Source organism: Paenibacillus sp. FSL P4-0184 (assembly GCF_038004625.1).
In the GTDB taxonomy this organism is placed as follows: Bacteria; Bacillota; Bacilli; order Paenibacillales; family Paenibacillaceae; genus Paenibacillus_AQ.
On sequence record NZ_JBBORN010000001.1, the window covers coordinates 1211098 to 1268768 of the forward strand.

Genomic DNA, 57671 nt, shown 5'->3' on the forward strand with positions numbered 1-57671 from the left:
TCTTGTCGCGGGTAACCTGCATCTTCACAGGTATTAAAATTTCACCGGATCTCTCGTTGAGACAGCGCCCAAGTCGTTACGCCATTCGTGCGGGTCAGAATTTACCTGACAAGGAATTTCGCTACCTTAGGACCGTTATAGTTACGGCCGCCGTTTACTGGGGCTTCGGTTCATAGCTTCGGGTTACCCCTAACCACTCCCCTTAACCTTCCAGCACCGGGCAGGCGTCAGCCCGTATACTTCGCCTTGCGGCTTCGCACAGACCTGTGTTTTTGCTAAACAGTCGCTTGGGCCTTTTCACTGCGGCCCCCTCGTGCTATTCACACTACCGGGGCACCCCTTCTCCCGAAGTTACGGGGTCATTTTGCCGAGTTCCTTAACGAGAGTTCTTCCGCGCGCCTTAGAATTCTCTTCTCGCCTACCTGTGTCGGTTTGCGGTACGGGCACCTTCTCCTGGCTAGAGGCTTTTCTTGGCAGTGTGAGATCATGACCTTCGCTACTGTAATTTTCGCTCCCCATCACAGCCCAGCCTTAACGATGTGCGGATTTGCCTACACATCAGCCTCACTGCTTAGACGGACATATCCATCAGTCCGCGTCACTACCCTCCTGCGTCACCCCATCGCTCATAGCGGATTACGGTGGTACAGTAATTTCAAACTGTTGTCCTTCGACTACGCCTTTCGGCCTCGCCTTAGGTCCCGACTTACCCTGAGCGGACGAGCCTTCCTCAGGAAACCTTGGGCTTTCGGCGGATCAGATTCTCACTGATCTTTTCGTTACTCATACCGGCATTCTCACTTGTATGCTGTCCAGCGCTCCTTACGGTACACCTTCAACCCACATACAACGCTCCCCTACCCCAGATACATAGTATCTAGCCATAGCTTCGGTGGTGTGTTTAGCCCCGTTACATTTTCGGCGCAGAGTCACTCGACCAGTGAGCTATTACGCACTCTTTCAATGGTGGCTGCTTCTAAGCCAACATCCTGGTTGTCTGTGCAACTCCACATCCTTTCCCACTTAACACACACTTGGGGACCTTAGCTGATGGTCTGGGCTGTTTCCCTTTTGACAATGGATCTTAGCACTCACTGTCTGACTCCCGGCAATAAGTATATGGCATTCGGAGTTTGACTGAGCTTGGTAATCCTTGCGGACCCCGCACCCAATCAGTGCTCTACCTCCACTACTCTTATACCGAGGCTAGCCCTAAAGCTATTTCGGGGAGAACCAGCTATCTCCGAGTTCGATTGGAATTTCTCCGCTACCCCCACCTCATCCCCGCATTTTTCAACATGCGTGGGTTCGGGCCTCCAGTGCGTGTTACCGCACCTTCACCCTGGACAGGGGTAGATCACACGGTTTCGGGTCTACGTCCACATACTCAATCGCCCTATTCAGACTCGCTTTCGCTGCGGCTCCGTCTTCTCGACTTAACCTTGCATGTTAAACGTAACTCGCCGGTTCATTCTACAAAAGGCACGCCATCACCCATAGATAGGGCTCTGACTTTTTGTAAGCACACGGTTTCAGGTTCTATTTCACTCCCCTTCCGGGGTGCTTTTCACCTTTCCCTCACGGTACTGTTTCACTATCGGTCGCCAGGTAGTATTTAGCCTTAGCAGATGGTCCTGCTGGATTCATACGGGGTTTCACGTGCCCCGCACTACTCGGGATCCGTCTCGGAGAGAACACAGTTTAGGTTACAGGGCTTTTACCTCTATCGCGGGCCTTTCCAGACCTCTTCACCTACCATATTCCTTTGTAACTCCATGTGAGACGTCCCACAACCCCTAAGAGCAAGCTCTTAGGTTTAGGCTGTTCCGCGTTCGCTCGCCGCTACTGACGGAATCACTATTGTTTTCTCTTCCTCAGGGTACTTAGATGTTTCAGTTCCCCTGGTCTGCCTCTACATCTCCTATGTGTTCAGAGATGAGTAACTGCGAATTACCACAGCTGGGTTTCCCCATTCGGACACCCCCGGATCAAAGCTTGCTTACAGCTCCCCGAGGCAGTTTCGTTGTTCGCCACGTCCTTCGTCGGCTCCTGGCGCCTAGGCATCCTCCGTGTGCTCTTATTAGCTTAACCTTGATTTTTCCGCAGGAAAATATCATACGATATCTCTCTTGGAATCATCTCACTAATAACATTTACTTGTTTGCACAAGTTGCTAAAAGATGTTCTAAAACGCAAATTCGTTTCGGTATCCAGTTTTCAAGGATCAAGTCTTACTGAGAGCTTAAACTCTCAAAACTGAGCAACGAGTGAGTAACAGGCCTAAACCTGAGATTTGGAAGTTTAACTTCCGATTTGAATGTCTTCATTGCAGAAGACGATTCTCCATAGAAAGGAGGTGATCCAGCCGCACCTTCCGATACGGCTACCTTGTTACGACTTCACCCCAATCATCTACCCCACCTTCGGCGGCTGGCTCCCTTGCGGGTTACCCCACCGACTTCGGGTGTTGTAAACTCTCGTGGTGTGACGGGCGGTGTGTACAAGACCCGGGAACGTATTCACCGCGGCATGCTGATCCGCGATTACTAGCAATTCCGACTTCATGCAGGCGAGTTGCAGCCTGCAATCCGAACTGAGACCGGCTTTGATGGGATTGGCTTCACCTCGCGGTTTCGCTTCCCGTTGTACCGGCCATTGTAGTACGTGTGTAGCCCAGGTCATAAGGGGCATGATGATTTGACGTCATCCCCACCTTCCTCCGGTTTGTCACCGGCAGTCACTCTAGAGTGCCCAGCTTAACCTGCTGGCAACTAAAGTTAAGGGTTGCGCTCGTTGCGGGACTTAACCCAACATCTCACGACACGAGCTGACGACAACCATGCACCACCTGTCTCCTCTGTCCCGAAGGCCGCCACTATCTCTAGTGGATTCAGAGGGATGTCAAGACCTGGTAAGGTTCTTCGCGTTGCTTCGAATTAAACCACATACTCCACTGCTTGTGCGGGTCCCCGTCAATTCCTTTGAGTTTCAGTCTTGCGACCGTACTCCCCAGGCGGAGTGCTTACTGTGTTAACTTCGGCACCAAGGGTATCGAAACCCCTAACACCTAGCACTCATCGTTTACGGCGTGGACTACCAGGGTATCTAATCCTGTTTGCTCCCCACGCTTTCGCGCCTCAGCGTCAGTTACAGCCCAGAAAGTCGCCTTCGCCACTGGTGTTCCTCCACATATCTACGCATTTCACCGCTACACGTGGAATTCCACTTTCCTCTTCTGTACTCAAGTCACCCAGTTTCCAGTGCGACCTCAGGTTGAGCCCAAGGTTTAAACACCAGACTTAAATGACCGCCTGCGCGCGCTTTACGCCCAATAATTCCGGACAACGCTTGCCCCCTACGTATTACCGCGGCTGCTGGCACGTAGTTAGCCGGGGCTTTCTTCTCAGGTACCGTCACTCCGATAGCAGTTACTCTACCGGACGTTCTTCCCTGGCAACAGAGCTTTACGATCCGAAAACCTTCATCACTCACGCGGCGTTGCTCCGTCAGACTTTCGTCCATTGCGGAAGATTCCCTACTGCTGCCTCCCGTAGGAGTCTGGGCCGTGTCTCAGTCCCAGTGTGGCCGTTCACCCTCTCAGGTCGGCTACGCATCGTCGCCTTGGTGGGCCGTTACCCCACCAACTAGCTAATGCGCCGCAGGCCCATCCCTCAGTGACAGATTGCTCCGTCTTTCATTCTTTCTTCAGGAGAAAAAAGAAATTATCCGGTATTAGCTACCGTTTCCGGTAGTTATCCCAGTCTAAGGGGCAGGTTGCCTACGTGTTACTCACCCGTCCGCCGCTAAGTTATTTTGAAAGCAAGCTTTCAAAATAACTCCGCTCGACTTGCATGTATTAGGCACGCCGCCAGCGTTCGTCCTGAGCCAGGATCAAACTCTCCAATTAGTATTGAAAAGAGCGATATGCTCATTTTGAAACATCTGACGAGAAAATTAATTCTCACGATGAAATTTCAAAAGCGTAAAATACGCTGTGAAACTCATCAGTTTTGGATTTCACTTTCGTGATTTCCTACTCACTCGTTGTTCAGTTTTCAAAGATCAAGTTCTCGTTGGCGCCGTTTAATGTCTCAGCAGCAACTCTTATACTATATCATGTTCAGCCGTTTAATGTCAAGCTCTTTTTTTTAACTTCTTTTTCGAGCTCGGCATGTGTATTTCTTGGCCGGACTTAGAATATATCATGTATAGAGATTCATTGCAAGCATTATTTTAAAATTCATATTATTTTGTATTCTGTTACTTCTTCATCATAATAATCCACTTCCTTAGTGATGTTTTCCGGCAAAGTGATGGCCTCTTATAAAAAAAGCAATAAACACAAAAGAGCCCCAGCAGGTAAGCTGAGACCCCTTTGTTCGATACAAGCTAAGCTTGAGTTCATTTCACGCAGATAATAGATTACTTCTGCCCTTTTTCTAATAATGCAAGGATTATGGTAACCGCCTCTGCTCTTGTTGCCTTCTGGTTAGGTGCAAATTTATTCTGCCCTACACCATTCACAAGGCCTGATTTCGCTGCCGCTGCAATATACGGCACTGCCCATGCTGGTACATCCTTAGCATCATTGAAGGTTAATGTCGCTTTAGGATCTACCGTAATACCAAGAGCGCGAACAACCATAACTGCTAATTCTGTACGTGTTAGCTCCTGTGTAGGACGGAATGTTCCATCATCATAGCCACTGATAATTTGCAGAGATACAGCCTGTGCCACAAAAGACTTGGCCCATGCTGGAATCTTCGCAGAATCCTTAAAGCTTGAAGTGTCACCATTCTCCGGCAATTGCAATGCACGTGCCAGCATTGTGATAAATTCAACCCGATTTACTTTTTGATTCGGACGGAAAGTATCATCCGGATAACCACTAACGAAGCCAGCAGCTACTGCTTTCTCGATAACAGCAGCCGCCCAGTGATTGCTAGTATCCGTTAAAGATGGCTTACTAACTGGCGTCGCAGTTGGTGAAGGCGCCGTTGTCGGTGCTGGTGTAGCTGTTGGTGTTGCTGTCGGTTTTGTTGTTGGCGCTGTTGTTGGCGCTGTTGTTGGTGCTGTTGTTGGTGCTGTTGTTGGTGCTGTTGTTGGTGCTGTTGTTGGCTCTGTTGTTGGTGTTGGTGTTGGTGTTGGTGTTGGTGTTGGTGTTGGTGTTGGTGTAACTCCACCATTCTCATCGCCCTTAACAATACCGAACTCTTCAAGAACATATGGTTTAGCCTCATTAACATTCTGATCAATCTCATAAGATACAGCTGTCAGCTTCCCTGCATCTACAGTGATACCAACAAAGGTCTGAACTTGACCGCGTTTTGGACGCGTAGCATCACTTGGGTCCGCTCCGTATTTAGCTGCTGTATTCTCATTGGCTACTTCAAAGAGATTATAGTAAGCATCTCCCAATTCTTTCTTCATGTTCTTATAGTAAACCTTCGCTCCTGCCGTAGCTGGAATCAGATAGATTGTTCCATCTGGGTTTACTGTGTACTCTACCGTTTGACCATTGAAGCTTTCCTTGATTTTCACTGTGTCTGCTGCAGTTCCGTCAGCCTTGATTGGCTTCGTCCGTGCATAAATATGGTCGTGGCCTTGAAGAACCAAGTCAATGCCCAGTTCAGCCATCATTGGAGCGACTTTCGCTCTTTCTCCATTAGCGCCCATAATATCTTTGTCAGTAGCGTGGTTAGAGGTTGTGTATGGTCCTTTATGCATAGCGACGATAATCCACTTCGCTCCAGCAGCCTTCGCTGCTTTTACATCGGTCTTCATCCAATCCAACTGTGCTTTGCTGAAGTTAGCATATTCATCCGAATTCTCATTCGTGTTCAAGACTACAAAGTGCGCATTGCTGTAATCATAGGAATAGTATGCTCCTGTTTCTGTTGGTGAGCCTGCAGCTTCCTTAATATTGTAGTGCTCATAGAAGGCATTCGCTTTATCCTCATGGTTCCCCGCAACTGGAACAATAGTCGTATTGAGCAAGGTTTCCTGCGAATGGCCAAGCAACCAATTCCATTGTGATTCATTGGTTCCAGTATCTACGATATCTCCGTTAATCGCCACAAACTCAGCATTCGGGAATGTCGTAAGTGCTTTTGCCATCGTTTCTCCAGAAAGAATAGCCTCATCTTCGGTCTTAGCTTGTGTGTCCGCCAGATCGATGAAAGTAAATGCACCTGTCTTAGCAGCTGTTTCGAAAGTTCCCACTGCACTCCACAATCCCAGTGCTTTATCACCTACACGGAAGTAGTATTTCGTATCAGCTTTAAGGCCAGAAGCTTCAGCTTTATGAACTAATTCATCCTTTGAATTTCTGGAAACAGCTGAACGTCCTGTAAACTCAGCAGCTTTTCTAAAGTCTGGAGTAACGCCCGTGTTCTCTACAACCTGCAGGTCGCTTCCTGAAGATTTCAACGCTGTGTACCAAGTGAATCCTTTTGCACTCACTGGGTCGCCGTTAAAGGTAACTGTAACTTTTTTGATAGAATCGGTAGAAGCAATTTTAGCTTCTGAATTGGTTCTGTCACTTACCGCTTTGATAACAAATTGATAGGTTTGGTTCGGATTAGTATTTTCTACAGTGTAACTATAAGAAGTTTGACCTTCCGTATTAGGAACACTGAGAGTCCAGTTTGCAGATATCAGATCATTTTGCTCATAAATGCGATATCCTGATACCGGTGCACCGGATGCAGGCGCATCCCAAGTTAACGTGATTTTACCGCCATCTGCTACAGTAGCTTTTGCATTTTGCACAGGTTTTACAGCTACGTCAGACTTATGAATGCTGTATTTATCATACAAGTCAGTAGATCCACCAGTTGTCGTGGTGTAGGCTTCGTATGAAAATTCATTATTCGTTACAGTCATTCCTGTGAACATTTCCTTACCAGGCTGCTCGTATTTAGCTGCAAAAGGAAACGGACCTGCGCCAACATTATATTTTTTATTACCCGCTGCATTTGTAATCAGGTATAACGTACCCTTAGGATCAGTTACCACTCCGTTTTTGTCCGGCTTAATATCCGTCAACGGCTGATTGTTGTACATTTGATAGCTTCTAGTATAGGTGTGGTCATGTCCTCCGATAACCATGTCAATACCAAGCTCATCAAATACCTTTGTCAAATTAGCTCTGTAATAGAGTACATCTGTATCATTTGTGTGACTGGCAACTGAATAAGGTGATTTATGCAAAAGCACAACCTTCCACTTCTGATCGCTTTTCGCGGCTTCACTGCGCAGCCACTCTACTTGTTTTTTGTAAATTTCGTTATTCTCAAGACTCGAGCTAGCACCATAATATTCTGTATTAATAACCATAAAGTGTGCTGAACCGTAGTCAAAAGAATATACAGAGCCATCTGGTTTTGCGCCCGTATTCGAGACATTAGGTAAATTAAAATGAGTTGTGTAATTGCTATAACTCTTACTTTCATGATTACCTACCAGTGGAACCAATGGAATATTTGCTAGAATATCCTTTGGTTTATTGAAGAACCATCCCCATTGCTCCTCAATATCACCGTTGTCTACCAAATCACCGGAATTCAGAATGAATTCGCTTGTCGGGAATTTAGCCAATCCTTCTTGAAGGGTATGATTCCAAATATCAAAATCACCTTCAGTTGTTCCTTGAGAGTCCGTTGTATATAAGAACTTAAATGCCTGATTACTGGAGCTTTCTGTTGTAAACGTTCCGATGTCACTCCAATTGTCAGCTTGTCCATCCCCAGCACGGTAAGCATACTCCGTTCCCGGCTGCAGGTGATCAGCAATGACCTTATGACTAGTCAGTACTACTGGTTTCTTGGCTGACTTATCCGCTTTGGTCATATACACGCTTGTTGTAACCGATGTTCCTTCGTAAGTTTGAGCACCTACCGGGAACTGACCGTCCACTAATTTAGAAGCTTCTAATACTTCAAGCTTGGTACCCGTCACACTCTCAGGTGCATACCAGTTGAATCCCATACTAGTCTGAGGGTTTCCGTTAAAAGTAAGTGCGATAGACTCAGGCTTACCAACTCCAGGTTCTACAGGCTCTACTACCGGATAAGCAATCAGGTTCATATCCCAATAGAGGTCAGAGCTACCATCACTCGACTGATGCACCTCAGCTGAAAGCTCATTACTCCCATCCTTCAAGTTAGCCTTTACTACTTCGGTAAGGTCTACCTTGGTATATTCGTTTGGATCACTTAAGTTAGTTGAACTTTTTGTTTGAAAATTAATTTCGCCCGCTGGCATAGCCTCACGGTAGATTTCTTTGCCGTTCAAATATAGTACAGCTCCGTCATCAAATGCGAAGTTACCCAAGATTTTATCTGATTTCGCAATCTCTTCCTTATTCACCGTTACGATTGTACGGAAGTAAGAAGTACGATATTTCATACTCTTATTAGAACCGTAGCTTATATTTGTATTCAGAGCACCAAATTGCTTGCTGCTGACTCCGGATCCACTATCTTTATAACCAAGCGGCGCTTGGCCAGACGCCCATGTTGAATCATCGTACACGGACCGCCATACCGTCCCTTGATCTGTTCCGTGATCTAGATACTTCCACGTAGAATTCCCTGCCAATAATGTAACAGGCTCTAACGATTGTAATTGCAGTAGTCCAGCATCCCCATTGCTGTCTTCAGCATAAGCTGGTATTCCTGTGAATGTAATTCCCAGTACCATAACGAAAGCTAAGGTCATGGATACAGCTTGTTTAAATAACCTGTTCATAATCAGTCTCCCTTACTGTTCTATGAAATGCTTGCATCCATTTATAGTAACTATTAAATATTTTCGCAATGTCTTTATAAACATAGAAGTTTGTAAAGTACATCGTGTATGTATTCTTACAAAAGTGGTTACAGTAACGGCAAGGTTGCCAATCAAGGAGGATAAACATGGACGATACTCATGCTTTTGTAGAAAAAGTACACGACACCCAAAAGAAAGCTGAAAAGAATAAAGAAAATCACGGTAAAAGTACACCAAGTCAAAAGCTGCCAAATAAACAGCACAGTAAGTAAAAGCGTTTAAATCATTGGCTCCCAAACACGACAAAAAAAGCAGCAAGCCTCTTCAACTACGGGAGACTTGCTGCTTTACTTTTTTAGGCACAAAGATAAGTGCTAATGAGGGCTTATTTCGTCCATTTCACTACATTTACTGCTACTTTTTCTAATTGCGTCTTACTCAGTGTTTTATTCGGGGAACTAATAGTAACAAAACGATCATCCAGTTTATAGGTCAAGAACAACGAATCGGTGGATGGACTATACCATTTAGCTTCGGTTCCGTTAGAGAGCTTTACGGTTTCACCTTTATATTCGTAAGCGTAATCACGAGGAGAAATGTTCACCTTCATCTGCTTAAACAGAAAGTTCACACCATCATCTGAACCCACTACTTTTTGAAATGCGTCTCCACTCACCATTTGAGTAGGTGCATAGGCTGTTTCAAAACCTTGGAAATTGGCGAAGGCTTTAACAATCTCTTGTTTCTGAGTGTTGCTGTATTGTACAGGAGTCAGAGAAATAGTGTCAGTCACCGAGCCTCCTGTACCAAGAATAACCTGATTGTTCACCGCATCAAAGGTCACAGGCACCTTCATCACATCAGCAATCGCACGTACAGGAAGATAGGTTGTATTGTTATACGTAATTGGTGCCAGTGCATTTCCTTTATTATCAACTGGCGTATAAGCCGTGCCATTCACCTTAAATCCAATGCTGTGATTGAGATATGCCGTAATTTTCTGAAGTTTAGTCCCTGCGTACACACCGGCTGATCCTGTGACTACCATCCCAAACACCATTGTTGCTATAATTATTTTTTTGTTTTTCATAAGTAAGCCCTCCTTGAAAGTTCAATCTTTGTTCTTACTTTAGCTCAAACAAAATAAGATTATGTCTCTAAGTTGTTTCTTACTTGTACCCATTTTGTAATTAAAAAAATCAAAATATCATTAATTCAAAAAAAATAAAAACAGCAACCCGCTTGTCCTAAAAAGGATCGTACGGATTGCTGTTAGATTAACTTTGATACGGCGTTGTAACCTTATACACTTCTGTATATAAAATTTCTCTATAAAGATTGAATTCTTCTACATCGACAGGGTTAGGGTAAGTCATGATTTGAAGCGGTAAATCCGCATTTCCCTCACGCAGAGGGGGCTGCACATACGCATAAGGATTCAAATGGAAGCCCAGTCGCTCATAAAAGCCAATTCTCCGTTGTTCCATTTCACCCAGTGGCGGCTCTACTTCAAGAAGCACAGGCTTGCCCGACTGACGGATATATTCTTCCATCAGCTTTTTACCAATTCCCCCACCTCTTATACTTGGGTCCACGGCAATATGTTCTACAAATCGAAATCCTGGAAACTCCCAGCAAGCTATAAAAGCAATGATTTTCCCCTCAGCATTCACTTCGGTAATCAATCTGTAATGTGGAACATCCAATAACTCCTGTTGTCCCTCATAGGTTCTGATCTCGGAGGTAGGAAAAGAGGCTTCCATAATAGCGAATATTTCATCAAAAGTTGTGTGATTCATAACATAGTTCTCACTTTCTGCATTTATATTTACACAAGTTATCTTAACCTTCTGAACCCTATGATATCAAATTTAAGCATCAAGGTACTAGTACCTGGTACTAGGATAACGTGCTATACTAAGCATAACAGTTATACACATCTTGTTTTATATAGGAGAGGTTCATATTGGATAATCAGCAGTGGATCGCACCTGAGTACTACAATCTCACTTCGGAAATGGAACGTCATGCTCCGGAAAAGATTGCGCTTAAGTGGTTGAATGAACAAGGAGACTACGAGGAGATCACTTACGGAGATCTTCGCAAGCAAGCTAACCAGCTTGCCGGAGGGCTCGCAGCACTCGGCCTTCAGCAAGGGGATCGTGTTCTTGTAATGGTTCCCCGTCGAATCATCGCTTATGTCATCTATTTAGCATGTCTGAAGCTAGGACTTGCCATTATCCCTTCATCAGAAATGCTTCGCGCAAAGGATTTATCTTATCGTCTGCGGCATTCCGAAGCCAGAGCTGTTATTGCCTGGTCCGAGGTCACTGATGAAGTTAATAAAATCTCGGACGATCTGCCTGCTCTGGATTACCGTCTTTCCGTATCCGGCGACCCTGACGAGCTCGGTCATGGATGGCTAGATCTGGAAGGCCTAATGATTGATCAGCCAGATAAATTCACAGCAGTCGAAAGCCACCGCGACGATATGGCGATCTTGGCATATACCTCTGGAACAACTGGCAACCCTAAAGCAGTCGTTCACAGTCATGGCTGGGGTTATGCTCACTTACGTATCACATCGCCTCAATGGCTCGATATCAAAGAAACTGACACCGTTTGGGCAACAGCAGCACCGGGCTGGCAGAAGTGGATCTGGAGCCCCTTCCTAACCGTCCTTGGCAACGGGGCGACCGGCTTTGTATATAGTGGATCTTTTCATCCCAAAAAATATTTGCAGCTACTACAAGATCACAACATCGAGGTATTATGCTGTACGCCAACCGAATATCGCTTGATGGCCAAATTAGAAAATCTCAATCAGTATGACTTGTCCCACCTTCGCTGCGCGGTTTCTGCTGGAGAGCCTTTGAATCAAGAGGTTATCAACACCTTCCAGCGTGAATTCAATATCACGATTCGTGATGGTTACGGTCAAACAGAAAGTACGCTTATTATCGGTACTCTCAAAGATACACCTATCCGAATAGGTTCTATGGGTAAGTCTATTGCTCCGGGTCTAATTGAAGTGGTAGATGAGGACGGCATTCCGTTACCTGCTGGAGTTGTTGGAGATATCGCAGTGCACTTAAGCATGCCAGCGTTATTCCATACCTATTACAAAGACCCTGGCAGAAAAGAAAGCTCTACTCACGGCGAGTTCTTCATAACTGGTGACCGGGCACGGAAAGATGAAGAGGGCTATTTCTGGTTCGAGGGCCGTGGAGATGACATTATCATTAGTTCGGGCTACACCATAGGTCCTTTCGAAGTAGAAGAAGCCCTTATGAAACATGCTGCGGTTAAGGAATGTGCGGTCGTTGCAAGTCCGGATGAAATCCGCGGACACATCGTTAAAGCTTTTATTGTACTAAAAGATGAGACCGCCGCTTCTCCAGAGCTTGTGAAGGAGCTGCAATCCCATGTTAAAGAATGGACCGCTCCTTATAAATATCCACGCAAAATCGAGTTCATTCAAGATCTTCCGAAGACGACCTCCGGAAAAATACGGAGAGTAGAGCTTCGCGAGCAGGAGAAACGTGCTGCGCAGGAGTAACATAACAGTAGATATTTAATAAACAAAGAGCAGCTAGTCCGTAATAGGACTGCTGCTCTTCTTTATAGGGTATCGGCTTGTTACTCGGACCAATATTTCGCATCCGGGTTTAGAGCCGCGCCTACTTCGCCCTCTTTTACTAAATCGCAATCGAGGTAACCCTCTTCATCCAGGAAATAAACCTCCTGCTTGTAGAACTCACATAAAGTCTCCAGGAACTTTTCAGGTGATTCATACATGACAATCAGATCCCCAAAATCATGCAGCAGGTCACATACACGTTCCACACCATCTGCAGATTTATAGTAACAAATGAAGTCGCTACCGTAGTTCGTTAAGATCGGCAAGATAACTCCATCCACTTGATGGCCTTTTTCCTCCAATATTCCAGCTAAAATCTTCATCTCTGCTTCATATTCATTAATATGAATTAGACGATATCCTGGAATAAATTCGATCAGACTTGGTTCTTCTTCCTCACTGCTTGTACCCGAAACTGTGTTATAAATGGCCTTCAGCAGTTCAGGGGCTTCCGGAAAAATCGCCGTAATCTTCGCTTCATTATCACCCTTACCTAAGCTGGCAATATAGTCAGGACGTAAGTCAGCGGAAAGCTTAAGATATTCTTGAAATTGTTCTGTCAATTTGTTAGTTTGCATGTTGTCATCCTTTACTTGTTCGAGGAATTCCACATCTTCATCAGCCAAGCGTCAAAGTCAGCGCCCTTTTCGCCTTCGTAAATATCGTACACGTCGATTCTCATCTTCTTCAGCTTCTCTTTGAAATCTTCGTACGAATGATCTCTTGGCAAGCTCTTCTTGATTCTCAGGAGTATTTTGGATACGCCTTTTACTAGCTCCGGTTTATTCTTGGACGGTGCTTTAACATCTTCGCCGAATGCCTTCAGTTTAAGGTAAGCCGCTTCTTGAACTGTATATACAGGATCGCTCTCCATTAAACGCGTCAGGATATCGATAATTTGTTTGTGGTTAGTCTGTCCCAGTTCTTCAACAGCTTCTAGACGGGCTCTCCAATCCGCAGAGCGGTTGGCAGCTTTCTTTAATTCCTCGTAATTCTCCGGTAGTCCATTATTGTTCAGTTCTTCGATCATTCCGTTCAATCCCCTTCTATTCAAAACTATCTATCTAACATTAACAGTATAACCAACCATTGCGCAAGCTAAGAGAGGAAGATCTTTGCATGACCTTTTCCTTCAAACATATTTCCACAAAATTGGGGTAAAGTATTCGAAAGAAAGTGTCCCGCAACATTCTATAGACTCTTTACGTTAGTTAACTAGAGAAACGTAGATCAAACACACCAAGGAGAGTGACCTAATTGAAAAAACATACCTTCATTCTAGCGTTAACTATTGTATTAAGTGTAATGCTTAGCGCCTGTTCCAGTAGTAACAATGAAGCCGTTGTCGAAACCAATCTGACGCCGAAAGAAATGATCGACGAGATGCTCGCAAAAGTGGAACAGCCTTCATTAATGGAAGTTGAAGAAGATATGGTGGCTCAGCTGTACCATCTAGCTCCATCATTACTTGAAGATTATAGCATTAGAATGCCAATGATGAATGTGAAAAGTAACGAAATTGCCATTTTAAAAGTTAAAGATGCAAAAGATATCTCTACTGTCGAAACCGCCGTCAAAGAGCGTGCGACTGATATTCAAAAGCAATTCGAACAATATCTTCCGGATCAGTATGAGAACGCCCAAAATTATAAGCTGGTCACAAAAGGCAATTACATCTTATTTGTGATTTCGGAGAGTGCTGATCAGCTGGTGACTGAATTTGATACCTTGTTTACTAAAAAATAATTAGCGATGGTATTCAGCAGCCTACTGTTCCTATTCCTGTTCCTGCCGGCTGTCCTTGCACTCTACTATGTTTCGCCTTGGCGAATCAAAAACCTCATATTGTTCTTAAGCAGTCTGGTGTTTTATGCTTGGGGCGAACCAGTCTACATTGTAATTATGTTGCTGTCCACCATTACGGATTACGGCTTTGGTCTACTTCTTAGTAGACCGAAGCTAACTAAGGTACAGCGCAAGTGGATTGTGGTTAGCTCTATGGTTATTAACCTGGGCTTATTGTCGTATTTCAAATATGCAGATTTTCTCATCCAAAATGTAAACGAACTCCTCGGTACTCATATCCCATTAACTGATTTACCACTACCTATTGGGATTTCGTTCTATACCTTTCAATCCATGTCGTACATCATTGACGTATACAGAGGAACTGCTAAAGCACAGCGAAATTGGATTGATTTTGGTACGTTTGTAGCCTTGTTCCCGCAATTAGTAGCCGGTCCTATCGTTCAATACAACACCATTGCAGAGCAATTACGAGCGCGTTCGGTGGATATCCCCATGTTCGCAGAGGGTGTACGGAGATTCATTATCGGACTAGCCAAAAAAGTGCTGCTTGCCAATAACATCGGTTTGCTCTGGCACACCATCTCCAGCTCCAATCTAGATTCCATGCCTGCTTTAACCGCTTGGATTGGCATTATTGCATTTGCTTTTCAGATCTATTTTGATTTCAGTGGATATTCGGATATGGCGATTGGCCTCGGTCTTATGTTCGGCTTCCGCTTTAACGAGAACTTCAACAAACCTTATATTTCACAGAGCATTACCGACTTCTGGCGGAGATGGCATATTTCCCTTAGCAGTTGGTTTCGTGACTACGTATATATCCCGCTTGGAGGCAACCGCCGGGGTTTAGGCATTCAGGTGCGCAATATCCTCATCGTCTGGCTGTTGACGGGAATCTGGCACGGAGCAAGCTGGAATTTTCTACTCTGGGGATTATACTTTGGGGTTATTCTTATCTTTGAAAAATGGTGGGGATTAAAGCTACTGAGCCGCCTACCGCGCTGGGTTAGGCATCTCTATGCCATTGTACTTATTCTTATCGGATGGGTCTTGTTCGCCTTTGAAGAACTTCCGTTGGTGCTGAGTTACTTGCAAGCGATGCTCGGTTTTAATGGCCAGCCATTGTGGAATAACACAACTTTATACTTCACTTACACAAACGCGATTCTACTTTTGGTACTCATATTAGCATCTGTACCTTTGAAACTCTCCAAGCGTATGGATGCTGAAACGATTCCTTCTCTGGTTTGGTATGGCGTGCTATTCTTCCTATCTGTCGCTTACTTAGTGGATGCTACCTTTAACCCATTCTTATATTTCCGATTCTAGGGGGTGATTGTTTATGAAGCAGAGAACGGATCGAATACTAGTGGTAGGATTTGTCGCGACGCTGTTTCTGGTGGGTATAACCTTTTTCTTACTGCCTGTTCAACGTTTCTCTGAGCTAGAGAACCGATATTTACAAAGCGCTCCCCATCTGACATGGGACAATTTATTATCCCACACCTATGCGGAAGAGGCGGAAAGCTTCGTAACCGATCACTTCCCTTTTCGCGCCAAATGGGTATGGGTGAAATCGGCGATGGAGCAAATGAGGTTGCAGCAAGAAAATAACGGAATATATAAGGGGAAAGACGGCTACTTATTCGAAAAATTCGAGGCACCTGATCACAATAAGTTTCAGCAATATACAGCGGCTGTGAAGCGTTTTGCCGATAAAAATGCTGAAGCCAAAACGACCTTTCTGCTTGCGCCGACATCGGTAGGCTTGTACAACGAGCGTCTTCCCTGGTTAGCACCCGTATATTCGCAAGCCGAGGTGAATCAAACGATTGCTGAGGATGTAGGGGATAGCCTGACTTTTATAAATGGATTTGATGTTCTTGCTCCGCATGCCGCAGAGCCCATTTATTATCGAACCGATCATCACTGGACAACCTACGGCGCTTATTTGGCTTACGTAGCTTATGCTAAAAGTATGGGATGGCAACCTCTGTCCCAGAGCGAATTCGAGATTGAGACGGTAAGCGATTCGTTCCTTGGAAGCTACCATACGCGGAGTCAATTCATTGGGGTGGCACCAGATTCCATTCAAGTGTATAAGCCTGTTCATGATGTATCCACCAAGATGCATATTGTAGATACAAGTGAGACTTTAACAAGTATGTATGATTCAAGCTATTTGGAGAAAAAAGATAAGTACTCTTATTTTCTAGGGGGCGTTCATGCCCTCATGAAAATCACAAGCCAGCTTGATCCTAAAGTGGTCAAACAGGAGAAGTTGCTCGTCATCAAGGACTCCTATGCGCATAGTGTCATCCCTTTTTTGACTCAGCATGTACCGGAAATCCACGTGATCGATATCCGTTATTATAACGGGAGTATCAGCGAGTACATGGCTCAGAATGATATCAAGGATGTATTGATGCTGTTTAATACAGCTACTTTTGTTGATAATGCTTCGATATTGAAGCTGAATTGATGGTAGGGCGATGAATATGGTGATGGCTGGTAAAGAATATAGTGATTGTGTGATGAATATGGTGATGGGGCGATGTATATGGTGACGGGGCGTAACTGCGGGAAGTTTGGACTTTCGGTCGCTGTTGTCTCCAGATGTTTTTGATTTTACCGCTATCAGCGGATAACATCCGGAGACAAAGCATATGCTTCCGATGCGAGCTTTCCTTCGGAAAGCTTTCAGGCGAACGCTCCGCTCCTACAGTTCCAAAATTCCCTCCGTTACTTTTCACCATATTGAGGGCTTAAATATCAAGATCCAAAAACACCGATTAAACCACAAGATTAAAAATGTACCCCATAATAGCGTTATTTTAGTTATAAAACTAAAGCACTTGATGTGCGTACAAACAGAATAAGAAAATCTTAATAAGGGTAATTACATGGGTTATTTGTGTTATTTGTGTTATTTGTGTTATTGGTTGAATGATTTGTTCATTTAACAATGGGTAGCCCCACCAAACAATAAATTAATTGCCATCTTCTAACACGTATGTCCTTATTACTGTATCACCATCAAATACATAAATCCTTTCGCAATCAATGCATCTCCATACATCATATCGGGGAAAAGGTATTGTAACTGGGTCAATTGAATCTCCTAAATTTATAATTTTGTCCCATTCTCTATCTGTATAGACCCTTAATTCAACGTCATTGGGTGCATTTGAGTTTGAAAGTGCTTCACCACATTTACATTGTAATTTCGCCATTGAACCCCCTCCTTTTAAGGATATGTGATAATTCATTTGCTCATCCAAATTTCAACCTTGCCGGGAATTGTTCTGTTGGGATATTGCCCAAGATACACGATCTATAATCTGCCTTGCTCGGTCTGAAGTCAATCCTGCTTCTTAGCATCAATTGTCAATGTTTCTTCGCCTTGCTTCAATACAGCTTGTATCCTTATTGTGCCAGTGTTGGCATCAGGATTCCCTAAGGTCTTGAGTTCTGTTTTAACTCCAACATTAATCTTCAACATCAAACCAAACACTAAAACTAATATACGAATCCTCTAATGCGGCTTCATATTTGAGATCATTCTTAGCTAGAATCTCCGCGACAATAGACAGACCAAGTCCAGTTCCGGAGATTTCTTTATTCCGAGACTCCTCGATGACATAGAACGGGTCCCAGATATACGCTAGATGCTTCTCTTTTAGGCGCGTGGTTTTATTAGTAATGGTGAATTTCAAAGTGCCTTGGATATCATTCGCTAATGAGATTCCAAAGACATTCTCTTCCCCATATTTAATGGCATTACTAATTAAGTTGTTGAATACAATTTCTATCTGGCTAATATCCTCTTCAACGATGGATCGTTCAACCGAATGGAATTCGGTCTGTAACGTCAGGTTTTTATTTTTAAGCGTAATGTTATATTGTGAGATCACTTTGAGCAGAAGCTCTTTAAGATCGAATTTTTTTTTATACACTTCGGTCTTTTGAATCTTGGACAGCTTAATTAAGTAATCCACCATATCAGACGTATACTTCACCTGTTCCAAAATGATATCCGTATACGTACCATCATCCAAATCATCTTGAATGCCAATGGTATACGCTTGGATTAAGGATAACGGTGTTTTTACCTCGTGTGAAATGCTTGAGATCAGTGTGTTTAAGCTTTGATTTTTCTTTTCCAGCTCTGCATGGGCGCTTTTCAAACGCTGACTCATCTGGTTAATGCTCTTTGATAATTCTTCGATTTCATCCCCCGACTTAATCGTCACTTGTTTAAAATCAAGATTGGAGATATCCTTCGCTACATCCTGCAATTGCTCTAACGGAGTAATGATTTTCCTCGAAAAAAAAGCCACTAACAGCAAGCTGATAATAATCCCCAAAAGAATAGAATAGAAGCTGAATTGGTTTACGATGTTTAAAGCATCTGTATTATGCACAACCACAGTGCCGATGAGGATTAGACTGCCATCCTGCTCGTATATTTTCGTTAATAGACTGGACTTCAATTTCCCCTGATTAAATAATAGATTCACCGTTTTTCCTTCGTTTACCTTTTCCAATACTTTTTCCGTAATCCAGAATTTATTAAGTGCCACTTTATCTTTATACAACGCAAATTGAATATTCTCGTTGATTATTGTTGCGCTACCGTTGTTCTCAACCCTAACTATCGTTACATTGTTATTGTTCTCGATCGCTGTTTCTTTCTCCATGAGATGATCCAGACTGAGATCCTTTACTTCGTCATAAATGTCGTTAATTTTGGTTTTCATTTTGTAAAGGTAATAATCGGACGAGAAAAAATTGTGCAATGAATAGGACGTCCCAAACACAATCAGCAGAATAATACTTACCATAATCAATAATTTCGTGCTTATTTTATTGATTTTTATCATGGAAGCTGTACCCCATTCCCCTGTGTGTGATTACGTGGTCAGCCCCAATCTTATCGCGTAATCTTTTGATATGTGTATCCACGGTTCTCTCTTCACCAAGATAATCCATCCCCCAAACGGAAGATAACAAAGAATCTCTGGACAAAATCCGGCCTTTATTCTCATATAGGAAGGTTAGCAGTTCAAACTCTTTTTTATATAGGGACAGCTCCTCCCCATTCTTGAACACTTTTTTTCGCTCAAAATCAATTTCTAAGTCCCGTATAGCAGCTACTTTTTCGGTACCCAGCATTTTTTTGATTCTCAGCATTAAGATCCGTGGATCGAATGGTTTTCTTATATATTCATCTGCACCGATATCTAATGCGCTAAATTCATCGTCATGGGAAGATCGAGCGGTCAACATGACCACCTTAGCTAAACTAACCTGCTTGATTTCATTGCACACCTCAATCCCGCTTCGCTTAGGCATCATCCAATCCAGTACCACTAGATCGATCTTATTCGAAAAAAAGAGCTCCAGCGCCTCCTCCCCATCCGCTGCTACCCAAACGTTATAGCCCTCTTTTTCGAAATAAGTCTTCAATATAGTGGTCATGTGTTTCTCATCATCGGCAATTAGAATGTTCAAGTAGCATCATTTACTCCTTTCCTTCAAGTCCTTTCTTCAATACTTCCCATATCGGGCTATCGACTACTTTTCGAGGAGGCTGTTGCGCCTTTCTCTATCGCTTGCCAATATTCCCAGGTTGGGGGCTTACTTCCCAATTCATAATCCATACCGTCCCAAGTATCCTCGCGGAAAGCATAAAACGCCCAGTGCCAGCCGAAATCATCAAAAATCGAAATTAAATCAGCCATGTATTGATCTGCACCTTTTACTAGTCGATTCGTTCCAAACTCTTCTGCAACAATCCGATTTGCGGGGATGTTATGTTCCTTTGCCCACTGCGCAACAGGTTCCAGAAATTCCTTTAAGGCTTCCTTGTTAAAAGCTTTTTCCGTTTTATTATCCCCGACCTTTACCGTTCCAGGATATTCATAGGTTAACCCTTTTTTCTTATTTTGACTGGTTAACTCGTAAGGCTCGTACATATGAAAAGCATACAACACATTCTCATCATCGATCGGTTTTAAATATTTAAAAGCCCAAGGTGTAGCATACAGCCCAGAATTTACGATAATTGGCGTCTTGGTATCTACGGTACGAATAGCGGTCACTATCGTCTCATATAAAAGATTCAAATCCGCAGGGGTATTCTCTACTGAGCTATACCATTCGCTGTAGTCCTGTGTCCAGAAGTCATTAAATCCCGTGGCGGTCTCTGGATGTGGCTCATTTATCAGGTTATAACCGATTACCGCAGGATGATCTTTCAACCGGCTTGCTAGATCTCTCCAAAACACTGCCGCTTGTTCATGATAACTGAAATCTTTCCATATCCGATCATCATTTTTGTAATTATTGAACTGTCTCCAGCGATCTCCGGGGAGACTGAGGACGGTCAGCACCACTTTGGAGCCCCGAGCTTCGGCTGCATCTAAGTCCGCTTTTAACTCGGCAAAATCCTCCTCAACAATCCCTTCATACTTATCTGCATTCCCTATTAGAAAATCTTTATCCGGGTTCGCATCCGGTTTGTCATTAAATAAATAGTCACTGTCTTTTGCCCATTTATCTGGTGCCAAACGAATGAATTCAATATTCTGCTCTTTGGCAGCATCATAGTTTTCCGGTAAAGATTTTGAATTCATGAAATTGGTTCCTTTTTTCTGGCCATCCCAGAAGGCTAACTTCTCATTCCTTTCTTTCATTTCTTCCTTCTTCTCTTCTTTCTTCAGTTCTGGATTGGCTTGCGGTGGTACCGAACTGCATCCGACAACCAACAATAAGGTCAACACGATAAAAGCTTTAGAATTCTTCATTTTCTCACCTCGTAGCCTATCGTAGCGAATCTCTGTTACAAGAGTGTCACAAGGGGTTGAAATCAAGCCGTACAAGTAGGTAGCTGATGAATTTCATGCGAATCCAAGAGTCGAACCATCCTCTCTCATATTCTATTTCTAGGAGGTGAGTATAATATGACAATTCAGTTTGTAGATTTAAGACTTTCCAACCAAGCTGCTTCCGATGCTACACCAGCAGTTATTCCACTAGCAGCGACTCCCCTTGTTTTTGGGGATATTGGTATTCAGACCGCAGGCGTATCGGCTGAAAATCAAGGCAATGTCCGCATACTTTTGACAGGATTTCTAAAAGTAGAAAACAATCCTCTTTTCAACACTAATACTGTTAATGTTCGTAGAAACGGAAGCATCATTTTCACCACAACATTTGGTGTTGCAATCAGCAGAGAAAACGAGGCTTTCGGTTTTACAGCAGTAGATGTTCCACCACCAGCAGCGGTCGCAGCAGGTCAAATTCAGTACACGGCGGAGATCTTCACTAATGCTGCTGCAACAGATCCCTTTAATAATGTCCAAGCCAGAAACTTTAGCGGCATTGCAGCAGCAGGTAACTTCTAGCATTAATATGCAGCGGGTGGATGAGCGAATTGTCTCGTTTAAAAGCAGAAGCTCAACCAAAAGTACTGGTTGAGCTTCTGTTCATTCTCCAAACAATAGATTCAAAATTCGTTCATCCGCTTGGCGGTTCTTGCCTTTAAAAGGATAACAGTGGATATGAATCGCTGGATTAAAATTGATCTCAATAATGCTGTAATTGGTACCCTTCGCCTCTTCCCTAATATCATCAATCATCATGTCTACTCCACAAATAGTGGCTCCTGCAGCTTTAGCTGATTGAATGGCTAGATCTTTATAGCTGTCCGGAATCTCATCAGTAAAGTCTAAGCTATCTCCACCGGTACTAATATTCGAATTCTCCCGCAGGTAGATGATCTCATTTAATGAAGGGATATCGTTCCAAGTCATAGTGTGATTCTTCAAAAACATCTCTTCTGCTTTGCCAATCCGAATCTTCTCAAGCGGAGTTTTGTAGCCACGACCTCTTAGCGGATCCTTATTCTTTTCGTGGACCAGCTCTTCAATCGTATGTACACCATCACCGACCACATTCGCCGGAACCCGGTGCAATACTCCGACTACTTCATCACCCATGACTAGAAAACGATATTCTTTCCCCGTCATAAATTCCTCAAGCAGCACTGTTCGATCATGCTCGAAGGCGATTTCGAAGGCTTTTTGATAATCTTCTTTGGAGAAATCATCTGTAAAAATAGTAATGCCGAGTCCAAAGTTGGTTGATTTGGGTTTGATCACTATTCGCTTATTACGATAAGTGCCATATGCATTCATTGCCGCTTCCAGATCTCCAAATGCCTCACCTGAAGGAACACGAATGCCTTGTTGTTTGAGAACTTCCTTCGTAACAATTTTATTCTCCATAATTAGTACCGTGCTGTAAGAATCCAGGGATGTCTTCGTAGCCTGCTTAACGTATTCTTTATGATCGCCTTTCGTAAGTACAACGAAGTTCTCTTCCCGATCAAGCAATTGGAACTTAATCCCACGTTTAACTGCTACCTTCAGTAGAAGCTGTGTAGATAGCTCCAAATCCTCATATCCTACAAATCGGTATCCATTCGCAAGACTTTCCTTAGCATATTGTTTGGCTTTATTCAGATGATATTTAATAAAAGAGGATTGTTGAACTTCCGACTTCACAATCCCTGCAAAGCTCTGATCTGGATTTAGAATCTTATCCTTAGCTCCGTTCAGAACGTTCGAGAGCTGTTTATCCTCTGGGTTCAATAGCTGAATCATATCCTGCATTTCTTGCATACAAATTAAAGCCTTCTGTTCCATTGTCCCGCAAGAATCTCCGTAATCATGCAAACAGCCTTTGATCCCCTCCATGATCAATTGATCATGATTAAGATTCGCCATCTTCTGATCCTCTACTCCGAACGGTTCATCCTCTTTTAATAGCATATACAGGATAAACAGATGAATGAAAGTCATTGATTCTTTGCTAATTCCTATTTTATAGAGTGGATTGAGATCAATAAAACGAAGCTCCAAATAGGCAATCCCATCCTGCAGCAGCTCCTCTAACGGATGTTTACCTCTTGCCGTCTTCACTCTAACCGGGCTATAGAACTCTTTTACACTTAATAATTCTTCCGATTCAATCAACGCTTGTAAATCATGTACATATTCGGTAAGCGAGTCAAAAGATACATAGAGAGGCTTTTCATTCCGATACCCGCATTCGCTATTTCGCAGTGAATTCATATTCAGATAATAGAAGCTTTTATCATCATCCGATTCACCACGTGCCACACATTGCTCCATATAAGTCTTATCAAAAACAGGACTAGCACCTGTTAAATAGATTAGAAGCCAGCGGTATCGCAATAGGTTGCGGGCTATTTTTAAATAGGTAGCATCTTTGAAATCTTTAAAACGCTCTTGTGGATCAGCGATATCATGAAGTTTTTTTAGAAATTGTTCATCAAAAGAGAAATTATAATGGATCCCACTCAGCAATTGTCTTTTACGACCATACTTATCGGCTAGCTGATGTCTATACTCGTCCTCTACCGGATTACCCATTTTGGCAATGGGAATGTCCTTATCATTCGGCAGCATGGGAGGATTACTACTCGGCCACAGATATTCTTCATTAAGCTCTAGCGACACAATATCCTGCAGCGCCTCCAGAAAGTTATAAGTCTCTTCAATAGAATCAAAAGAGGGTGTCACCATTTCAACCTGACTCTCTGAGAAATCCGTTTGAATATAGGGGTTCTCCAGCTTGTTTCCAAAGGCTTTTGGATGTGGTGTCAGCGCAAGTCTTCCCTCTGGATCCACTCTGACATTTTCTTTTTCCAGTCCAAATTCTCCGTGAAAAATCTCCTTATTCAAATGGTTATCCTTTAAAAGCTGTATGAGTTTACGATTTAATAAAGCCATTCCTACGCTCATCCTTTGCTTAGTAGTTTGCCTGCTGTTTATTCATTCTGAACAAAGATCTTCTAAACCAGAACACAAGAATAACACCCTTGAACACACTGCTTAGCGCAATCGACATCCACACCCCATTCAAGCCAAAAGGTTCGGATAAGAGTAAGGCTAGTGGAATTCGGAGTGCAGTAAATGAAATACTAAAGATCGGTGGGATGTGGGTTTGACCCATGCCGTTAAAAGCACCTACTGTCATCAATTCCATACACATGAATAATTGTGAGTAACCGATGATCCGCATATAATCTGCGCCCAATTCCAAACTTGTCTGGTCTGATAAAAACAATGAAAATAGCTGCTGCGGGAACGCAATAAATATAAGCGACACGATCACGCCAAAAATGGAGGTTAAAATCAAGGCCTGACGATACCCCTGCCCAATACGATCGAAGCGACGTGCTCCATAATTTTGACCAAAAAAGGCAGCAATAGCTCCCTGTAGTCCGCCAATGGTCATATAGGAAATGGATTCAATTTGGATTCCTACTTTTTGAACCGCAATAGCATCCGCTCCAAATCGTACAATGATCTTGGCAATGATGATCGATATGATCGTAAAGGTGACCCGTTGGATCGTTATTGGTAGCCCCATGCGGATGACTTCTTTCATTTGACGACTGTCCCACGCGGATGTGTTTGAAATGAGTTCTGACTTTCTTGTCTTCATGATAAAAAGAGCCGTAACCAAAATGTTCGCCGTTAATGTTGCAATAGCTGCCCCCGCTACTCCCCATCCTTCAAAACTGCCCCAGCCAAAAATCAAAAATGGATCAAGGACAATATTAACCATAAGACCAATGGAGAAGATCTGAAACGGTTGTTTACTATTTCCCATAGCGTTTAAGAGAGTTGCGAATAACGTATTCACGATGGAAAATACCGATCCAAATATCGAAATCACTAGAAATTGTCTAGCCATCCGCTCTACTTCATCACTTCCAAGATCAAAAAAACCAATCAACTGATTCTTGGTTAGTAGCACTAAACTCATATAGAGAAGTCCTAATAAAATAGACATCATAAATCCGTTCTTTATATAAGATTTAGCCTTCTCTAACTGACCAGATCCCATACAATGCGCCACCTTAATCCCTGTGCCGATCGTAACCATAGTCGATAAAGCAATCGCTAGATTAATGAAAAAACTCGCTGTACCAATCGCGGCAACCGGACCACTTCCTAATCTTCCAACCCAAATCATATCGACTAGACCATAAGTAGTAGAGATGAAATTCGTCGCAATAATCGGAAGCGTTAATTTCATTAAGGTAGGCATTATAGGACCCTGAGTCAAATCGTTTGTGTCCTTCAAGTCTAATTACACCTTCTTCATCTAATTTCAAATCCATTATATAACCGCACACTTATATAATCAATTGATTATATTTGAACAATATTTTGAGATCGGATTTTTCAGCGAAATGGCTATTGAAAACAATAAGGAGTTCGTTTACAATAAAACCAATAAACAGTTCTATATTTATAGAACAAGTATCCGAGTCAGTATCTCACTGAAAGAATGGAGCAGCTCATGGATTATAAAGTAGAAGTCGATTTTGCACCCATGTATGAATGTGTTTATAGTATGACTGCTTTTCTAAGTAAGCAGAACCATACTGCCATGGATTCCGGTAAGCTCTGGGTACGCGATGTTCAAGCCAGATTCGCGCCAATGCTGCTACGTAAAATGCAGGAAGTCGTTAAGAAACTTGATGATTTCAGTTTGGCTCCCTATATTTGGTGCTGTCCAGGAGAGCGTTCGGTAGAGGGGTTTTTGGAGTGGTTCGATGGTTTATCTTCGGGCGAACTGTATGAAATATCCGGACGTTTCGGCCAATCGGTCCCTTCCAATCTTGCGGAGCTCAGGGACACTGCCGCTGACATCCTCCGCGAATGGAACGCGGGATACTTCAGTGGAATCGATCCTAATATAATCAAAGGGCTTGAGCAGGAAGCCGAATCAAGACGCGCGATGCTAAGCGGGAACAATGATATGGAAGTCTTTGAAGCAGCTACTGCTGGAATGCGCCTTTATCCAACCGAACATCTGAAGCAGGTCATTATCATTCCGCAATATCATGCTCGTCCACTGGTTACGACCGCTATGTATGATGAATTCGTATTCACCAGCTACTCTTGTGATGTTCTCCCTCCGGAAGCTGGACGGCCTGCGCCTGCATTACTCCGCCTTACCCGTGCGTTGTCAGATGAGACCCGGCTGTATATCCTTCGTTTGCTCACTGGCAAGCAGCTCAATTTCACAGAAATCGTGCGTGAGGTAGGCCTTTCTAAAAGCACAATCCACTACCATCTTATCGCACTGCGTGCAGCTGGGCTGGTCATTGTCCATACCAATGTTAGAAACACATCGTACAGCCTGCGATTAGAAGCATTAAATGAGCTGCCCCAGCAGATTGGGACATATCTGGAGAGTTAAGCATAAACGCCTTAGGCGTCCTTATAAGGACGGTAAGCGTATATGCGAGAAATATAAGAGGATACCGTGTAAAACTTAACCTTTCTTATATTTTAAAAAAGGAGCTACCAAGCTATGATAAAACGCAGCTATTATGGTCTTCTCTCGACCATTACTTTAAGCGCTTTTGGTGATGCTTTTGGCCTGCTGGCTATGGAGTGGCTCGTCTATGATCTGACGGGTTCCAAGCTAGCGATGGGAGCACTCGCGCTCAGCTCAGGCATCCCTGAGCTGCTGTTGCGCTTGCTCGGTTCACCGTTGTCCGATCGGCTGCACCGGGTCCGTTTTATGGCCTGCTTGGCAGCCATTCGCTTGCTGGCTATAGCACTGCCACTCGGCATGGGCCTGGCTGGCCAATTGCAGCTGTGGCATCTGTTTGTCGCCGCGGGTCTCAGCGGATCTTGCGCCGCATTGTTCATGCCAACAGCGATGGCTGTTATTCCTGGCGTTGCCGACAGCCGGAAGCTGGTGCGAGCTTTTGCTATCATTGATGGCAGCAAAAGCGCAGCAGTCCTGCTGGGGCCTGCCTTAGCAGGTGCGTTGACCGCTGCTAGTGGAGCGCTGCCCGCCCTTGGCATCAACATGATATGTTACGCAGCCGCCATCACTACCTTGCTGTGCTTACAAAAGCTACCGAAACCTTCTCCAGCCCCAGGTAGTTTCTCCATCACCGTTTACGTTCGCGAGATAGCCGAGGGTTTTACCTTCTATAAACAATTTCCTGCAATGCTTACGATTATGATCATGGCCTCCATCAGTAATTTAAGCTCAATTGCCGTCTGGACGATGATGGTCCCTTTTGTACGTGAAGTGCTCCACCGCGATGCGGCCACGATGGGCACGCTAAGTACAGTTTTCGCACTGGGAACCTTAGTCGGGCTAAGTGTGATTTCCATGATAGGGGAAATTAAAAAAAGACGGCTTGTCATGCTTAGCAGTCTGGGGACCATAGGTTTAGTGACTACCTTATGGGGGTTATTCCCTAGTTTTTCTTTTGCTCTCGCCGCTGTATTTGCTACTGGGACGTTAGGTCCCTTCTTCGGTTCCTTAAGCTCTTCACTCCATGGACGTCTAGTTCCGAGCCATCTGCAAGGAAGAGTCAATTCTATTCGCTTTCTGATCGGTGGCGGCTTGCAGCCTTTTGGTGCTTTTGCCGGTGGCGCGATTGCCCAGCATTATGGGGTGCCCGCACTTTTTGTAATCTCCGGACTGCTTCCAATGCTCTGTGCTAGCGCAGCCTTGCTGCTCCCCGGACTAAAAGCGCTGGATGGTGACCTTTCCACCCTTGAGGCTACCCATAGGCGACCCGTTGTGGAAGTTCCGTCACAAGGTGTTGTAACTGAACGATAAGTGGGGATATGTAGAAGAGTTCACTGATTCTAATAGAAACAGCGATAACTTAGGACAAGGAAAACACGTCCTAAACTACCGCTGTTTATTTTAATTTATCAGGCAAAAAAGGAAACTGGAATTTCAATTTTTTCACAATAGACTACCCTCTGTCGTTGAAGGCGGCGGATGGCAGTCTGTTTTTTTATAGTCTTGTTAACGTTCCATTCACACTACTCTGATAATGTCTATAAGCGTTAGGTGGATGATCATCCAAACCCAATAAATGATGATACGGAGGATAAAAATGTTAACTTATATAAAAAAAAGACTGATCGCTGGTCTAACCCTATTGGCTGTGATCAGTGCCGGATTAGGCGCAAGCCTGGTGTTGCCTGGGAACCAGGCATGGGCCGAGACCAAAACGGATCAAACTGTGCTACCTATAACCCAGACTGAAGCACCTGCCAATCTCGATGATACCGCGAGTCTGACTGCCTTCGTTAATGGCATTATGGAACAAGATATGAATCGGCTGCAAATTCCTGGAGCAGTCATCTCGATCGTAAAGGACAACAAGATTATTTTGGCCAAAGGTTATGGCAGCTCCAATCTGGAAAAGGCAGCACCCGTTGACCCGACAACCAGCATGTTTCGAATTGCTTCAACGACAAAGCTGTTCACCTGGACAGCGGTGATGCAACTGGTCGAGCAAGGCAAAATTGATCTAGACACGGATATTAACACCTACCTGAAATCAGTGAAGATCCCTGCTACTTATCCTGAACCTATCACTATGCGCCATTTGATGACACATACAGCAGGGTTCGAAGAAGGTGGAGTAGGTTATCAAATCACTACAGACCCTGCCAAATTGCCGGGGTCAATCTCGGAAGCACTCAATAAGCATATGCTGGCACGGGTAAGACCCCCCGGAGAGATGAGTTCTTATTCGAACTTTGGGGCTACACTAGCGGGTCTGATTGTGGAGGAAGTTAGCGGTGTTCCCTACAATGACTATATACAAAAGTATATTTTCGATCCGCTCGACATGAAATATTCGACTGTGGTAGAGCCTTTGCCGGAGTCATTCATACCCAACCAAGTTGTAGGGTACACGAGTGAGAACGGCAGCTTTATTCCTGGCACACCTACCTTCGAGGGCGGCTTTCGTCCTGCCGGCTCGGGTACTGTATCAGCAGTAGATATGGCGCATTTCATGATCGCCCATCTGCAGAACGGGAAATATGGTGACCAGCAAATTCTTAGAACGGAGACTGCAGAACTAATGCATTCAACGGCGTACCAATTCGACAAACGTCTGCCGGGAGTAGATCTGGGGTTCGCTGAGAAACACATCAATGGTCTCAGACTGATCACTCATGGTGGTTCCGACCCCATGTTTAATACGGAGTTTTATCTTGTGCCTGCCAAGCATGTAGGCATCTTTGTTTCCTATAATGGCGGTCAGGGCGGTGATTCCGCGGCAGGCCTAGTCCATGCCTTTTTTGAGCGCTATTATCCCGATCCTGAAGCGAAGCAGCCTGAATTCTCCACTTCTGCGGAATCTGTGCAGAAATATGCGGGAACCTATCAATTCACACGCCGAAATCTCAGTGATATTGATAAGTTTTTCAACTTTTTTGCCCAGCTAAATGTTACGGTAGAGGATAATAAGCTATCCTTGGGAAGTGGTAGTGAACAACAGCTGTATAGAGAAATCGGTCCGAATCTGTTCCAGCTCGAGGGAGGTACCGAACAAATCGGCTTCCGCACAAATGATTCCGGTAAGGTTACACATATGCTCTTAGGTATGGCACCAGAAATGCCGCTGGAGCGTACGCCACTCTTGAATCAGAATAAGTTTTGGCTTATCGTACTTGGCGGCGCGGGGTTGATCTTCATCACTGCATTGCTTGGACTAGTCTTTTCCAGACGCAAAATCAAGGCGATGACGCCACCTGAAAAGTGGGCCATCCGCCTATCTGTGGGAACTGCTGGTTGGGCGCTGCTATCTTTCGTCACGATATTTATGGTGGTTATGTCCATGGACATGATGCAGAAGTTCAGCGGGATCAGTCTTTCGCTTTCTCTCAGTTTAGTTATGCCAATCATTTTGGTTGGTCTGACTTTAGCTTTACTAATCTCGGCTATACTGGTTTGGAAGAATAAATACTGGACAGCTTTCAAGCGTGTGCATTATACGTTAGTGGCGCTTTCGGCTGTGGCGATGACTCTGTTCTTCTACTATTGGAACCTGTTGGGTTGGCAGTTCGGATAACGCCACTACTTGCCAAGAACAAATCAGATATAATGAAAGCTTAATAGAGGAGGAAAATCGTGGCTACTATACTTATCGCTGATGATGATGATAACATCCGAAAGCTAATGTCTTTATTTTTGCGAAAAGAAGGTTTTGACCTCAAAGAAGCCAGGGATGGTACCAAAGCTCTGTCCATTATACAGAACTCGCGTGTCGATCTCGTCATTCTAGATATTATGATGCCAGGATTGGATGGTTGGGATCTATGCAGAGAAATCAGACGCTGGGATGCCAACATCCCCCTCCTCATGGTGACGGCTAAAGCGGAATCCGCACACAAAGTGAAAGGCTTTCAACTTGGTACGGATGACTATCTAACGAAACCATTTGATCCGCTTGAACTGGTAATGCGAGTAAAAGCTTTGCTTAAACGCTCGCTGGTCGTTTCTTCCCAGTCCGTGCAGTTGGGTAATGTGGCGCTCAACCGCCGCACTTTCCAGGTCACGCGTGGTGAAGAACCGGTCACAATTCCTTTGAAGGAATTTGAGCTGCTGTTTCTGCTGGCCAGCCATCCTGGGCAAATCTTCACAAGAGAACAGTTGATCCTTCAAATCTGGGGATTGAATTATGAAGGAGATGGCCGAACTGTAGATGTGCATATAAGTCGGTTGAGGGAGAAATTCAGCGGCAAGGGCGAGCAATTTCAAATCGAAACGGCCCGCGGCCTGGGATATCGGCTGATCCCTATGCCATGATCAAGACATTGTATGTACGCGTCATTCTCACGTTTCTGGGCATCATTATCTTTAGTCTAGTCTGTTCCTTTTTCATTGGCTTGTATGTCTTTCAGAAACAAATAAGTTACGAGGGACAGAATGAAATGATCGTAGTGGGAAAAGAGATCATTCACCGCTATGATGACGCCAAACCTAAAGATACGGACGAGTTCCTGAATAGTATGGTTAAGGTATCCGCACACCCTATCCACCTGTACAATCATGCCGGAGAACATACCTTTTATGGGCTCAAGGGTAGTCCGGGTGTCACTGTCCCCCCCGAAGCTGTCAAACAAGTACTACAAGGAAAGCTCTACCGTTCCTCCGCGGAAGATAAGGATATTTTTATCGGGATGCCTTTTATGTTGGACGGGGAGTGGCGTGCGATGTTCTTGCAGTATTCTGCTGAGAACGAAAATATCGTTAATCGGATGGTGCTCTTTGTGCTTTTGCTCGTGCTTTTGCTGGGTAGTGTATGCATTCTTATTGCCGCCAGATATTTGGTGGAGCCGATCAAAGCACTGACGAATGCAACAAAAAGACTGGCCAAGGGTGATTTCGAGGTGGAGCTTAAAGTGAACCGAATAGATGAAATCGGGGAATTGACACAAAGCTATGTGGAGATGGCAGGGGAGCTGAAACAGTTAGAACAGATGAGACAGGATTTCGTATCCAACGTTTCTCATGAAATCCAGACACCGCTTACGTCCATTTCCGGCTTTGCCAAGGCGCTACTGAACCATGATTTAATCGTGGAAGAGGAACGCAGCGAATATCTTGATATCATCATTGCGGAGAGTGAACGTCTGTCGAGGCTAAGTGATAATTTACTGAAGCTCGCTTCCCTGGATTCTGAACATCATCCCTTCAACGCAAGTTCCTTCAATCTTGACGAGCAGATTAGAACAATCGTTGTGACTTGTGAGCCCCAATGGTCAGCCAAAGGCATTGTTATCGATCTTGAATTGCCGGAAGCAATCAAAATTAAGGGTGATGAAGATCAGCTGAAGCAAGTATGGATGAATTTGCTCAGCAACAGCATCAAATTCACACCGGAAGGCGGGAATATTCGCATCAGTATAGTTAGTAGTGCAGCAGAAGTATCCGTCACCATCATCGATAATGGAATCGGGATGTCCCCGGAAGAGTTCAACGCCGTATTCCAAAGATTTTATAAAATAGATAAATCCCGGAACGGAAACAACAATGGCAACGGTCTCGGACTTGCGATCGTTAAAAAAATTGTCTCTCTGCATCAGGGAAGGATAGAGGTAGACAGTGCTATCGGAGAGGGAACGACAATTATCGTTAGGTTGCCCGTCTCCCCGTCTGCTCCCAGCCGAAAGAGCCTTAAGCCCTTTGAAGATACCTCAGCACTATAGATATCGTAAGGGAATAATCAAAAAACAGGCGATACCGGTAGACCGGAGCATCGCCTGTTTTTTAAGGTTAGATCTGGGAGCATCGCTACTAGAATTCCATACCGATTGTAATATCTTATAGTGGCCAAACCTCCAGCCACTAGGTACTACCGCCCCCCTTCGGCTAAAAACCGATGGGGGGTTCTTTGAGCCTTTCGTCGATGTTGGGTTTGGGCTTCGCGCTGATAGCAGCGGAGAGAACGGACTGATTGTGGAAAAGCGGAGCGTTCGCCCGAAAGCTTTCCGAAGGAAAGCTCACTTCGTAAGCATATGCTGTGTCCGGATTTTACCCTAGGGGAAAAATTCAAAAAATCTGGACACAACAGCGATTGTAACAACAGTCCGTTCTCGGAGCGTCCGCCAGCGCAATCCGCACAACACCCCGCATAAACACCCTAAGGCTCAATCAACCCATACTTCGTTTTTATCCGATCCAACTTTTCAATCATAGGGTTAGCAATGAAAAAGAGGAACACCACCGTCGAGATGGCATGCACCATATCAAACCAAAAGGCGGAAATATAAGTCGTCATCAAAGCCGACCATGAGAACTCTGAAGTGAACATCATCAGCGAGCCTATATTGATAATGCCTCCATATACCAAGAACGTCGCTAGCCCTCCGAATATACAGAGAGACAGCTTAGTCTTTTTAAGCAGACCTTTCTTGAAGAAAATGCCCGCCAGGAAGCCAATGATGCCAAAACAAAACATTTGCCAAGGCGTCCAAGGTCCCTGCCCAAAAAAGAAATTGGAGACGAAGCCCGCAACAGCGCCCACCAGAAATCCTGCTTCAGCCCCTAAACTCACACCTGCAATGATCACAATAGCAACCACCGGCTTAAACTGTGGCAACATGAAAAAGGCTGCGCGTCCAGCAACGGCAATGGCCGCTAGCACCGCTATGACGATGAGTTCCCTCGCCTGCGGCTTCCGATTCTCGAACACCAACGCAAACGGAATCATCGTGTAGAGGACGATCAATAGGCTGATAAAGTAATATTTGCGATCGTCTAGGACAAAGATCCCTAACAAAATTGTAGCTGGAATAACTATAAAGATTAGCAGTCCCGCTAATAAAGTTCGACGACTCAAACGACGACCCGTTACCTGCTTCGTTGACATAAACCAATCACACCCTCTATCGTTACTCCCTCGCTCCAGACATGACGCGCCATTCGGTTGGCGGCAGTCGTATAGAAGCTGTTTCCAGCAAAAAACTTCTGGGCATCATTCGTAGTGATGATACTTCCATCAAAGAACATCGCGCAGACCTCCGCATATTTGGCACAGAATTCAACATCATGCGAGACCATTACGATGGTAACACCATCGGCATTAAGCTTCTGTAGGAATAAAGCGAGTTTCTCCTTAAAGGGTCCATCCAGTCCCTTCGTCGGTTCATCCAGCAGCAGAATCTTTGGTTCTAACAAAAGCACCTTAGCCAGCGCCGCCCGCTGCTGTTCTCCCCCGCTAAGATCATACGGATGCATGGAGAGAAGATGTTCCAGTTCTGCGAACTTAACCACGGCCTCAACTTTAGCCGTCTTTTCTTCCTTCGTTAAAGGAAGCTGGGATAACATTTCGTATAAATCTAACTCGACTGTTTTCTTCACAAATAAGGTTTGCGGATTTTGCGGGAGGATGCCCAGATTGTTAGTAAACAGTTCTTTGGCATTCATCTTCGCAGGGTTGTTCCCGCCAATTTGAACCTTGCCTCTATAGGGCTGAAGAATGCCGCTCATTAGTGACAGCGTCGATGTCTTGCCCGTTCCGTTTCCACCAACAATGCAATAGAACTGTCCCTGCTTCACTTCAAAGGACAAATCTTTAATAATATCCGGTCCTTGCTTATCATATTTAAACCATACATCCTTGAACTTTATGACTACTGGGCCGTCCTCTTTCGTGCTTGGCTGAGATTCCGAGATCGCTGCAGGTGTCTTATCCTCTAGAAAAGCATCCAACCATTGGCGTCCTTCCTTTACTGTAACAGGCCATGCTAAGTCATTCTCTGTGCCTGCGTAAATTTGCATCGGTGAGGGCATGGACAGAAACATCGGATGGTTCAGCTTGCTTAGAGCTTCTCCCACCCTTTGCGGGGTATCATCAGCAATCACGATGCCCTCATTCAGCACAATCAGCCGATCTGTAAGCGGAAGAACATCCTCTAAACGATGCTCGCTCATGATAACGGTTGTTCCAAGCTCGCGATTAATCTTTTTGACCGTCTCCAAAAAATCGGAAGCGGCGATGGGATCTAGCTGAGAGGTAGGCTCATCAAGGATTAGAACCGAGGGATGCATAGCCATAATCGCTGCTAAATTGAGAAGCTGCTTCTGGCCACCCGATAGCTCAGTCACACTTTTATGGAACCAGGTCTGAATTCCGAAAAAGCTCGCCATCTCAGCCACGCGCAAACGAATCGTAGAATTGTCATAACCTAAGCTTTCAAGGCCAAAGGCCAACTCATGCCACACCTTGTCTGTCACAATTTGATTGTCCGGACTTTGGAGTACATAACCGATTTCCGCTGCTTGTGTCCGTTGATCGATCTCCTCTACAGGTTGACCCTTATAATAAATCGCCCCTTGGCGTTTGCCATGTGGGGTTAAGATTGTTTTCAGTTGTCTTAGTAAAGTACTTTTGCCGCAGCCTGACTTTCCACACACAGTAATAAAGTCTCCGCTTGCAATCGTAAGATTAATATTCGAAAGAGCCATCTGCTCTTGTTCAGGAAAAGCAAAGCTTAGTTCTTCGATTCGATAGATTTCCATTTCATTGCCTCCACCATATTGATGAGCACAGGGATCATACATAGCGCAAAATAAGCGATATATACAAGGATACTAAAAGGTGTCATTGCACTCGCTTTAATCGACGGATAATATCTCATCGTGTTCTCACCCATCGCTGCGCCGATGGCTACCATCGCAATTAAGCCTGTCATGATCAAGAGGGCTACTTTGTCCCGGGCATCTAGACGGAAGATCGAAAAGCTTGTACGTCCAGGCAATCCATATCCTCTTGATTTCATGGAATCTGCCGTTTCAATCGCATTTTCCAGAGCCCAGGTAGTCATTATCGATAGGATCGTTATCCCATTTCGCGCTCGCGCGAGGAGATTTCCTTGCGTGACATCCCGGCCTATACATTTTTGAGCATTCGAAATCACCTTGATTTGCGCTAAATATCTAGGAACAAAACGAAGCACCATCGAAAAAATCAACGACAGTGCCGGCAGTATTTTTCCGAATATATAAATAAACTTATCCGAGGTCATCACGACGTTATAACAGGAGAACCATATGATTACCGTCACAAACATGCACGCCGCTGCAACACCATAAAGAATGGATTCCTTCGTAATGGGATTTCCATTGTTCAAATAGAACAAGATCGTTACCCCTTGATGATTAAAAACAGGGTTCATAATCGCCATAAATAGTAGAAAAGGAACCATGTACAGCAGATTAAATCGAACGGCTTTCTTTCCTTTTAACATAAAGGAGTAGACCACTGCACTGATTAGGGCAATCACCTGAAATATGGGATGCATGAACACCATGCTAAACAGCAATACAACGACAAAATATAGAAAATTCACAAACGGATGAAAGGTAGAAAAGCTATCCTTCATTATTTCTGAGCTCCTCCTGTGGCTACATAACCACCTACATCTCGACCTAAATCACAAGTGTATACCCATTCAACGACATCGCCATCCTTAAGAACATAACGACTACTGCCGTAGTTAGGGAACCAGCCATTTACTTTGTACATCCATCCACTGAGCTCTCCAGCATCAAATTCATAAAGATTATTTATACCTTCAATATAATTACTGTTATAGATCGGAGTCATACTGAATTCCATATGGATTTTATTCTTCTTCATCTCTCTTAGCAAAACATCAAACACAGACTCACCTTCATAAAAGGTTACCTTCTGCGCTTTATAAATGATACCATCTGCCGGCAATACTTCAACCTTATCCTTATTGAAAATATCCATATTATCTAAAATCGTTGCTGCCGACACGGACAAAGTAGCCGTTAATTGCTTCTTCTTATCTACCGTTGCATCTTGCCATTCCACGGGCTTAGGTTTCCCGCTCGGCACTGGATCGGTAAGGAATTTATCCTTTTTCGGTTCCTGCTTTGTTTCTGTTGTCGCTACTTTTGAATCCGGCTTGGTTACTGGTTTTGCCGTCGCTTTCGTTTCCGGCACGGACGTTTTAGCCGCTTTCGGTGTTGCGGTCGGTTGTGCCTTTGCAGCCGGCTTTGGTGTTTCGGTCGGTTTTACATCTTCTGTTTCTGCAGCAGTATCTGTTGGTGTTACATTTTCTGATGGCGTTACCTCTTCAGTTGGTTTTACCGTTTCAACGGGCTTAGCTGTTTCATCAGGTGTAGCTGTAGGAGCTATCTCCGTTGTCTTGGCATCACTTGAGGTTGTAGGCTCTACATCAACATTCTGATTGGAGGTCGTATTGGCTGATCCTACAACTTGAGACTCAACACTGTTACTCGCAACCTTGTTCGGGCTCTTCTGATAATTCCCGCCCCAAAAGAAGGCAATCGCCAACACACCAATAATTAGTATCGCTGTTAGCCATTTTTTCTTGTTCATTTCTTAAGTTCCCCACCTTAAATAATAAGCAAGGGTATACATGCTACCCTTGCTTATCTCTTTAAATAAAGTTCTATTTAACGTCTGTCATGTCATAAAGACTCGTCTGACCCTTAACGAACCGATCATAAGCAACCAGTGCATACATCGCTTGATCCGTAGCCATAAGATCTACTTCTCCGGGTTTCGCGCCTCCGTTGCCTACGCCACCCTGCTTCACGTGATAAAAACCACCTTCAGGTGCAGCAAAGCCAAGCAACGCATCTACCGCTGAACGGCCATTTTTAATGAATCTGGAATCCTTATGCGGATCTATACCAAGTCCAGTTAAAGCTACAATCACCTGAGCAATGCTCTCGGAGTTCGTAGATTCCCAGCTTGCAAAGCCACCATCTGCTGTTTGCGTTTTGGATAACCAAGCAATTCCACGATCCACAGCAGCCGTTACTTTGGCATTCGTTTTGTAATAAGGGGTCAAGCCTTGTATAACCATTCCCGTAATATCCGGATCGGCCGCAGTAGCATTACTGCCTAGTGCCCAACCCCCACCGCTGATCTCTCTGCCCAAAATGTAATCAATGAGCATCTCTCTTGTTGTCTGCGTCTTTACATCCTTAACCACTGGAATGTCGTAATGATTACTATCCAGAGCGATCAGGGCAAACACAGGTCCATTAATGCCTTGCTTGATTACAGTATCAAAATCAGCGAGTGGTTCAAGAAGGTTATAACCCGCCACTTTATCAATATTTTTGCCGATTGAAGTTAATGCCAAAATAACTCTATCATATTCGGTATATTTTACGCTATGCAGCTTCCCAGCTTTTTCTTTAAGGGTTGCTTCTACATTCGCATAGTACTTAGCGTAATAACTATCTGGAACCTTCACTCCAGAACGTGCCAGCCCGAACACTGTCCAATCCCCGCCAACCGAGGAGATGACCGGGTTTGTTACTGTTTTTTGCAAAAAGGCTGCTGTGTTTTGAATATATGGACTAACTGCTTTGTCGCCACTCTTATAATCATGGGTTCTAGAAGCTACAACAGCTGCCATTTCTCTAGTTACAAGCTCTTTAGGCTTAAACTGATTATTATCACCTAACATAAGTCCGGTGGCAACAATGGTTTCCACATCTGCTTTTGCCCACGCAGACACTGTATTGATATCTTTAATAGCTGTACCTGGCTTCGTAGCCGGGATTGATAATGCTCTGACAATAATGGCTGCCATTTGTTCGCGAGTAATCTTGTCATTTGGCTTAAATTCATTATTAAAGCCTGTAATTAACCCTGCTTTATGAGCAGCATTCACATATGGATAGAACCAATCTCCCAGAGCGACATCCTTGTAGGTAATTCCTTTGTCACTCTTGATATCCAGTTCCAATGCTGATACTAGGATCTTAGTAAATTCTGCTCTTGTAATATGATCTTTCGGATTCACCTGACCATTGTTACCTTGGATATACCCTTTTACTGTAGCTGTTTCAATCGCTGAGAATGCCCAGGATGAGATCTTATCGGCGTCTTTATACACTTGCTTGATATCGTTAGGAGTCGCTGTTGGAGATGGACTCGGATTTGGATCAACGTTGGCATCTGGATTACTTCCTCCACCCGCACCTGGAATTCCACTTGGTTTAGGAGTGGCAGATGGGGTTGGAGTAGGGGTTGGAGTAGGGCTTGTAGTTGGTATTGGTGCATTTAAATCCGCACCCAAATTCGTAGTATATCGCCACTGAATTTTGTCCCCAGCACTTAGATTATATGAAGATGCACCATAATTAGGATATTTTCCATTTACATTATACATCCATCCACTACCGCTACCATGGTCAAATTCTCCATCACCAGCTATGGATTCAACATACACACTTCCAAATGTACTGTTCCAAGAATATCTATAGTCGATACCGCGGCTATCTAGTACTCTTTCGAATACAGACCACACTGTGTCACCAGATAGTAGCTCTACCTGTACAGATGGAATAACATATCCTTTCTTAATCGTAAGCTTATCCACGGATAGGGTTACGTATGGCTTAGATGGAGTGGTTCCTCCATCGCCGTTACCGTTACCATTACCGTCACCACCAGGTGTTTGTACTGCAGTGGAGGAATACGCAATGTAATCAGTGAAATGATTGGTTTTTACGATTAAATCATTTCCATTATCGTAGGCATACTCTGACTTGCCGCTTGCCAAACCTAAGTCATCACTTGCAAATTTTTGAATCGCATGAGGTGTGCCGTTTTGAATATAAGCAGCATCTTTTCCTTTAAGGTCCTTAAAGGTTAACGTAATAAATTGACTGAATTCTACTCTTGCGCTGCCTCCCATGGAAAATGCTTGAACGATGCTATCAAGCTTCTTGTCCCCAGGAATAATTTGATTCAGACTATCTTTTAGTGCAGCTTCTGTCCCTGTTGTAGGTGAAATCAATTCAACCTTTGAAGAATCTCCCTCTATAACCTGTGTACCCTTAGGGATGACTACAGATACGTCACCTTTGGTAACCTCTAATTTAGGCAGATTACTATTGCTAGGTAAATTAACACTTACCGAGGATTGCTTATATTTCGGGATTTGCACTGTAATTTCTTTGTTGCTATCCCCTGAATTTATCGGAAGAATATATTTATTATTATTTTGAAAAATGACAACTTTGGGTGTATCACCTGAGGGTAACTGTACTTCTATTTCTTTCGTTTCCTCTGGTTGCTGAATTACTATATTACTCATATCAAATAGACGGTTCTTATGATTGATCAGACGATCGTAAGCAATAAGTGCATACGTACCTTGATCCGTAGCCATTCCATCTACTTTTCCGGTTAGAATATGCTTAAATCCGCCATCCGGTCCAGCGAAGGTAAGCAACGCATCAATAAGCGAATTCCCTTTTTTCACAAACTTAGGGTCACTGTGTGGATCTACGCCTACGCCAGTTAAGGCTACTATTACCTGCGAGATACTTTCACTGCTTGTACTTCCCCAGCTTGTAAATCCGCCTTGATCATTTTGCGTACTCGATAACCAATTAATCGCCCGATCCACAGCAGCTTTTACATTTGGATTAGTTGCGTAATAAGGTGCAAGTGCTTGCATCGCCATCGCGGTCATATCAACGTCCGCTTTGGTTACTCCTAAAGCCCAGCCACCGGCATCTGCTGCACCTTTTTTAACCTCTTTATCCAAGATGTACTGAACCAGATTTTCTCTTGTGCTTTGGTATATTACTCCCTTTTCATCAGGATTAGGGAATAATACCGGGATGTCGTAGTTATGACTATCTAAAGCAATCAGAGCAAATATAGGACCATTATTCCCTTGCTTCTGAACATATTTATAATCAGCGAGTGCATTGATTAGATCATAACCCGCAACATTCGTGATATCTTTTCCGATAGAGGTAAGTCCTAGGATCGCTCTGGAATGCTCTGTGCTTTTAGTAGCATCGAGTTTTCCATCCTTCATTAATTCTTTTACTCTCTTAGCTACATTGTTGTAATAGAGATCATAATAACCACTTGGCACTTCGTAGTTGGCCTGTGCTAGTGAAAGAATTGACCATTCTCCGCTACCTGTTCCAAATGACGGGTTCTTTACGGTGTTTAGAATATAAGCAAGGCTCTTATCTAACTGTTCTTTGACTCCAGTTGTAGCATTTATTTTGTAGGTAACTTGATAAGTTTGTGTTGTTCTATTTTCTGCTCCGTCTACTGCTGTTACAGTGATTACATTACCACCTGGGTTAAGAGAAACCTTATACTCACCATCTGTAGCAGATAGAGTGACTCCATTTAGTTTTACTACTGGAATGATACCGTTATATACATTATCTGTGACAGCTACTCTGAAACTTAAATCTTTATCGGATACTTCCTGTTTATCCTGAATACCACTTACAGTAATAACAGGTGGCTCTATATCCAAAGAATTGGTAAGCCCGACAAGTGCATGATCTACACTTACTTGAGAGCTTTCCATATTTTCGAGCACAGAATAGGCTTGGTAAACTGCCTTTTGTACTACTGCTCTGTCCAAAATACTTTCTTTATTCGGGTCACTGTTAATTTCTGCGATTTCCGCAGTTAAAGCATCCTTATTGGCAAATGGAAATGGAGGTTCTCCCCAACCACCAAGATCAGAACTATAGCCATAAGTGGTGAACTGTGTTCGGATGATGTCACCGTCTTGAGGTTGATAATCAGACATCCCGTACGGAGGAAATTCATTATTTACGGCATACATCCAACCCGACATGTGAGTGTAGTCAAACTGACTTAGCCACTCTTGGTCTGCTTTAGTTCCGACTGTATTCCCATCGGCTGAAATCATATCTAAAATATATTGCGGTATATTGACTTCACTTCTGCCACTATCTTTAACTTCAGATAAATAAAAACTACTAGCTATACTTCCAAAGTTTCTATAATTACCTTCTCCTAGCGCACGTGTTATTAGTGATGCGCCATTGTCCCCTTCGTAGAATGGAACTTTAATAGGCTCCTTAATATAACCTTGACCCAATGTAAACTTCTCTACGGATACAGTTACATACCCTTTAAGTGTAGAGCTTGCTTCATTCGCATGAGCCGGGATTACACTTGTAGAGAACGTCGTGATAAATACTGCTACAATAAGTAACCAAGCTAAAAACTTATGATTTTTCATGTTTCCATAACCCTTCCCTTCTCTTCCTATGTTAAAAAACAGAATAAACTTTCATAGCACTACAAAAAAAACCACTCAACATAACGTCGAGAGGTTTAAGATAGTGAACCGCAATAATAGCAGGCATATACTATATCAAACACCCCTCTATCGCTCGTAGAGTTTAACGGTGTATCAGAAACAGGCAGATATTCTGGCTCAAGTATCATCACCCTTGCTACCTTCCCAGTTTCCCAGTGGTACCTTGCAAGGACTCCTCTTTCACAGCGGCGGGACCGCGCGGGATTCACACCCGCTTTCCATTTAACCAATCTATGATTGTAATTCCGAAACATTCATAATTGGCACCTATTGCTAATATTAATTTTTCCATGCTTCATCATATCTAATATAGTTGCTTTTGTCATGCAATATTTGTTTTTTGTATAACGAGTAGTTAGCGATAATCCTATTGAATATCAAATCATTTTAACCACAATATACTCTTTTTCTCTCAGCTCAAAACCATCCTCCAGTGACAAAGAGGCCAAATCAAAGATTCGATCATACTTTTTATTACGTGGGAGTCCTTCTTCCTCAGCCCAGCATGTATAAAGCTCGAACTCGGCACCAGATACCCCATAATCTGTCATAAGCCTAAATAACTCCCGACAACACTTGAGTGAGGCGTTATACGATCCCGGTAGAGTATCTTTTAGCTTAGGGGATACAGAGAAGCCGCCCCAATTCGGTGAAATCCGATACACATATGGACTCCGAAAATGCTTGCGAATCTCATCGTTCCAATACCCAAGCTCCTCTATAAAAATACCCGCTGCATCTTCTTCCGAGTCATATACAAGACAGTCCTCATCTCTTAAATGAGACAGATCTGCGATGTCATCCAAAGGAATTATACCTTGCAGGCGCAGAGCCTCTCTTTGTTTCTTATACTCCGGGGAATTTTTCACTTCATTATATGTCTTTGCTGACAGTACACTGCCTCTTTCTCCTAACGGAAGCTCTGTAGCCGAGCCTATGTAATGAAATCTGCTCACTGGATTGCCCTCCATAACTTTGGAATCACTGCAAATCACTAATTCATATATGAATTTACCACAAATTAGTAAGGTACTCACAGCAAATGTTCTATGTTAGGGTATTTGGTAAGCGTTTACAACGAATTCATGGAGGTGTACGTGTTCATCTAAGCACCAAAGTACTAAGGAAGGTCAGGTTTAAGCATCCTCAAAAATGATCTTACAAAGGAGAATTCAATGACTACTCGAATCCAGAAATCATTCTTATCATTGACCCTTGTCACCGCTCTTCTGCTCTCTTTGTTCTCATCCATTGCCGCCGCTGCCACCAAGGACGAGCAACAAGCTAAGGCAGCACCAAAGAGTAAGATCCAATCTTATGTAGACGATATGCAGCCCGGATGGAACCTTGGCAATACTCTAGATGCTACAGGTGAGGATGAAACCTCCTGGGGCAATCCGCGTGTGACCCAAGAACTGATTAAGAAAATCGCCGCACAAGGCTACAAAAGTATCCGGATTCCTATCACTTGGGATTCACACATAGGTGAAGCACCGAACTACACCATTGATCAAGCTTACCTCAACCGTGTCGAAGAAGTTGTAGGCTGGGCGCTAGACGCCAAGTTATATGTAATGATCAATGTCCATCACGACTCCTGGTTATGGGTAAGTCATATGGAAGAGAAGCATGATGAGACGCTGGCGCGTTATAATGCAACATGGACTCAAATTGCGGACCGCTTCAAGGATAAATCCGATAAGCTGATGTTCGAAAGCATTAATGAACCTCGTTTCACGGATGGCGGAAGTACGGATGAAGCGAAAATGGAACAGATGCTTGCAGAGCTCAACAATTCCTTCCATCAGATCGTTCGAAACTCAGGTGGAAAGAATGATGTCCGTCCGCTAGTGCTACCTTCATTAGAGACTTCTCCTACCCAACCTAGGATGGATCAGCTCTACAAGACGATTACAGCTCTTAACGATCCGAACATAATTGCGACCGTTCACTACTATGGCTTCTGGCCGTTCAGTGTGAATATCGCTGGTTACACCACGTTTGAAAAAGATACAAAAAACGATATCACCCAAACTTTTGATAACGTTTACAACACATTCGTAGCCAAAGGAATCCCTGTTATCGTTGGTGAGTTTGGACTGCTAGGATTCGATAAAGATACAGGTGTGATTGAACAAGGCGAGAAGCTGAAATTCTTCGAGTACCTTACCTATTATTTAAAAGAAAAGAAAATGACCTCCATGCTCTGGGATAACGGGCAGCATTTCAACCGCAAAACGTATAAGTGGTCCGATTCTGAGCTGCACAATGTATTAATGTCTGGTCTGAAGGAACGTTCCTCCAGCACTGAAAGCGATCTGGTCTATCTAAAAAAAGGTGCAGCGATCATAGACACCAAGGTGAAGCTGAACCTAAACGGCAATAAGCTAACCACGATTAGTGCAAATGGGAAGTATCTAACTAAAGGCAAAGATTATACCTTAAATGGCGAGGAGCTCACACTCAAAGCCAGCCAACTTAAAAAGCTCACAGCTTCCCAAAAATACGGTGAAAATGCTGTGTTAACGCTGAAATTCAACAAAGGCGTTGCGTGGAGACTAAAGATCATCTTGAATGACACTGCCAAATTAAGTGATGCCAAAGGTACGACTGAATCGTTTGCGATTCCAACTACCTTTAATGGTAACCAGCTTGCCACGATGGAGGCTGTCTATACCGCTGGTGGCAATGCAGGCCCGCAAGACTGGACACCATTCAAGGAGTTCGGCAATACGTTCTCACCCTCTTATAACACGAAAGAAATCAAGCTGCTTCCAGCCTTCTTTAAAGATGTTAAAGATGGAGAGGTCATCTTGAAATTCCACTTCTGGAATGGTGATATCCTTACGTACAAGATCACGAAGAGTGGAACAAACGTTGTAGGAAAGTCTTCTTAGCCTTCGCTGTATAATATAAAAAGGAGTGTCCCTTCACGGGGACACTCCTTTTTTAACTACATCATACATATACTTCTTCATACGTCATCAACATCAAGCGATAGACCAGATATACTCCAAGATAAGCTCCCGTTAAAAGGAACATTGGATTCAAAAAAATCGCATGGATCGAGGTCATAAATACCGTGTTATCTCTTAATATTTCATATATAGCTAGGGCAGAAATATTACCTAAAATAAGCGTAGACAACACAGAAGCTACATTAAAAACAATACGCCACTTTATCCATTTCCGTTGTATCATTAACATGGCGAAGGGAACCACTATACTGCCAAATACGATTAGAAATTTCATTTAGCCAGCCACCTCAGTATCTCTTTAATCCTCCAGTTCAACACTTTCGATTTGCCCCTCGGCATTCACTGTCCACTCGATATCAACACCTGGCATCAGTCCAAGCTTGTCCTCATCTTCGATCACAACATGATCGGGGATGGTTAGGGTCTGCTCTCCCCCACCTTCGACTTTAACGGTAACCTGTTTACCATTAGACGTAGTAATCTTCCCATCATATTCAATCTGCTGCAAAACAATCTTTTGGCTCGGATCCGTAATGGTAACCCGCTTGCCGCCGTCTGTCAGCAGCTCAATCTTTTTATGATAACCATCCTTTAAAGTGACTTCCTTAATAACTCTCTGAACGCTAACATCCGCCGGAAGTCCCTCTGTATTTGTACCGGATGATGCATTGGGTTGTTCTGTTGCATTGTTCGTAGCCGCAGGTGCAGTGGCTTCTGTTATAGGCGTTGGAGTTACTTGTGTGGTTTCATTGGCAGCTTTAGAGCAGCCACTTAATAGGACGGTACAGGCACAGATCAAACAAAGAATTGAAGTTCGAATCTGGCGGTGTGAATTTCCTTTATTCTGTGTCATCATTTACCTCCGCATTTAAATTTCTTCCAGTTCTATTTAGTGAACTTAGTTTTACCTCTTCCCTTCCTTTTATTCACCAGAAAATGGACCATCTGAATTACTCTCTGATTATCACAGCGTCATAGCACGCCCATATCTAGCTAAATACTCTTCCTTCTCCTTATAATCCGGCATGAGACTTCCAACCTTTCGCCAAAAAGAGCGGTCATGATTCATATGAAGTAAATGACACAGTTCATGAATGATTACATAATCGATAACATCCACTGGAGCCATCGCTAGGCGATAGTTAAAGGTTAGCTTTTTATCCGAGCTACAGCTTCCCCACTTGGTTCTAGATTCAACAATATCAATCGTCTTAGGCTTTACTCTAAGCTGTGTCTGATATTTATTGATCCGTTCAGCTACAACCTTCTTACAGCTAGCGAAATAGAATTTCTTCAGCTTAAGTTTAAGCTCTTCCTCATTTAAATCCCCTGTCTCTATTAGCTCTTGCAGCGAATAATATTTGCCTAGATACAGGAACTTACCCTCGTCTTCATACTCTTTGAGCTTTGGTGTTTCTCGGTTCGCTTCAATACTTTGCAGCTTCTCCACTATTAATTTCCCATTACGCACAACCACGCTTTTAATCGTCTCTTCACTTGTTTTCTTGGGAGCTTTGAGCGTTATACGCCCTGAAGAATCTATGTGAATGGAGATTTTCTTGCCGTTTCCATATTGAACATTAAACTCGATCACCTGATTGTCGTACTCAATCTTCATACCCACCATCGTTTCTATAAGGTTATTCGCAAAAAAAAGGAGAACGCGTTTAAGCGTCCCCCCTATTTTAACATGATTCCTCAATACACTGGATATCCTGCCACAAACATCGCTAAATACAAAAGACTCCCCGCAACAGAAACTACAGTAAGGATAGCATCCTTTGATTTCTCTTCAGTGAGCGCGACAGCAGCAAAAGCTAGTGGAAATGCAACAAGCAAATACCGCGGGGCTGACAGCAGCCAGGTAGCTCCCACTACGAACGCAAAATACACGATGAAATAGGCGGTGTATGAAGGTCGTATCTTTTTTGCACCCAAGAACATGATAATTAGTGCTGAGAATATAGCGATTAAATTAGGCAGCCATAAGCCGAGAAAAGAACGGCTATCTCCACTCTTAAAGGTGCCCACAGCGTATTCCATCTGATATCTTACCGTATCAAAAAAGAGATAAAACCGCTGAGACCAATGCTCTCTCTGGTAAATACTGAACTGAAACGCATTTCCCGTCACTTGATAATTAATAAACAGATAGGCCAGCAAGCCCGTTGATATGATAGCGAGAAAACATACAGCGCTGATGATTCTATGTATAAAGACTTTTTTACTTAATAGCTTATAGTTGCCCATCAGATCCCGTCCAAATTCAATCGCAACCGGTACAATCAGAAGCACTCCGGGAGAACGTGTATAAGCTGCAAGTGCACCGCATAAGCATCCGATCAGCCATTCCTTTTTTCTCACAAAATATAAACACATCAAAGATAATGCCAGAAATAGAGCCTCGGTCATCGGAATGAAGAAAAAGAACGCGGCAGGGAATATGAAAATGTATTTCACGACCCGCATGGCATTCTTTCGATGCATGTCTAGTGCAGCAAGCTCATAAGCGACCAGGGCTGCGACAATTGAAGTGATATTTGAAACGATGAATCCAGAAACGAGATAATTACCTACGAATGCCTGAACTACTCTTATTAAATTTGGAAAAAAGGGAAAGAACACGATATGGAATCTCGCATCACCCTCGGTCACGTATCCATTCTCAGCAATGCCCAAATAACTAGAAGCATCAATTCCAGAGATATGCCAAGTCTCTGCCATTTTGCTAAGCAGACCACCTGAATAGCCATTCTGTATGATCAAAAATGAATACCCGATGAGCATAAGCAGGATACGACTCCCCAATATCCATCCAATAATATAAAGCCAAGCCTGTCTTCTATCCTGCTCCTTACTCTTCCAAGTCACTTCAGGTGCTGGATTCGTCAAAACAAAATCCGTCAATACAGGTATAGTGCGGAGCCCCAATAGCGCAAAAAGCCCGAAACAGACCACAGAAGCGAGGGTGCCCAACATGGTCCAGCTCTGAGTCGAAATGGCCCAGTAAATAGCCGTCACCATCATAACAAGTATGAAGATGAGGGAAATGATTCTGTCGTGCTTTTTCATTTGATCCTCCAGTTATTTAGTCCGAACAATTATTTAGGAAAAAAGGATATAATTACCTATAAAAATATAATAGCGGAAGAGCCATCCTGTCAATCGTTTGGACTGATTTCTCGACTTTATCAACCTCTTCATCTTCCACAGGTTTGTAATGCTCCAGAAAAGCGCGCACCAGTTCTCTCGCATTTTGATAGCCGCTTTCCGATCTGGGAAAGACCGTTCCCACCCGGTAACCAATGATTTTATTGGTCTTAACATCTACCACAATCTGCTGTATAAACTCCTTTTGATTCACGGATAAGATATCATCCTGCATAATTGTACCCAAGGTTGTATCGTATTCACCCACAGCATCCGCAATTTGCAAAGCAGCAAGCCCCTCTTCACGCGGCTGCATGAACACAGCCCGATGCTCTTCCACATGTGTGAAAAGCTCAGCATACTTGGGTCTTTCCTTACTGCATGCAGTGAATACCAGCAAAAGAATGACTATTCCACAAATGAGATTGAAATATGATTTTTTCAAACGAATACACCTCCTGGCCTGACGAAACCGGTTTGGTTGATCCCCCCTAAACCTTACCATATATTTGAAAAAAGACACAGATATTCATGCCTTATATTAGAAAAATGAAGCCTGCCCACGGCAGTGGGCCCCAAAGAAAAAGCCCGAGCGTTTATGCTCGGACTTAATATCATTCAAATGGATAGATCCAGAAATGCTCTGTTCCAAAACGATCTTGGATTTCTTTATCCTCTAGCGCTTTGCTGCCTAACAGTTCAGCGGCTTGGAATTGGGATTTATGCGCCTGAATGGATGCCATCTTTTGCTTCAGGAAATCTTTCACTTCAATGATAACCTGAGGCTTTCCAATCTCTTCAATATTATTGGCGAAAGCTATACAGTGAACAGGAGGTCTCTCTGCCTTGGGCATTCTTCCAACCGTTCGAACCACTGCAGCTCCGGTAGCATCATGATCGGGATGAACGCTGTACCCCGGATAGAACGTAATGATCAGTGAGGGGTTAAGCTCCTTCAGAAGCGCATCAATATGGCCCTCAAGCAGAGCTTGATCCTCAAATTCAATCGTCTTATCATGGAAACCAAGCATTCTCAAATCCTGTATTCCAATCGCTCGGCAGGATTCTTCCAGCTCCTTTTTACGGATCTCTGGGAGGGTTACCCGATTCGCAAATGGCGGCACGCCCATATTCCGGCCCATCTCTCCAAGTGTCAGACAAGCGTAGGTGACTTGGGTGCCGTTTTGCACATGTTTAGCTAGTGTTCCAGATATACCGAAGGCCTCATCATCCGGATGCGGTAATATAACTAGAATATGTCTTTCCACTGAACTCCTCATCTCCTCTACCATTAGAACGGCTCCCGGCTTAATTGCAAGGATACGACCAGTTTGCCTTGGCTGTCATGACCGGCCAGAATTAATCTTTCGTTCTCACTCTCTTCATAGTGAGTTAGTCCTTCCGAGTACACCCAGCCTTGTGACATTTTTAGGCCTACGCGATAAGGTCCATGACCGGAAATCGAACCATGAGAATATCGGATCACAGCATTAGTAATGAAAGTAGCCGCTGGGTGCTTAGAACTATCGAAATGGGCAGCGTATGCTCCCGTCGTCATCTCAAGATGGATATATAGATCCTGATCTTTAAGCAGGTCGATCCTCTCTTGTATTTCGGATTGATTGATTAGCTGCAAGGTTACGCCTCCATATCTGAATGAAAATATACCTACGAAAAATAAGATCCCTGCCTTATTAAGGACGGATCTGTTAAAGGATAAGCGGGTCCGTATTTCTCATCAAAGTATAACTTCCAAAGGTTTGTAATTCAATGGTCACTCCTGAGAAGAGGCCTTACACATAAAAAAAGAGCATTAGCCCGCGTAGCTTGATCAAGCACTGAGATCACAATATATGGTAAAATCATTGTGGAGCCTTTGAATTACAGGAGAAAGGATGGAGTGACTTGGGATTTCATGAAACGTCTCTTTCAATCAAATATCCAAACGTAATGAAAACACTAATTGCAATGTGTTTTTTAGAAGTTTCCTTAATAATTACTATGTATAATAGTACTAATCGCATACCTGACTTCCTGTTCTTCTTTCCAAGAATATGGTTCATCTTTATATTCATTATTATCATTTTTTTACTCTATCGATTGTTTAGTTCCAAGAGTATTACACTTGGCGACAATTTTATTATTTCTTTAAATAAGAAAAGATACGATGCGGATGAAATAAGTTCAGTGTTTATCGATGGTAAACGAATTGGAATTAAGACTGTTGACAAAAAGTTGGTTCCACTACATCTGTACTTTACTTTTAAAAAGGAGAATACGGCTAATGGCATAGAGGAAATTAGGGAGTGGGCAAAAAGAAACAACAAACCCATAAGATATAAGTTCTTCTTTGGATGGATTTAATGCAGGTTATGTTAGAAGGAAAAGCGAAAGCCTACTTCAATGCAAAGGGGCGTCCTATATCCATTTTACATGGATTTTTGGACAGCCCCTTATATATTTATTCACACTGCTGTCCAGATTGAATTACTTATGCACACTGTATTCAGCCATTCATTCTTTCAGCCTTTTATCCAGAATTGGGCGTATGAACCAGATGTAATAAATTAGACAGAGAAGCAATATTACCGATGTCAGAAAAAAGGGGATTTCATAATCCTGTCCTATCAAAATCCATCCCGTAAGCAGAGCGGCGCCGGATGATCCGAGGCTCCGAAATACGGACCTCATTCCTGCGTAGAGATTCCTCTCCCGCTCCTTAAAGGCAGACATCAACTGACTATCCAGCAGATTAGACAGCATCGTAAGCCCTCCCCCGCGAACCAGAAACACGATTGTGAACATCCAGACTGGCATAGCCCAGGATAATGAGGCGAACACGAGTATGTTAACCAAAAAGACAGATACGATGGCCACATTGTGGCCAAAACGCTCTAATACGTAAGGCGTCATTAAAGAAGCTGTAAACAAAACAGCTCCGCTTACCGCCAGCAGAATGGACACTTTGTCATCCATCCAGTTCAGTCTATACTTCACAATTACATTAAGAAATGACCCAGTGATGGCTATCGCTCCTCCGAGCAGGGCCATGAATACCGAGAACAGCCAGAGTGTGCCGGAAGGCAACTTTTTCCTCAAACTAGAGACTTCATGGTTCACTTCCAGAACTTCAGAAGTTCTAATCGTTTCGCTTTCCCTCCCCTCAGAGGGAAGCCAGATTCCTCTAATCATACTGTGAACAACGAAAACCAGTGCAGCAAGCAGCAGCGTTAGCCCATACCCATCCCCGCTATCAGCCGAATTCGGCAAGTATCCAGCAGCCAGGGTTCCTGCCCCTGTAAATGCCGTAAACACGGCAAACATCAGGGAGAAGGCACTTGCTTCTTCCTTGCGCGAGGCACAATAGTGAAATAGCAACTGCACCTCAGTCGTCTCCACAAGAGTAAGGCCAATCGAGACCAAAGTTTGAGCCAAATAGAATATGCCGAAATGATTGCCAATCGCATAAAGTGCACTTCCTGCCGCTATAAACATGATGCCGGATACTAGCAGCTTTTTACGACCTATACGGTTTGCCGATATGGATACAGGAATAGCCAATGCACCCATGATCAGTATACCTATGGACATGAGCAGCCCGATTTCATCCTCCTTCATCCCTTTGGACAGCAAATGCAAATTAAGAACTAGCGAATACATACCGATGCCGATGCCATACATGGCTTCGGTCATAAGAAACCGGCGGACGCCGACAGACAGGCGCAGCAAGTTCCTCATATACCCAGACATACCCATAACCCCTTTCTTTGGTGATACAGTCAAATAGGAAGGGCTCCATTCGGAGCCCCTCTACTTTCAAATGTATATTTTAATTATAGGGACCAAGCCCTATTCCGGCTGTGTCTTCTTTAGATAAGCCCGCCATGTAATACACCACTTTGCAGGATCATCAAGAGAAGATTCCACATTCCGGTGAACGGTACTGTTGTGCGGAGCTAGTTTGACGATATGCGGCTGCGTGTAAGCTTCATTCGAAATATGGGTCAGCGCCTCGATATATTCATCAAGATCTTCCTTCGAATAAGATTCAGTCGGCTCCAGGGTGAACGGCTGCGGAACGATGTAAGGATGATGGGATGTCCAATAATGCAGGCCGAAATCACACATCCGGCGGGTGATGTCTTCTGTCGTTACCCCAGTCTCATCCGTAAGCTGCTTCCAGCTGTACCTTACCTGTTCAAGACGTCGACCTTTGATGTAAGGAGCACTGGCTCCGCGGATTTGCAGAATTTTGTGATACAGGTAGTTATTATTCAGTACAGCGATTTGGGCCACATTCTTAAGACCGTCTGGCCCCAGGCTCATAATCCAAGCGTAGGAACGAAGCACAGTCTGGGCCACGCCGTGGAAGCTGCGGACTTTGCCAATGCTATCACCGCTTTGCTCTACAAGGACATAACGACTACCGTCCCAGTCAACAAGCGGACCGGGCAGGAAACGCTTAAGGGAATCGGTTACCCCAAGAGCGCCTGTAGCCGGCCCTCCGCACATGTGAGGTGCGGCAAAGGTCTTATGCAGGTTGAAGAAGCACATGTCAAACCCTGCTTCCTTAGCCCGGGTGATACCCAGCAGCCCATTCGCGTTCGCCTGATCGTAGAAGCAGATTCCTCCTGCTTCATGAACCACGTCCGTGAACTCACGGATACGATGATTGTATATACCTGTGTCTTCCGGATTGGCCACGACGAAACCCGCCGTGCGTTCAGAAATGGCATTCTTCAGCTTCTCCAGATCCGGGAATCCGTCTTCGTCAGGATGCAGTGTAATAATCTTATATCCTTTAACAGCTGCGGTCGCCGCTTGGGACGGATGTGAAAAGATCGTCGTAATGATCTCATCCCGCTGTTCTCCCTCGCCACGTGAATCATGATAGGCGCGTACAATGGAAGCCATGGCCAGCAAGGCCTGGGTGCCACTGCTTGGCTGGAACGAGAAAGCATTCATCCCTGATATTTCACGCATCGCCTGATCCAGCCTATAGTAGATTTCCAGTATTCCTTGAACGGATCCAGCATCCTGCAGAGGATGCAGTTCCATCAGATTTGGGGTACGTATAAGCATTTCATTGATACGGGGAATATATTTCATCGTACATGTCCCCTGTCCGATCTCTACGTTAAGGTCGGAACCCAAAGTCTCTTGAGAGAGTCTTAAATAATGCCTAAGAACTTTGGCCTGACCGATCTCTGGCAGCGCCGGTGCTTCTTTTCGCCGCATCGCTGATGGAATTCGGGCGGAGCCTTGACCGACAACCTCGGCAATCCCAGCCTCGGTGCCCGGCGGGATCACTCCGCGCTCACCCGATCGGTGAAGCTCGAAGATCACCGGTTCATCCCATTTGGCCTGGTGAAAGCGGCGCACCTTATGATCTCTACGAATCCGTTTCATGGCTTTCCTCCTACTCTTCTGTACTATTAATTCTTGCAGACAATGTTCTCGATAGCTGAGGCAAGCCGGTCCAGATCTGCCTGCATATGAATTTCAGTTACGCAGTATAGAGCACATTGTCCCCACTGGGGATATGCGGAGGATAGATCTTTTCCTCCGAAAATCCCTACTTCCAAAAGACGCTTGTTAATCTCAGCAACAGATATTCCAGTCTCGTTGAAATCTAAGACAAATTCTTTGAAAAAGGCTGTATCTTTAAAGCGCAAAGAGACCCCGGGAATGGCACATAGCTTATTCGCCGCATATTGAGATTTCTGTATAATGGTCTCCCCTACTTCCTGCATCCCCACTGGTCCAAGCAGGGATAGATAGACTCCGGCGGTAATTCCCCACAGGGCTGTCTGTGTTCCCACCGACTCCTTCCCCTTCTCCCGTTGGGCAAAGGATGTACGCTCATAGGCTACATCACCGAAGCCATATTCACCTTCCACTTCAGTAGGAACAATACCGAACAGACGGGACGGATATTCCATCACATAAGTCTCTTCATCCCGGGTAGCGATGAATCCGGCTTGACCCCCACCATAGTTCATATGCATGCCCAGCGGCTGCAAATCCCCACAGACAATATCACCGCCATAACGGCTTGGAGGTTCCAGTACGCCAAGGGAGATCGGATCAACGCCCACAATAGAGATAGCATTTACCGCGTGCACAAGCTCAGATATTTCAGCACCCTGATCCTCAATAATTCCGAGATAACCTGGATTCTCGAAGTAGAACGCCGCCGTTCCTTCCTCAAGCTTGCCCTGCAGATCATCCAAATCTATTTTTCCTGTCACCGGATCAATCTCCACGTACTTAATCTCCATTACAGGTGTACAGTAATTGGTAATGATCTTTGCTTTATCCGGATCGACGGATCTGGAGAGCAGCGCAATCCTGCGGCCTGTAATCCGACCTGCCATTCGGATGGCCGTGGAGGCTGCCTGTGCCCAGTCGAAGGTAGGGACATTAACTACGTCCATATCGACGAGTTCGGCCATCAGGCTCTGATACTCGAACAAGGACTGAAATCGGCCGTGGTCTTCGTAAGGCTCTCCTGCATAAGCCGTCACGAACTCCGAGCGCTGATTAATTTCGTCGCATACAGCCGGAACGAAATGCTGCCAGCAGCCAGCCCCGAGAAAGTTGATATAATCGGCGCCATGCTTGTTCTTCGCAAGCAGAGCCTCGATATGTCGGCGAAGCTCATATTCATTCATAGCTGGAGGAAGATTCATCTCCCGCTTAAGCTTCAGACTGTCTGGAATAGCATCATGCAGCTGGTCGACGGAGCTCAGGCCGATTTCCTTCAGCATTGCCTCACGGACTTCCGGTGCTGTATTCGGGATATAGGGATGGGCATAAGTTCTGTGTTCAGACAAGGTTAACGCCTCCGTCCTTAAAAGGTTGATTTAAAGTATTTATTTCTTTAACCGTTAGGCAATGCCGCCGCCATCCACAACAAGTACGCTTCCGGTGACCCAGGAAGACAGATCGCTAGCTAGGAACAATACCGCATTTGCGATATCACGTGGTGTACCCAATCGCTCCAATGGACGTCCCCCAGCAGAGGCTACGAGGAAAGTAGCTTCGTCCTGTTGAAGCTGCTTGGCTTCATCGCGTAAAAGCGGCGTATCCGTGTCGCCTGGGGACACGCAGTTCACGCGAATGTTCGCGGGACCGTGGTCAATAGCCATGGCTCGGGTGAGATTGACCACTCCAGCCTTGGCTGCACAGTAGGAAGCGGCACGGTCCCCGCCCTTTAGGCCCCAGCCGGAGCCGGTATTAATGATACTGCCACCGCCTCCGCGCTCCATCACCGGGATTATATATTTGGAGAGTAGATAAACTCCCTTAAGTGATACATCCATTACCAGATCCCAGTCGGCTTCCTCAAGCTCGACAACGGTCTTACGGCGGATAATCCCCGCATTGTTGAACAGAATATCGACTTTGCCGTACGCGTTCTCAATCTCTGAGGCAGCACGCTTGCAGTCCTCCGAAGAGGAGACATCGCAGCGGTGGAAGCTTGCTTCCCTTCCCCGCCCTTTCATCTCATGAACAGCCTGCTCCCCTTGCCTTACATTGATGTCCAGCACAACCACATGTGCTCCGAAATCCGCAAGCAGTCCGGCCGTAGCAAGGCCAATACCTGAAGCACCTCCGGTAACAACAGCTATCTTTCCGCTTAAATTGAGTACATCCTGTGTGTGGAGCATGCTGTCCCCTCCTCTCATTGATGCGATTGTGTTAACCCGTACAGCATTTGTCTAGCAAGCCACTCTGGCGTGGTATCTTCTGATAAAAACGGAATGAGCAGAATACGGAATGTAAAAGCTTCCGATGTTACCTTATGATTCGGCATCTGGGCAGGTCCACAACTGTTGCTGCCCAGCCCATTCTGCCGGTAATCCAGATTCAGTGTGACAAAGTCACGCGGAACAAGCTCGCTTGCATGTTGTGCCTCTTCAAGATCCTTGTCCGTATAACGGCGCGCGCTGAATTCAAGCGTCGGAATACCCGCAGCAAGTAGACCAAGTCCGGATGCGTCTGTGACCGATATCCATCTGACATCCATCCGGTTCCCATTCTCCTGCGGATATATATATGGAGTGAATAGTCCATCAATTGAAGCTGTGTACACTCCAACACGGCCTGCCTCTTTGCTGTCCGAATAATTCTCACCAGGTCCCCGGCCATACCACTTCACTCGATCCATGTCGCCCGGAATCTCCATCTGGAGTCCAATCTTAGGCAGCATTTCTGGCGGTTTCCCCTCCGGTGTGCCCTGCACATCCATAGTGATTTGCCCTATACTGGTTACGGTATAGGTGATTACACACCGGAAACCCCAATCAAAAACTGGCGGAGCAATCCTTGAACTCACAGTGATGCAGATGGTCCCTTCGTCAAGCCGGGCCCAGCTAACCTCATCAACACGTTCTGTTAGCCGGTCCAGGTGTGCTTTGCGCCAGTCCGGTAGCACATACATGTCATTGTCGATCGGCGCACGCCAGAAATTCAGCCGCGGTCCGGCTTTCATTAGTTCCTTGCCATTCAGACGAAGCGAATCGATTCGCCCGCTCCGCGTGTCAAAGGTCATACGGAAGTCCTCATTTGCGAGAATGATCTGCCCAGCAGCTTCTGTGCAGTGAAGATTCCGCCTGATCTGTTGACTTCTCATCCCGATAGCAGCATTGGAATGGTCATCTGAACGCCCTGTATGATTATCGCCAACACGATTTCCCAACTCATCCTGCATTAGAAACTGAGCCCAAGCCACTTCATGCCCCTGCTCCGCCCAAAGACAGTCAGCGGCGATCGAGAAGCTGATGTTCAGCCACTGTTCCGCATCCTCACTGCGAAGGAGAGCATCAAGACTGTGGTCATAAGGAATCTCCACTTCTGCCTGTCCGCCCACTTCAATCTCTGGGAGTGCAAGAACCCCGCTTTGAACGGTACGTCCATCCATGGTAATGCTCCAATCAGCATATAGGTGATCCAGTGTCAGGAAATCATAGCGGTTAATCACATTAACCTTGTTCCTGCTTATATACTCGACCCGAACCGGCTCGATAATTTTCTTATATTCAAGCAGGCCCGGTGATGGCGTTCGGTCCGGCCGGACTAGACCATCTATGACGAAGTTGCTGTTATTGGGCACATCCCCGAAGTCCCCGCCATAAGCATAATCAGCCTTCCCATCCGCCGTCTTCCAGCTCAGCCCGTGGTCAATCCATTCCCACACAAAGCCGCCCTGCAGTCTATCGTACTTGTCAAAAGTATCAAAATAAGGTCTTAATCCACCGGGGCCGTTGCCCATGGCATGCGCGAATTCACACAGAATATGCGGCTTCGGATGATCAGTCAACTGACCGAAGCCTTCCATCTTCTCAACGGAGGAGTACATCGTGCTTATCACATCACAGACCTCAGCTTCGCGATCTTCTTCGTAATGAATAAGCCGTGTTGGGTCAGCTTCTCTGCACCACTGCGCCATCGCCCGGAAATTGCAGCCGAAGCCGGACTCATTCCCAAGCGACCAGAAGATCACGGAAGGATGATTCTTGTCGCGCTCGACCATTCGCTGAACGCGCTCCACGTAGGCTTCCTGCCAGGCAGGATCATCGCTGAGTCTGGAAATGTTGCCTAGCAGTTCGAATCCGTGTGTCTCCAGATCGGTCTCTTCCATAACATATAAGCCGTACTCATCACACAGATCATAGAACCGGGGATCATTCGGGTAGTGCGCGGTTCTTACAGCGTTAATATTGTGCTGCTTCATCATCTTGATGTCCTGTAGCATGGTGGAGACGGTGACTGTGCGACCTGTATCCGGGTGAT

Annotated in this window: 41 protein-coding genes, 2 rRNA genes, 1 pseudogene and 1 riboswitch (2 of these 45 only partly in view); of the genes and pseudogenes, 13 read left to right on the plus strand and 31 right to left on the minus strand. The window is 44.5% G+C overall.

Features of this window, described 5'->3' with window-relative positions; translation table 11 throughout:
* The 3 genes from MKY52_RS05190 to MKY52_RS05200 form a co-directional block, all read right to left on the minus strand.
* Positions 1 to 2091, minus strand: a 23S ribosomal RNA gene (locus tag MKY52_RS05190) (it extends 836 nt beyond the left edge of the window).
* Between the two features lie 258 nt (positions 2092 to 2349).
* Positions 2350 to 3907 (minus strand): 16S ribosomal RNA (locus tag MKY52_RS05195).
* Together the 16S and 23S rRNA genes form the textbook arrangement of a ribosomal RNA operon.
* Positions 3908 to 4422: 515 nt before the next feature.
* On the minus strand, positions 4423 to 8751 hold the full coding sequence (locus MKY52_RS05200) for an S-layer homology domain-containing protein (RefSeq protein ID WP_341050219.1): 4329 nt from the start codon (positions 8749 to 8751) through the stop codon (positions 4423 to 4425).
* Positions 8752 to 8918: 167 nt separating this feature from the next.
* Here MKY52_RS05200 and MKY52_RS05205 point away from each other — a divergent pair, with 167 nt between their 5' ends.
* Positions 8919 to 9044 (plus strand): DUF4023 domain-containing protein, encoded by a 126-nt coding sequence (locus tag MKY52_RS05205; RefSeq protein WP_052404154.1) that lies wholly within the window; start codon positions 8919 to 8921, stop codon positions 9042 to 9044.
* Positions 9045 to 9157: 113 nt separating this feature from the next.
* On the opposite strand, the gene MKY52_RS05210 is transcribed toward MKY52_RS05205, so the two are convergent.
* Together MKY52_RS05210 and MKY52_RS05215 are read right to left on the minus strand one after the other, a co-directional pair.
* On the minus strand, positions 9158 to 9862 hold the full coding sequence (locus MKY52_RS05210; RefSeq protein ID WP_076287050.1) for a hypothetical protein: 705 nt from the start codon (positions 9860 to 9862) through the stop codon (positions 9158 to 9160).
* A 187-nt stretch (positions 9863 to 10049) separates the two neighbouring features.
* The gene (locus MKY52_RS05215; protein WP_076300319.1) at positions 10050 to 10571 is read right to left on the minus strand and encodes a GNAT family N-acetyltransferase; all 522 of its coding nucleotides are present in this window, start codon (positions 10569 to 10571) and stop codon (positions 10050 to 10052) included.
* Between the two features lie 164 nt (positions 10572 to 10735).
* Here MKY52_RS05215 and mbcS point away from each other — a divergent pair, with 164 nt between their 5' ends.
* Entirely contained in the window at positions 10736 to 12331 is a 1596-nt protein-coding gene (gene mbcS, locus MKY52_RS05220) for an acyl-CoA synthetase MbcS (RefSeq protein ID WP_339248425.1), read from the plus strand.
* Positions 12332 to 12411: 80 nt separating this feature from the next.
* Here the strand turns inward: mbcS and MKY52_RS05225 are convergent, their stop codons facing one another.
* Together MKY52_RS05225 and MKY52_RS05230 are read right to left on the minus strand one after the other, a co-directional pair.
* Positions 12412 to 12990 carry an SMI1/KNR4 family protein gene (locus MKY52_RS05225; RefSeq protein ID WP_149647967.1) on the minus strand — a complete coding sequence of 193 codons (579 nt, stop codon included), beginning with the start codon at positions 12988 to 12990 and terminating at the stop codon, positions 12412 to 12414.
* Between the two features lie 11 nt (positions 12991 to 13001).
* Positions 13002 to 13442, minus strand: a complete 441-nt coding sequence (locus tag MKY52_RS05230; RefSeq protein WP_042184977.1) for a HEAT repeat domain-containing protein — start codon at positions 13440 to 13442, stop codon at positions 13002 to 13004.
* 227 nt (positions 13443 to 13669) lie between these two features.
* Between MKY52_RS05230 and MKY52_RS05235 the strand changes: the two genes are divergently transcribed.
* From MKY52_RS05235 to MKY52_RS05245, 3 genes are read left to right on the plus strand one after another with little or no spacing between them, the layout of a single operon-like run.
* Positions 13670 to 14158: a DUF4358 domain-containing protein gene (locus MKY52_RS05235; RefSeq protein WP_042184975.1), complete on the plus strand. Its 489-nt coding sequence runs from the start codon at positions 13670 to 13672 to the stop codon at positions 14156 to 14158.
* A 6-nt stretch (positions 14159 to 14164) separates the two neighbouring features.
* Entirely contained in the window at positions 14165 to 15550 is a 1386-nt protein-coding gene (locus MKY52_RS05240; protein WP_341050221.1) for an MBOAT family O-acyltransferase, read from the plus strand.
* Positions 15551 to 15563: 13 nt separating this feature from the next.
* Positions 15564 to 16703, plus strand: coding sequence for a DHHW family protein (locus tag MKY52_RS05245; RefSeq protein WP_341050223.1), 1140 nt, complete (start codon positions 15564 to 15566; stop codon positions 16701 to 16703).
* A gap of 508 nt (positions 16704 to 17211) precedes the next feature.
* Here the strand turns inward: MKY52_RS05245 and MKY52_RS05250 are convergent.
* The 4 genes and pseudogenes from MKY52_RS05250 to MKY52_RS05265 form a co-directional block, all read right to left on the minus strand.
* Positions 17212 to 17454, minus strand: coding sequence for a hypothetical protein (locus MKY52_RS05250; RefSeq protein ID WP_341050225.1), 243 nt, complete (start codon positions 17452 to 17454; stop codon positions 17212 to 17214).
* Positions 17455 to 17709: 255 nt separating this feature from the next.
* Positions 17710 to 19104 carry a sensor histidine kinase gene (locus MKY52_RS05255; RefSeq protein WP_341050226.1) on the minus strand — a complete coding sequence of 465 codons (1395 nt, stop codon included), beginning with the start codon at positions 19102 to 19104 and terminating at the stop codon, positions 17710 to 17712.
* Positions 19088 to 19735 (minus strand): response regulator transcription factor, encoded by a 648-nt coding sequence (locus MKY52_RS05260; protein ID WP_042184967.1) that lies wholly within the window; start codon positions 19733 to 19735, stop codon positions 19088 to 19090. Before MKY52_RS05260 ends, MKY52_RS05255 begins: the two co-directional genes overlap by 17 nt.
* A gap of 10 nt (positions 19736 to 19745) precedes the next feature.
* Positions 19746 to 21030 (minus strand): annotated as a pseudogene (locus MKY52_RS05265) (glycoside hydrolase family 5 protein).
* A 156-nt stretch (positions 21031 to 21186) separates the two neighbouring features.
* On the opposite strand from MKY52_RS05265, the gene MKY52_RS05270 reads away from it, so the two are divergent.
* A complete protein-coding gene (locus tag MKY52_RS05270; protein WP_341050229.1) occupies positions 21187 to 21630 on the plus strand; it encodes a hypothetical protein in 444 nt (147 codons plus the stop codon).
* 81 nt (positions 21631 to 21711) lie between these two features.
* On the opposite strand, the gene gshAB is transcribed toward MKY52_RS05270, so the two are convergent.
* Together gshAB and MKY52_RS05280 are read right to left on the minus strand one after the other, a co-directional pair.
* Entirely contained in the window at positions 21712 to 24042 is a 2331-nt protein-coding gene (gene gshAB / locus MKY52_RS05275; protein ID WP_341050230.1) for a bifunctional glutamate--cysteine ligase GshA/glutathione synthetase GshB, read from the minus strand.
* Positions 24043 to 24061: 19 nt separating this feature from the next.
* Complete coding sequence (locus MKY52_RS05280; RefSeq protein WP_341050232.1) at positions 24062 to 25405, minus strand: MATE family efflux transporter; 1344 nt, start codon at positions 25403 to 25405, stop codon at positions 24062 to 24064.
* Positions 25406 to 25624: 219 nt separating this feature from the next.
* Here MKY52_RS05280 and MKY52_RS05285 point away from each other — a divergent pair, with 219 nt between their 5' ends.
* The 5 genes from MKY52_RS05285 to MKY52_RS05305 all read left to right on the plus strand — a co-directional run bounded on the left by MKY52_RS05285 (position 25625) and on the right by MKY52_RS05305 (position 32319).
* A complete protein-coding gene (locus MKY52_RS05285; RefSeq protein ID WP_341050234.1) occupies positions 25625 to 26530 on the plus strand; it encodes an ArsR/SmtB family transcription factor in 906 nt (301 codons plus the stop codon).
* A gap of 114 nt (positions 26531 to 26644) precedes the next feature.
* Positions 26645 to 27919, plus strand: a complete 1275-nt coding sequence (locus tag MKY52_RS05290; RefSeq protein WP_341050235.1) for an MFS transporter — start codon at positions 26645 to 26647, stop codon at positions 27917 to 27919.
* A 286-nt stretch (positions 27920 to 28205) separates the two neighbouring features.
* Complete coding sequence (locus MKY52_RS05295; RefSeq protein ID WP_341050236.1) at positions 28206 to 30179, plus strand: serine hydrolase domain-containing protein; 1974 nt, start codon at positions 28206 to 28208, stop codon at positions 30177 to 30179.
* Positions 30180 to 30238: 59 nt separating this feature from the next.
* Positions 30239 to 30916 carry a response regulator transcription factor gene (locus MKY52_RS05300; protein ID WP_149647978.1) on the plus strand — a complete coding sequence of 226 codons (678 nt, stop codon included), beginning with the start codon at positions 30239 to 30241 and terminating at the stop codon, positions 30914 to 30916.
* Positions 30913 to 32319: a HAMP domain-containing sensor histidine kinase gene (locus tag MKY52_RS05305; protein ID WP_341050238.1), complete on the plus strand. Its 1407-nt coding sequence runs from the start codon at positions 30913 to 30915 to the stop codon at positions 32317 to 32319. Before MKY52_RS05300 ends, MKY52_RS05305 begins: the two co-directional genes overlap by 4 nt.
* Before the next feature lie 434 nt (positions 32320 to 32753).
* On the opposite strand, the gene MKY52_RS05310 is transcribed toward MKY52_RS05305, so the two are convergent.
* The 6 genes from MKY52_RS05310 to MKY52_RS05335 all read right to left on the minus strand — a co-directional run bounded on the left by MKY52_RS05310 (position 32754) and on the right by MKY52_RS05335 (position 42701).
* Positions 32754 to 33482 (minus strand): ECF transporter S component, encoded by a 729-nt coding sequence (locus tag MKY52_RS05310; protein WP_341050239.1) that lies wholly within the window; start codon positions 33480 to 33482, stop codon positions 32754 to 32756.
* Positions 33464 to 35134: an ABC transporter ATP-binding protein gene (locus MKY52_RS05315; protein ID WP_341050241.1), complete on the minus strand. Its 1671-nt coding sequence runs from the start codon at positions 35132 to 35134 to the stop codon at positions 33464 to 33466. Before MKY52_RS05315 ends, MKY52_RS05310 begins: the two co-directional genes overlap by 19 nt.
* Entirely contained in the window at positions 35107 to 35997 is an 891-nt protein-coding gene (locus MKY52_RS05320; protein ID WP_341050243.1) for an energy-coupling factor transporter transmembrane component T, read from the minus strand. The genes MKY52_RS05315 and MKY52_RS05320 overlap by 28 nt, the downstream gene beginning before the upstream one ends.
* The gene (locus MKY52_RS05325; protein WP_341050244.1) at positions 35997 to 36986 is read right to left on the minus strand and encodes a DUF4430 domain-containing protein; all 990 of its coding nucleotides are present in this window, start codon (positions 36984 to 36986) and stop codon (positions 35997 to 35999) included. Before MKY52_RS05325 ends, MKY52_RS05320 begins: the two co-directional genes overlap by 1 nt.
* A 73-nt stretch (positions 36987 to 37059) precedes the next feature.
* Complete coding sequence (locus tag MKY52_RS05330; protein ID WP_341050246.1) at positions 37060 to 41664, minus strand: S-layer homology domain-containing protein; 4605 nt, start codon at positions 41662 to 41664, stop codon at positions 37060 to 37062.
* Positions 41665 to 41830: 166 nt separating this feature from the next.
* A riboswitch (cobalamin riboswitch) is annotated at positions 41831 to 42031 on the minus strand.
* A gap of 91 nt (positions 42032 to 42122) precedes the next feature.
* On the minus strand, positions 42123 to 42701 hold the full coding sequence (locus tag MKY52_RS05335; protein WP_341050248.1) for a hypothetical protein: 579 nt from the start codon (positions 42699 to 42701) through the stop codon (positions 42123 to 42125).
* A 219-nt stretch (positions 42702 to 42920) separates the two neighbouring features.
* On the opposite strand from MKY52_RS05335, the gene MKY52_RS05340 reads away from it, so the two are divergent.
* Positions 42921 to 44642 carry a cellulase family glycosylhydrolase gene (locus MKY52_RS05340; protein WP_341050250.1) on the plus strand — a complete coding sequence of 574 codons (1722 nt, stop codon included), beginning with the start codon at positions 42921 to 42923 and terminating at the stop codon, positions 44640 to 44642.
* A 61-nt stretch (positions 44643 to 44703) separates the two neighbouring features.
* Here the strand turns inward: MKY52_RS05340 and MKY52_RS05345 are convergent, their stop codons facing one another.
* From MKY52_RS05345 to MKY52_RS05375, 7 genes are all read right to left on the minus strand, one after another.
* The gene (locus MKY52_RS05345) at positions 44704 to 44997 is read right to left on the minus strand and encodes a transposase (protein ID WP_341050252.1); all 294 of its coding nucleotides are present in this window, start codon (positions 44995 to 44997) and stop codon (positions 44704 to 44706) included.
* A gap of 24 nt (positions 44998 to 45021) precedes the next feature.
* Positions 45022 to 45579: a hypothetical protein gene (locus MKY52_RS05350; RefSeq protein ID WP_341050255.1), complete on the minus strand. Its 558-nt coding sequence runs from the start codon at positions 45577 to 45579 to the stop codon at positions 45022 to 45024.
* A 108-nt stretch (positions 45580 to 45687) separates the two neighbouring features.
* The gene (locus MKY52_RS05355; protein ID WP_341050257.1) at positions 45688 to 46341 is read right to left on the minus strand and encodes a M48 family metallopeptidase; all 654 of its coding nucleotides are present in this window, start codon (positions 46339 to 46341) and stop codon (positions 45688 to 45690) included.
* An 80-nt stretch (positions 46342 to 46421) separates the two neighbouring features.
* The gene (locus tag MKY52_RS05360) at positions 46422 to 47795 is read right to left on the minus strand and encodes a hypothetical protein (protein WP_341050258.1); all 1374 of its coding nucleotides are present in this window, start codon (positions 47793 to 47795) and stop codon (positions 46422 to 46424) included.
* Positions 47796 to 47847: 52 nt separating this feature from the next.
* Positions 47848 to 48318, minus strand: coding sequence for a hypothetical protein (locus MKY52_RS05365; protein WP_341050260.1), 471 nt, complete (start codon positions 48316 to 48318; stop codon positions 47848 to 47850).
* 169 nt (positions 48319 to 48487) lie between these two features.
* Positions 48488 to 49141, minus strand: a complete 654-nt coding sequence (gene bshB2, locus MKY52_RS05370) for a bacillithiol biosynthesis deacetylase BshB2 (protein ID WP_341050262.1) — start codon at positions 49139 to 49141, stop codon at positions 48488 to 48490.
* Between the two features lie 23 nt (positions 49142 to 49164).
* A complete protein-coding gene (locus MKY52_RS05375; protein WP_341050264.1) occupies positions 49165 to 49509 on the minus strand; it encodes a YojF family protein in 345 nt (114 codons plus the stop codon).
* A 269-nt stretch (positions 49510 to 49778) separates the two neighbouring features.
* Between MKY52_RS05375 and MKY52_RS05380 the strand changes: the two genes are divergently transcribed.
* A complete protein-coding gene (locus MKY52_RS05380) occupies positions 49779 to 50237 on the plus strand; it encodes a hypothetical protein (protein ID WP_341050266.1) in 459 nt (152 codons plus the stop codon).
* 150 nt (positions 50238 to 50387) lie between these two features.
* Here MKY52_RS05380 and MKY52_RS05385 read toward each other — a convergent pair whose 3' ends face one another.
* From MKY52_RS05385 to MKY52_RS05405, 5 genes are all read right to left on the minus strand, one after another.
* The gene (locus MKY52_RS05385; RefSeq protein WP_341050268.1) at positions 50388 to 51623 is read right to left on the minus strand and encodes an MFS transporter; all 1236 of its coding nucleotides are present in this window, start codon (positions 51621 to 51623) and stop codon (positions 50388 to 50390) included.
* A 99-nt stretch (positions 51624 to 51722) separates the two neighbouring features.
* The gene (gcvPB, locus tag MKY52_RS05390) at positions 51723 to 53282 is read right to left on the minus strand and encodes an aminomethyl-transferring glycine dehydrogenase subunit GcvPB (RefSeq protein ID WP_076286148.1); all 1560 of its coding nucleotides are present in this window, start codon (positions 53280 to 53282) and stop codon (positions 51723 to 51725) included.
* 26 nt (positions 53283 to 53308) lie between these two features.
* Positions 53309 to 54709 carry an aminomethyl-transferring glycine dehydrogenase subunit GcvPA gene (gene gcvPA / locus MKY52_RS05395; protein ID WP_341050271.1) on the minus strand — a complete coding sequence of 467 codons (1401 nt, stop codon included), beginning with the start codon at positions 54707 to 54709 and terminating at the stop codon, positions 53309 to 53311.
* Positions 54710 to 54763: 54 nt separating this feature from the next.
* The gene (locus MKY52_RS05400; protein WP_341050272.1) at positions 54764 to 55546 is read right to left on the minus strand and encodes an SDR family NAD(P)-dependent oxidoreductase; all 783 of its coding nucleotides are present in this window, start codon (positions 55544 to 55546) and stop codon (positions 54764 to 54766) included.
* Positions 55547 to 55560: 14 nt separating this feature from the next.
* Positions 55561 to 57671, minus strand: partial view of a glycoside hydrolase family 2 TIM barrel-domain containing protein gene (locus MKY52_RS05405; protein ID WP_341050273.1) — the 3' portion only. Its footprint extends 1045 nt past the window's final position; 2111 of the gene's 3156 nt are visible here — the last part of the coding sequence; its start codon lies off the right edge, out of view; the stop codon is at positions 55561 to 55563.

Coding starts and splice junctions, on each gene's coding strand:
- MKY52_RS05305 (WP_341050238.1), top strand. CDS start 30,913: ATGATCAAGACATTGTATGTACGCGTCATTCTCACGTTTCTGGGCATC.
- MKY52_RS05310 (WP_341050239.1), bottom strand. CDS start 33,482: ATGTCAACGAAGCAGGTAACGGGTCGTCGTTTGAGTCGTCGAACTTTA.
- MKY52_RS05385 (WP_341050268.1), bottom strand. CDS start 51,623: ATGTCTGGGTATATGAGGAACTTGCTGCGCCTGTCTGTCGGCGTCCGC.
- MKY52_RS05360 (WP_341050258.1), bottom strand. CDS start 47,795: ATGAAAAAGCACGACAGAATCATTTCCCTCATCTTCATACTTGTTATG.
- MKY52_RS05230 (WP_042184977.1), bottom strand. CDS start 13,442: ATGATCGAAGAACTGAACAATAATGGACTACCGGAGAATTACGAGGAA.
- MKY52_RS05240 (WP_341050221.1), top strand. CDS start 14,165: ATGGTATTCAGCAGCCTACTGTTCCTATTCCTGTTCCTGCCGGCTGTC.
- MKY52_RS05400 (WP_341050272.1), bottom strand. CDS start 55,546: ATGCTCCACACACAGGATGTACTCAATTTAAGCGGAAAGATAGCTGTT.
- gcvPB (WP_076286148.1), bottom strand. CDS start 53,282: ATGAAACGGATTCGTAGAGATCATAAGGTGCGCCGCTTTCACCAGGCC.
- MKY52_RS05200 (WP_341050219.1), bottom strand. CDS start 8,751: ATGAACAGGTTATTTAAACAAGCTGTATCCATGACCTTAGCTTTCGTT.
- MKY52_RS05250 (WP_341050225.1), bottom strand. CDS start 17,454: ATGGCGAAATTACAATGTAAATGTGGTGAAGCACTTTCAAACTCAAAT.
- MKY52_RS05270 (WP_341050229.1), top strand. CDS start 21,187: ATGACAATTCAGTTTGTAGATTTAAGACTTTCCAACCAAGCTGCTTCC.
- MKY52_RS05290 (WP_341050235.1), top strand. CDS start 26,645: ATGATAAAACGCAGCTATTATGGTCTTCTCTCGACCATTACTTTAAGC.
- MKY52_RS05210 (WP_076287050.1), bottom strand. CDS start 9,862: ATGAAAAACAAAAAAATAATTATAGCAACAATGGTGTTTGGGATGGTA.
- MKY52_RS05215 (WP_076300319.1), bottom strand. CDS start 10,571: ATGAATCACACAACTTTTGATGAAATATTCGCTATTATGGAAGCCTCT.
- MKY52_RS05255 (WP_341050226.1), bottom strand. CDS start 19,104: ATGATAAAAATCAATAAAATAAGCACGAAATTATTGATTATGGTAAGT.
- MKY52_RS05295 (WP_341050236.1), top strand. CDS start 28,206: ATGTTAACTTATATAAAAAAAAGACTGATCGCTGGTCTAACCCTATTG.
- MKY52_RS05205 (WP_052404154.1), top strand. CDS start 8,919: ATGGACGATACTCATGCTTTTGTAGAAAAAGTACACGACACCCAAAAG.
- MKY52_RS05340 (WP_341050250.1), top strand. CDS start 42,921: ATGACTACTCGAATCCAGAAATCATTCTTATCATTGACCCTTGTCACC.
- MKY52_RS05330 (WP_341050246.1), bottom strand. CDS start 41,664: ATGAAAAATCATAAGTTTTTAGCTTGGTTACTTATTGTAGCAGTATTT.
- MKY52_RS05345 (WP_341050252.1), bottom strand. CDS start 44,997: ATGAAATTTCTAATCGTATTTGGCAGTATAGTGGTTCCCTTCGCCATG.
- gshAB (WP_341050230.1), bottom strand. CDS start 24,042: ATGGCTTTATTAAATCGTAAACTCATACAGCTTTTAAAGGATAACCAT.
- MKY52_RS05350 (WP_341050255.1), bottom strand. CDS start 45,579: ATGATGACACAGAATAAAGGAAATTCACACCGCCAGATTCGAACTTCA.
- MKY52_RS05355 (WP_341050257.1), bottom strand. CDS start 46,341: ATGAAGATTGAGTACGACAATCAGGTGATCGAGTTTAATGTTCAATAT.
- MKY52_RS05315 (WP_341050241.1), bottom strand. CDS start 35,134: ATGGAAATCTATCGAATCGAAGAACTAAGCTTTGCTTTTCCTGAACAA.
- MKY52_RS05325 (WP_341050244.1), bottom strand. CDS start 36,986: ATGAACAAGAAAAAATGGCTAACAGCGATACTAATTATTGGTGTGTTG.
- MKY52_RS05285 (WP_341050234.1), top strand. CDS start 25,625: ATGGATTATAAAGTAGAAGTCGATTTTGCACCCATGTATGAATGTGTT.
- MKY52_RS05320 (WP_341050243.1), bottom strand. CDS start 35,997: ATGAAGGATAGCTTTTCTACCTTTCATCCGTTTGTGAATTTTCTATAT.
- MKY52_RS05225 (WP_149647967.1), bottom strand. CDS start 12,990: ATGCAAACTAACAAATTGACAGAACAATTTCAAGAATATCTTAAGCTT.
- MKY52_RS05245 (WP_341050223.1), top strand. CDS start 15,564: ATGAAGCAGAGAACGGATCGAATACTAGTGGTAGGATTTGTCGCGACG.